The organism is Streptomyces sp. NPDC058663, from assembly GCF_042716745.1.
GTDB lineage: Bacteria > Actinomycetota > Actinomycetes > Streptomycetales > Streptomycetaceae > Streptomyces.
On the sequence record NZ_JBHXRV010000003.1, the window covers coordinates 171,936 to 229,606 of the forward strand.

Here is a 57,671-nt window from a genome sequence, read left to right on the forward strand (position 1 = left end):
CCCGTCGTCATCCCGGGCGCACATCCGTAGAGTGGAACCCGTGCCAAGGATTCGAGCGGCCTCCGTGGCCGAGCACCGGATGATGCAGCGCAGTGCCCTGCTGGACGCTGCACGCTCCCTCCTGTCCGAAGGCGGTACGGAGGCGCTGACCTTCCCCGCCCTCGCCGAGCGCACGGGCCTGGCCCGCTCCTCGGTCTACGAGTACTTCCGCTCCCGGGGCGCGGTCGTCGAGGAACTGTGCGCCGTCGACTTCCCCGTCTGGGCTGCCGAGGTCGAGAACGCGATGGCTGCGGCGGACACCGCCGAAGGCAAGATCGAGGCGTACGTACGCCAGCAACTGGTGCTGGTCGGGGACCGCCGCCACCGCGCTGTCGTCGCGATCTCCGCGAGCGAGCTGGACGCCGGGGCCCGGGAGAAGATCAGGGCCGCGCACGGCGGGCTGGTCATGATGATCGGTGACGCCCTGCGCGAGCTGGGCCACGCACAGCCCCGGCTCGCGGCCATGATGCTGCAGGGCGTCGTCGACGCCGCCGTACGCCGCCTGGAGCTCGGCGGGGCCGCCGAGGAACCCGGCCTCATCACCGAGGCCGCCGTCACGATGGCACTGCGGGGCGTCCGCGGCTGACCCTGCCGCCACCGGTTGCGCCTGCGCGGCCGACCCTGCCGCCACCGGGCTCCGCCTTTCCGGGCCGACCCTGCGGCCACCGTTGTGGCCGCCACCGGGTCCGCCTCCGCGGCTCCCGCCTGCGCAGGGCGTAGGCCAGCACCGTCGCCGCTGTCAGGGCCAGCCCGTGCAGCGCGTCCGGGACGAGTGCGGCGGCCTTCGCCCCGCGCAGCACCCCGCTCCTCTCCGACGCCCCGGCTGCCCCGCCCGCCCCCGGCGCCCCGCCCGGCCCCGAGGTCCCGCGCGGGTCCGGCGGCGGTACTCCGTACACCGGCAGCAGCCGGGGCGGCCCCTTGTGCAGCAGGCCGGGCGGCAGCAGTGACAGCGGGTCCAGGTAGGCGGTGCCCCGCCGCAGCCCCCAGTGCAGACAGCTCGTCGCCGGGCAGTGGTACGCCCCCGGCTCCAGCACCGCCACCACCTGCCCGGCCGTCACTCGCGCGCCCTCGGCCACCACGGCGCGCACCGGCTCGTACGTCGTGCGCAACGGGGGATCCCCGCTCCCGTCCAGCGTGACCGTCAGCACCCCGCGACCGGCAACCGGGCCCGCGAACGAGATGCGGCCCGGCGCCGCCGCCCGTACCTCCTGGCCGGCCCGGGCGGCCAGGTCCACGCCCCGGTGCCCGGCCGCGTACGCGGACGGCGGCGGCTCCCAGCCCCGTACGACAGCCGGCCCACGGCCTACCGGCCAGGCACGGCCGCCCGGCACTTCGGCCTCCCCCGCGGACCCCTTCGGTACCTCCGCCGCCCCCGCGGACACCGTCGGCAGCACGGCGGCCACCAGGAAGAACAACGCTGCGCTCATCAGTCGGTACATGACCGGAACAGTCCCGCACCCGGGGCGCCCGCGGGGATCATGGACCGTTCCTGTGGACGGCCGCGGGGTTGTGGACAACACCGTCACCCGGCACTGTGCCGGTCCCGTACACTTCTTGTGGCGATCCGGGTCACCGGGTCGACTTCGCACGTCCCGCCACCACCCACTCTGCGGTCAGTGGCAGCGCCGCTCGGTCCTCAGGGGTCTTGTGACCCCATGGGCACGGCGCGAGGGACGTCAGGCGCGACCGCCGTCCGGCGGAAGTGATAACCGAGTACCTCAAGGAGTACGGCCATGGCCGTCGTCACGATGCGGGAGCTGCTGGAAAGCGGCGTCCACTTCGGTCACCAGACCCGTCGTTGGAACCCGAAGATGAAGCGTTTCATCTTCACGGAGCGCAACGGCATCTACATCATCGACCTCCTGCAGTCGCTGTCGTACATCGACCGCGCCTACGAGTTCGTGAAGGAGACCGTCGCCCACGGCGGTTCCATCATGTTCGTCGGTACGAAGAAGCAGGCCCAGGAGGCCATCGCCGAGCAGGCGACGCGCGTGGGCATGCCCTACGTCAACCAGCGCTGGCTCGGTGGCATGCTCACCAACTTCTCCACCGTCTACAAGCGCCTCCAGCGCCTGAAGGAGCTGGAGCTCATCGACTTCGAGGACGTGGCCGCGTCGGGCCTCACCAAGAAGGAGCTCCTCGTTCTCTCGCGCGAGAAGGCCAAGCTGGAGAAGACCCTCGGCGGTATCCGCGAGATGTCGAAGGTTCCCAGCGCCGTCTGGATCGTCGACACCAAGAAGGAGCACATCGCCGTCGGTGAGGCGCGCAAGCTCCGCATCCCGGTCGTCGCGATCCTCGACACCAACTGCGACCCCGACGAGGTCGACTACAAGATTCCGGGCAACGACGACGCGATCCGCTCCGTCACCCTGCTCACCCGCGTGATCGCCGACGCCGTCGCCGAGGGCCTCATCGCCCGTTCCGGTGCCGCCACGGGCGACTCCAAGCCGGGCGACAAGGCCGCCGGTGAGCCGCTCGCCGAGTGGGAGCGCGACCTGCTCGAGGGCGACAAGAAGGCTGACGAGGCTCCGGCCGCCGACGCCGAGGCCCCGGCCGCCGAGGCTGCCCCGGCCGCCGACGAGGCTCCGGCCGCCGAGGCCGAGAAGCCGGCCGAGGCCGCTGCCGAGGCTCCGGCCGCGGACGCCGAGCAGGCCTGACCCAGCCCTTAACGGCTGACCGACGGCGGGGGAGGGTGCGCCACCAGGCGCCCCGCCCCCGCCGTTCACCCGTAGATCACGTAGATCACGACGCGTCGATCCTTGACTCCGGTCGATCCACACTCGTAGATCACGACTTCCGAGAAGAGATTCACAGACTCATGGCGAACTACACCGCCGCTGACGTCAAGAAGCTCCGCGAGCTCACCGGCGCCGGCATGATGGACTGCAAGAAGGCCCTCGACGAGGCCGAAGGCAGCGTCGACAAGGCCGTCGAAGCCCTCCGTATCAAGGGCCAGAAGGGCGTCGCCAAGCGCGAGGGCCGTTCGGCCGAGAACGGCGCCGTCGTCTCCCTGATCGCCGACGACAACACCTCCGGTGTCATCGTCGAGCTCAAGTGCGAGACCGACTTCGTCGCCAAGGGCGAGAAGTTCCAGGCCGTCGCCAACCAGCTCGCCGCGCACGTCGCCGCGACCTCGCCGGCCGACCTCTCCGCTCTGCTCGCCTCCGAGATCGAGGCCGGCAAGACCGTGCAGGCGTACGTCGACGAGGCCAACGCCAACCTGGGCGAGAAGATCGTCCTGGAGCGCTTCGCCCAGTACACCGGCGCCTACGTGACCGCGTACATGCACCGCACCATGCCCGACCTGCCCCCGCAGATCGGTGTTCTGGTCGAGCTGGACAAGGCCGACGCCGACCTGGCCCGTGGCATCGCCCAGCACATCGCCGCCTTCGCGCCGAAGTACCTCGACAAGGGCGACGTCCCCGCCGACGTCGTCGAGGCCGAGCGCCGCGTCGCCGAGGAGACCACCCGCGCCGAGGGCAAGCCCGAGGCCGCCCTCCCGAAGATCGTCGAGGGTCGCGTCAACGGCTTCTTCAAGGAGGCCACCCTCCTCGGCCAGCCGTACGCGCTGGACAACAAGAAGTCCGTCCAGAAGGTCCTGGACGAGGCCGGTGTCACCCTGAAGCGCTTCACGCGCATCAAGGTCGGCATCTGAGTCCGTACGCCGACCCGTCGACGTAACGCGAACATCGCCAGACCCGGCTAGGGTCTCATGCAGCCGCCCGGCGCACGCGCCGTAAGGCCGCAGATCTGACGAGGAGGCCATTGCCGCAGAGGGAACCGCAAAGTTCCACCGGCAATGGCCTTCTTCGTATGTGCACGAGGAGAAACCCCATGAATCAGGGCGCGGACGCCAACCAGTCCATCGACAACGGCAAGAAGACCGGACGCTTCATGCTGAAGCTGTCCGGCGAGGCGTTCGCCGGCGGCGGTGCCCTCGGCGTCGACCCCGACGTCGTGCACGCCATCGCCCGCGAGATCGCCGCGGTCGTCCGGGACGGAGCAGAGGTCGCGGTCGTCATCGGCGGCGGCAACTTCTTCCGCGGTGCCGAACTCCAGCAGCGCGGCATGGACCGGGCCCGCTCCGACTACATGGGCATGCTCGGCACCGTCATGAACTGCCTCGCACTCCAGGACTTCCTGGAGAAGGAGGGCATCGACTCCCGCGTCCAGACCGCCATCACCATGGGCCAGGTCGCGGAGCCTTACATCCCGCTGCGCGCCGTACGGCACCTGGAGAAGGGCCGCGTCGTGATCTTCGGCGCGGGCATGGGCATGCCGTACTTCTCCACCGACACCACGGCCGCCCAGCGCGCCCTGGAGATCGACGCGGAAGCCCTGCTCATGGGCAAGAACGGGGTCGACGGGGTTTACGACTCCGACCCCAAGAAGAACCCGGCGGCGGTCAAGTTCGACGCGCTGGAGTACAGCGAGGTGCTGTCCCGCGACCTCAAGGTCGCCGACGCCACCGCCATCACGCTGTGCCGCGACAACGACCTGCCGATCCTGGTCTTCGAGCTCCTGGCCGCGGGCAATATCGCCCGGGCGGTCAAGGGTGAGAAGATCGGCACGCTCGTCAACGCGCAGGGCACCCGCGCCTGACCGGTTTCGGGTTCGTGCCCCCGGCCTGGCCGGGGGATGGACAATGTCCTGCCGGTCGGACACCGTGCAGGAGAAGACGCACGCAAGCAGCAGGTCCGTGATTCCCGGTTCGAGCTGTTCGGTTCGAGCCGTTTCGGCGTGAAGCTGTTCCGGTTCAAGACATGCAGGAGTACGTGGTGATCGAAGAAATCCTCCTCGAGGCCGAGGAGAAAATGGAGAAGGCCGTCGTGGTCGCCAAGGAGGACTTCGCCGCGATCCGCACTGGCCGTGCGCACCCGGCGATGTTCAACAAGATCGTGGCCGACTACTACGGCGCGCTGACCCCCATCAACCAGCTGGCGTCCTTCTCGGTCCCCGAGCCGCGGATGGCCGTGGTGACCCCCTTCGACGCGAGCGCCCTGCGCAACATCGAGCAGGCGATCCGCGACTCCGACCTCGGCGTCAACCCGAGCAACGACGGCCGCATCATCCGGGTGACGTTCCCTCAGCTGACGGAGGAGCGCCGCAAGGAGTACATCAAGGTCGCGCGCAACAAGGCCGAGGACTCCCGGATCTCCATCCGCGCCGTGCGCCGCAAGACCAAGGACACCCTTGACAAGCTGGTCAAGGACAAGGAGGCCGGCGAGGACGAGGTCCGCCGTGCGGAGAAGGAGCTCGACGACACCACCGCGAAGTACGTGGCGCAGGTGGACGAGCTGCTGAAGCACAAGGAAGCCGAGCTGCTCGAGGTCTGATGAACGACTCTTCCTGGGGGGCCCAGCCGCGGGCGGGCTATGCCGGTGAAGGGACCGCCCCCGACCAGGGGCCCCTTCCGGCGGGTCCCGCGTACGATACGCATGACGCCCAGCACACTCGGCCCATGCCCATCGTGCCCGAGACAGGTCCCCCGTCAGGTCCCGAGTCGTACCCCGGGGCCCGCCCCGGGGCAGGCAGAGACGCCGACGACCGCGACGACCGGACGCGGGGGGCCGTTCCCGCTGCGGGCTCACAGAGCTTCGCAGCGCAGGGCGGCCCCCGCTTCCGCGACGAGATGCCGCAGGAGCCCATGTCCACGCCGCCGTCCCCGGCTCCCAAGCCACCCGAGAAGAAGCGGGCGGGCCGTGATCTGCGCGCCGCCATAGGGGTCGGTCTCGGTCTCGGCGTGCTCATCATGGCATCGCTGTACATCTGGAAGGCCGCGTTCATCGGCGTCATAGCGGTCGCCGTGGTCGTCGGGCTCTGGGAGCTGACCTCCCGCCTGGAGGAGCGCAAGGGCATCAAGGCCCCGCTGGTACCGCTCGCGGTCGGCGGAGCCGCGATGGTCGTCGCCGGATACGTGCGCGGCCCCGAGGGCGCCTGGGTGGCCATGGCCCTCACCGCGCTCGCGGTCCTGGTGTGGCGGATGACCGAACCGCCCGAGGGGTACCTCAAGGACGTCACCGCGGGGGTCTTCGCCGCCTTCTACGTCCCCTTCCTGGCGACCTTCGTCGCGATGATGCTCAAAGCCGGGGACGGACCGGAGCGGGTGCTGACGTTCCTGCTGCTCACCGTGGTCAGCGACACCGGTGCGTACGCGGTCGGCTGGCGTTTCGGCAGGCACAAGCTGGCCCCGCGCATCAGCCCCGGCAAGACCCGCGAGGGCCTGCTCGGGGCGATCGCCTTCGCGATGGCGGCGGGCGTGCTCTGCATGACGCTGCTGATCGACGGCGGCACCTGGTGGCAGGGCATGCTGCTCGGCCTCGCGGTCGCGGCCAGCGCGACGCTGGGCGACCTGGGCGAGTCCATGATCAAGCGGGACCTCGGGATCAAGGACATGGGCACGCTGCTCCCCGGACACGGCGGCATCATGGACCGGCTCGACTCGCTGCTGCCGACCGCCCCGGTGGTCTGGCTGCTGATGGTGATCTTCGTGGGATCCGCCTGACGGCCGCTTTGACCTGCTGCGTTGTCGCGTGAGGGGCCCGCCGTCCACAGGACGGCGGGCCCCTCACGTACATCTGCGACACTGGATGAACCATGCCTGTACCCGGAGAACTCACTTTCGTCGCGCCCCGCGGAGCCAAGAAGCCCCCGCGGCACCTCGCCGACCTCACGCCCGCCGAGCGCAAGGAGGCCGTGGCCGAGATCGGTGAGAAGCCGTTCCGCGCCAAGCAGCTTTCGCAGCACTACTTCGCGCGGTACGCCCACGACCCCGCGGAGTGGACCGACATCCCGGCCGGTTCGCGGGAGAAGCTGCGCGAGGCGCTGCTGCCCGAGCTGATGACGGTCGTGCGCCACCTGTCGACCGACCAGGACACCACCCGTAAGACGCTGTGGAGGATGCACGACGGGACGCTGGTGGAGTCCGTGCTCATGCGTTACCCGGACCGGGTGACCATGTGCATCTCCTCGCAGGCCGGGTGCGGAATGAACTGCCCGTTCTGCGCGACGGGACAGGCCGGGCTCGACCGGAACCTGTCGACCGCGGAGATCGTGCACCAGATCGTTGACGGCATGCGCGCCCTGCGCGACGGTGAGGTGCCCGGCGGCCCGGCACGGCTGTCCAACATCGTCTTCATGGGGATGGGCGAGCCGCTCGCCAACTACAAGCGCGTCGTCGGCGCGATCCGCCGGCTGACCGACCCGGAGCCGGACGGCCTGGGCCTGTCGCAGCGCGGCATCACCGTCTCCACCGTGGGCCTGGTGCCCGCGATGCTGCGCTTCGCCGACGAGGGCTTCAAGTGCCGGCTCGCGGTCTCGCTGCACGCGCCGGACGACGAGCTGCGCGACACCCTGGTGCCGGTCAACACCCGGTGGAAGGTCCGCGAGGTGCTGGACGCGGCGTGGGAGTACGCCGAGAAGTCCGGCCGCCGCATCTCCATCGAGTACGCGCTGATCAGGGACATCAACGACCAGGCGTGGCGCGGTGACCGGCTGGGCCGGCTGCTCAAGAACAAGCGGGTGCACGTCAACCTGATCCCGCTGAACCCGACGCCGGGCTCCAAGTGGACCGCCTCGCGGCCCGAGGACGAGAAGGCGTTCGTCGAGGCCATCGCCGCCCACGGGGTCCCGGTGACCGTGCGCGACACGCGTGGCCAGGAGATCGACGGGGCCTGCGGCCAGCTGGCGGCCTCCGAGCGGTAACCGGTCCGTGCCTGGCTGTACGCTGGGCCGCACATACGCATATTCCGACAGGGGAGCGCCACAGCGCTGAGAGTGCAGTCCTCACTGCAGACCCTCTGAACCTTGCCCAGGTCATTCTGGGTAGGAAGTTCGGTCGTTTACTCAAGCTGTTGCGCCCTGCCCGCATCCTCCCGGTGCGGGCAGGGCCGCGTCTCTTCCTGGTCATTTCCAGGAGGAATTCACCAGTGAGCACCATCAAGAGGTACGCGGCGATATCGGTGGCCGCCGCGCTCGGCGTCAGCACGCTCGCCGCCTGCGGGGCACAGCCCGACGCCGGCAAGCAGAGCGACGGGGCCAAGTCCAAGACCGTCACCCTGGTCAGCCACGACTCGTTCGCCGTCTCGGACTCCGTACTGAAGGAGTTCACCCGGCAGAGCGGTTACACCGTCAAGGTGCTGGAGAGCGGCGACGCCGGGGCCGCGCTCAACCAGGAGATCCTCACCAAGGGCTCGCCGCGCGGCGACGTCTTCTTCGGCGTCGACAACACCATGCTCTCCCGCGCCCTCGACCACGGCCTGTTCACCCCCTACGAGGCCAAGGGTCTCGACGGCGTGCCGGCGGACCTCCAGCTGGACAAGGGCGAGCACCGGGTGACGCCCGTCGACACCGGCGACATCTGTGTGAACTACGACAAGAAGTACTTCGCGGACAAGAAGCTGGCACCGCCGCGGACCCTCGACGACCTGACCAGGCCCGCGTACAAGGACCTGCTGGTCACCGAGAACGCGGCGACCTCCTCGCCCGGCCTCGGCTTCCTCCTGGCGACCGTCGGGAAGTACGGCGACGACGGCTGGCAGGGGTACTGGCAGAAGCTGAAGGACAACGGCGTCAAGGTCGTCGACGGCTGGGAGCAGGCCTACAACGAGGAGTTCTCCGGTTCGGCCGGCGGCAAGAAGGCCAAGGCGGAGCGGCCGCTGGTCGTCTCGTACGCCTCCAGCCCGCCCGTCGAGGTGCTGTACGCCGAGCCGCGTCCCGCCGAGGCGCCCACCGGCGTGCTGACCGGCACCTGCTTCCGCCAGGTCGAGTTCGCGGGGCTGCTTCAGGGGGCGAAGAACCAGGCGGGCGGCAAGGCGCTGCTCGACTTCCTCCTCGGCAAGCAGTTCCAGCAGGACCTGCCGCTGAAGATGTTCGTCAACCCGGCGGTCAAGGGCACCAAGCTGCCCGAGGTGTACGAGAAGTTCGGCGCGAAGGCCGGACAGCCGGTGACGGTGGACCCGAAGAAGATCGCCGACAACCGCGAGAAGTGGATCAAGTCGTGGTCCTCGCTGGTGACCAAGTAAAGGACGCCCCGCGGAGCGGCGAGAGCTCGCGGAGGCGGCAGTCCGGTGGCCACGACAAGGGCGCCGGGCTCCGCCCCTGGCGCGGGAGCGCGGTGCGGCTCGGCCTGATGGCCGTGCCCGTCGCGTTCTTCGCGCTGTTCTTCGCCTGGCCGGTCGTCGCGATCGTCGGGCGCGGACTGAAGGTGGGTGACAGCTGGCAGCTCGGGCGGATCGGCGAGGTGCTCGGCGATTCGGACATTCTCGGCGTGCTCTGGTTCACCACCTGGCAGGCGCTCGCCTCGACCGCGCTCACGCTGCTGCTGGCGCTGCCCGCCGCGTACGCCTTCGCCCGGCTCGACTTCCCCGGCAAGCAGTTGCTGCGGGCGGTGGTGACGGTGCCCTTCGTGCTGCCCACGGTCGTCGTGGGCACCGCCTTCCTGGCCGTGCTGGGGCGCGGCGGACTGCTCGACGAGCTGTGGGGTGTCCGCCTGGACACCACGGTGTGGGCCATCCTGCTCGCCCATGTCTTCTTCAACTACGCGGTGGTCGTACGCACCGTCGGCGGGCTGTGGTCCCAGCTCGACCCCCGGCAGGAGGAGGCCGCCCGGGTGCTCGGCGCGGGCCGCTTCACCGCGTGGCGGCGGGTGACGCTGCCGGCGCTGGGTCCTGCCGTGGCCGCCGCCGCGCTGATGGTGTTCCTGTTCACCTTCACCTCCTTCGGCGTCGTCCAGATCCTGGGCGGGCCCGCCTACTCCACCCTGGAGGTGGAGGTCTACCGGCAGACCGCGCAGCTGCTCGACCTGCCGACCGCCGCCGTGCTGACGCTGGTCCAGTTCGCGGCCGTCGGCGCGGTCCTCGCCGTGCACGCGTGGACCGTACGGCGGCGGGAGAGCGCGCTGAAGCTCATCGACCCGGCGCAGACCTCGCGGCGCCCGCGGGGTTTCGGGCAGTGGGCGCTGCTCGGCGGGGTGCTGCTGACGGTGCTGGTGCTGATCCTGCTGCCGCTCGGGGTGCTCGTCGAGCGGTCGCTGGACGGCCCCGGCGGATACGGCTTCCGGTACTACCAGTCGCTGCGTTCCGCGGACGGAAGCGGTGGGGCCTTCCTCGTACCGCCGCTGGAAGCGGTCGGCAACTCGCTCCAGTACGCCGTCGTCGCGACCGGCATCGCGCTGGTCGTCGGCGGCCTGGCCGCCGCCGCGCTCACCCGGCGGGCGGGACGGCTGGTGCGCGGGTTCGACGCGTTGCTGATGCTGCCGCTCGGGGTGTCCGCGGTGACGGTCGGCTTCGGCTTCCTGATCACGCTCAACCGGCCGCCGCTGGACCTGCGGACCTCCTGGATCCTCGTACCCCTGGCACAGGCGCTGGTGGGCGTGCCGTTCGTGGTGCGGACGATGCTGCCGGTGCTGCGCGCGGTGGACGGGCGGCTGCGGGAGGCGGCCGCGGTGCTCGGTGCGTCGCCCCTGCGGGCGTGGCGGGAGGTGGACCTGCCGCTGGTGCGGCGGGCCGTGCTGGTCGCGGCGGGATTCGCCTTCGCGGTGTCGCTCGGCGAGTTCGGGGCGACCGTCTTCATCGCCCGGCCCGACAGTCCGACGCTGCCGGTGGCCGTGGCCCGGCTGCTGGGGCGGGCCGGCGATCTCAACTACGGGCAGGCCATGGCCCTGAGCACGATTCTGATGGTGGTGTGCGCGCTGTCACTGCTGGTGCTGGAGCGCCTGAGGCCCGACCGATCCGTATCCGGGGAGTTCTGAGATGACCGACCAGCTGCTCTCGCTGGAGGGCGCGACCGTACGGTTCGGGGGGCGCCCGGCGCTCGACGCGGTGGACCTGGCGGTCGCCGCGCACGGGATCGTGTGCGTGCTCGGACCCAGTGGCAGCGGGAAGTCGACGCTGCTGCGGGTGGTGGCGGGGCTCCAGCGGCTCGACGCCGGGCGGGTGCTGCTCGACGGCGCCGACCAGGCGGGAGTGCCGGTGCACCGGCGGGGGGTGGGCCTGATGTTCCAGGACCACCAGCTCTTCCCGCAGCGGGACGTCGGCGGCAATGTCGCCTTCGGGCTGCGGATGCGCGGCGAGGGGCGCGCCGAACAGGCGCGGCGCACCGAGGAACTGCTGGAACTGGTCGGGCTGCCCGGTGCCCGGCGCCGTGCGGTGGCCACCCTGTCCGGCGGTGAGCAGCAGCGGGTCGCGCTCGCCCGCGCACTGGCCCCGAGCCCCCGGCTCCTGATGCTGGACGAACCGCTGGGCCAGCTCGACCGGGGCCTGCGGGAGCGGCTCGTGGTGGAACTGCGCCGCATCTTCGGACAACTGGGCACCACCGTGCTCGCCGTCACCCACGACCAGGGCGAGGCCTTCGCGCTCGCCGACCGGGTGGTCGTGATGCACGAGGGCCGGATCGCCCAGGCGGGCAGCCCCCTCGACGTCTGGCGGCGGCCCGCCTCGGAGTTCGTGGCCCGCTTCCTCGGCTTCGACAACGTGGTGACCGCGACCGTCACAGGCCAGGTCGCCGACACGGTCTGGGGCAAGATCCCGGTTCCGGCCGGAGCGGCCCAGGGGGAGAGCCGGCTGCTGGTGCGTCCGGCGGGCGTGCGGCTGGCGCCGGTCGCCGAAGGCCTGCCCTGCACCGTGCTCGCCCGGACCTTCCGCGGTCACCATGTCGCCGTACAGCTGCGGCCGCTGGACGGCGGGCCGCAGCTGGAGGCCGAGGTCGCGCTCCGGGACGCGCCCGAGGAGGGCGCAGCGACGGGAGTGGTCTTCGCGGCGGACGAAGTGGTGCTGCTGCCGGAGTAAGAGGGGTGGGGAGTGTCCTCGGGGCAGGCCCGGACCGCCCGTTCCCCGACGCGGGTTCCTGGTCCCTGTCGTGCCACGGGGTGACACCGGAATGGGTACCGCGGTGTGATGCCGCGCGGGCGGGTCGTCGCCCACCTTGACCCCATGTTCAGGGGAGCTGCGGTACGCGGTGGACAGGACGTCCGGTGGGCGCGGGGGTTGAGCGCGGGTGCACGGTACGGCTGGACCGGGTGGGCGGCCTGCGCCGTCGTCTCGCTCGGCTTCGGGCTGGTGTCGGGGCTCGGCCCGCACCGGATGTGGGGCCTGACGGCCGCGTTCGGCTACGGGGCGGCCGCCTTGGCCGCGGCCCGCCCGGCGACCAGCACGGGAGCTTGTCCGGCGGCCCGCTCGGCGACCAGCACGGGAACTCGTCCGGCGACCCGCCCGGCGGCCCTTCGGAGGCGGTGGGGGCCCCTGCCGGTCGCCGTGCTGGGCACCGTACTCCTGCCCCTGGTGCTTCTGGTGCTGCTGGGGCAGGGGCAGTTGGAGGTACGGGTGGTGGAGCGGTCGGCGCGGCTGCTGCTCGCCACCGGCAGTCCGTACGTGTCCGATCCCGGCGTGGTGGCGGACTTCAACCCGTATCTGCCGGGCATGGCCGTCTTCGGGCTGCCGCACGCACTGTTCGGGGACGGGCCGCTGGGGGACGCCCGGTGGTGGATGGCCGCCGGGTTCCTCGCGGCCCTGCTGGCGGCGCTGGGGCGGCGGGCCTCCGGGTGGCTCGCGGTGTGCCCGTTGGTGGCGCTGCCGCTGGTGGTGGGCGGGATCGATCTGCCGGTGGCCGCCCTGATGTGCCTCGGGCTGGTGCTCGCGGGGAGGGGCAGGGCGGGCCGGGCCGGGGTGGTGATCGGGGTGGCCGCCGCGCTCAAGTGGACCGCGTGGCCCGCGCTGCCGGTGGCCGTGGCGCTGCTCGCGGTGCGCGGCAGCGGCCCGGCGACCGGGAAGCACGGCGGGGGTCCGGCGACCGGGGAGCACGGCGTGGGCCCGGCGACCGGGGAGCACGGCGGGCGGCGGGCGGCCGTGCGGTGTGCCGGAGTCGCGCCCGGGGTGGCAGGGGTGCTGGTGGTGCCGGTGGCACTCACGGATCCGGCGGGTTTCTTCCGCAACGCGGTGGCCTTCCCCCTGGGGATGACCGATGTCGAGTCCCCGGCGGCGAGCCCGCTGCCCGGGCGGCTGCTCGCGGAGTACGTGCCCGGGGGCACGGAGATCGCCGCCGTGCTGCTGGCCGTGAGCGCTCTGCTCGTCGCGGGGTCGCTGGTGGTACGGCCGCCGCGCTCGGTGCGGGCGGCGGCCGTACGGCTGGCCGGCGGGCTGGCTCTCGCCATGGCCCTGATGCCGGCCAGCAGGTTCGGTTACCTCGTCTACCCGTTGGTCCTGCTCGGGGCCGGGTGGCGGGGGAGCTCCCTACCGGGGCGTCTCCGCCAGGGGGCGTGGCGCCGCCGCCTCCTCGGGCGCAGCTTCCTCCCCGTGCTTTCCGAACCAGGCGACCGCCACCGCACCTCCCACGGCCAGCAGGAAGCCGATGATCGCCACAAGGCCGAATCCGGGCCGCGAGGTGTCGCCCAGCCAGACCACGCCGATCATGCCCGGCAGTACCGTCTCGCCGACGACCAGCGCGGCGGTGGCTCCGTTGACCGAGCCGATCTGGAGGGCCACCGTGTGCAGGTACATGCCGCCGATGCCGGCGACCAGGATGGCGTACAGGGCGGGATCCGCGAGCAGTGTGCCCAGGTCGTAGGGGTCCACCCCGTTCAGGATGCGTACGCCCACGCCCAGCGCGCCGAAGCCCAGGCCCGAGAGCAGGCCGGCCAGGATCGCGGCGCCGGCGCCCATCAGGCGCACCACCACCGTGCCGCCGGCCATCAGCAGTACGGCGATCCCCAGCAGCCACCAGTGGGTGGACATCTCCGCCTGGCCGCCGCCCTCGTGGCCCGCCGCCGTCGCCAGCAGGACCAGTGACCCGCAGACGACCGCGATGGACGTCCACTCCTTGCGGGTGAGCTTGATGCCGAGCATCTTGACGCTGAGCACCGCCGTGATCACCAGGTTGGCGCTGATCACGGTCTGGGACAGGAAGAGGGGCAGCAGCCGCGCGGCCAGCGCGCCGAGTGCGAATCCCACGAAGTCCAGGATGGTGCCGACGATGAACTCCCAGGTCATCGCCGCCTTCGCGGTCGAGGAGAGGCTGGGTCCTCCGTGCTGGGTGACACCGGCACTGGAAGCCTTGCCCGCCTCCCGGCGGGCGGACTTCCGCGATCCGACGGCTTGCAGGACGGATCCTGTGCCATAGCAGATCGAGGCCGCGATGGCGGTGATGAGGCCGATGAGCACCAAAAGCTCCGTTCACGGATGTCTGTTGTCGTTCTCCGACTGCCAGACGCGGGATTCGCCGTGCGCGTTGCCTCGGGTACGGCCGGATTGTGCGGGGGATTGCTCAGTCGGTGCGCTCGGCCCCGCTCCGTTCGACGCAGAATTCGTTGCCCTCGGGGTCGGCGAGGGTGACCCAGCCCCTGCCGTCGGGCTTGCGGTGGTCCTCGACCAGGGTGGCGCCGAGCGCGAGGAGGCGTTCGGTCTCCTCGTCGCGGGTGCGGTCCTGCGGCTGGAGGTCCAGATGGACCCGGTTCTTGACCGTCTTGGCGTCGGGGACCTGGACGAAGAGGACCCCGAGGCCTCCGGCGGTGGACACCAGGGCCTCGGGGTCGCCCGGTGCGTCGTCGTCCGAGACGGCGGAGCCGAGTACCTCCGCCCAGAAGCTCGCGAGCTTGTAGGCGTCGGCGCAGTCGATGGTCACATGGCGTACGAGAGAGGACATGGGCGCCACTATGACGTGCGGCGCAGCCCCGGACTAATGTATTTCGGCGGCCGCCCCGGGGACGGGCGTCGCACCGGATTCCGCGGCTTTGGCGGCATCCCTCAGGCGGGCGAGTGCGGCAGGAGCCTCGGCGACCGTGTCGACGAGTGCGATACGGGACTCCATCGCGCGGCCCTCGGCCAGTGACTGCAGCAGCGGCCAGGCGGGGAGGCGTTCGGTCCAGTGGGCGCGGTCCACCAGCACCATGGGGGTGGGCTCGCCGCGCGACTCGTAGTAGTTCGGGGTCGCGTTGTCGAAGATCTCCTGGACCGTGCCGGCCGCGCCTGGCAGGAAGACCACACCCGCGGTGCAGCGCGCCAGCAGGCCGTCCTCGCGGGTGGCGTTGGCGAAGTACTTGGCGATGTGCGACGCGAAGGCGTTGGGCGGCTCGTGGCCGTAGAACCAGGTCGGGATGCCGACCGAGTCACCGCCGTCCGGCCAGCGCGAACGCACCTCGAAGGCGGCAGCTGCCCATGCGGTGACGGACGGGGTGAACGACGGGACCTTGCCGAGCAGGGCGAGGGCCTCGTCCAGTACGGGGTCCGCGAGCGGGGCGGCGTACGCGCCGAGGTTCGCCGCCTCCATCGCGCCGGGGCCGCCGCCGGTGGCGACGGTGAGGCCGGAGCGGGCGAGGCTGCGGCCGAGGCGGGCCGCGCCCGCGTAGGCGTCGGTGCCGCGGGCCATCGCGTGGCCGCCCATCACCCCCACCACGGGGGCGCCCGTCAGGTGTTCGTCGAGGGCGTCGGAGATCGCGTCGTCGTGAATCGAGCGCAGCATCGAGGCGAATATGTCGCCGTCGGCCTTGGTGCGCTCGAACCAGGCGTAGCCGCAGGCGTCGGGCGTCGTGTCGTAGCCGCCGTCGGCCAGGCCCTCGAAGAGGTGGCCGGGGCTGTAGAGGAGGCCCCGGTACGGGTCGAAGGGGAGGCCGGGCACCGGCGGGAAGACCAGGGCGCCGTCCGCTCTGACCTTGGCGGCTGCCTCCTCCTCCATCGGGCAGCCGAGGAACACCGCTTCGGCCGCCCCGGTGGACAGCAGCACCGGCGTACGGGCCGTCAGGTCGACGGACTGGATCCGGTAGCCGGCGAGGGGGCCCTGGGCGGTGACCCGGTCGAACTCGGCCAGGGTCTCGATCTCGTGGTCGTGGTCGCGGTGTTGAGGCACGGGGCCATGGTAGGAGGAGGCCGACGGCCCGTGGCGGGCGGGTGCGCGGCCGCCGCGGGCCGCGGGCCGCCTCGCCGAGGGGCGCGACTCACCGCCCGGCGCCCCGGTACGCGGACGGACGCCCGCCGCGAGGCCGTGGTCAGGGAGCCAGCGGCGCTGCTGCCAGGGTGGCGACGACCCAGGTCAGCGGTGCGAAGAGGGCAAGGAGGGCGAGAGCCCGGGTGGCGGCTGCCGCGCGCAGCGCCGGGGCGGGAGCACCGTGGCGCAGCAGTGCCTGGGTGAGCGGGGCACGGGACTGCCGCGTCTCCAGGGCCACCGAGAGGAGCGTCGCCGTCGTGCAGGTCAGGACCAGCGCGGCCCCCAGAGTGGTGAGCGGCCCGAAGGAGGGAGTCGTCGAGGCGGCCGGCGCGTACATGGCCGCCGCCGCGAACGCCCCCGAAACCGTCGCGCACACGACACCGAGCGGGCGGCCGATGCGGCGGGCCTCGCTCTGCAGCACCCGGCCGGCGAGCAGCCGTACCGCCCCGGGCCGCACCGTCTGCAGCAGGAGCCCGCACAGGTGCACCAGGCCGGGACCCGCGAGAGCCAGCCCCAGGGCGGTGAGCAGCCAGCCCGCCAGGACCCAGGCGGGGGCGATGTCCGGGTGACCGGGGAGCGGCAGTTTCGGGTGGGCCCCGCCGCTGCGGTCGGCGTACGCCTCCACCGCGAGCCCGACGGCGGTCAGCGCGACCCCCCAGGGGAGGCCCGCGGGCGGCGCGGTGACGGACGGCACCTGGCCGGCCGTCCGCGCGGCAGGACGGGGCCGCAGCGCCAGTGCGCCCGCCGTGGCCGCTGCGAGCGGGACCAGGGCGAGGAGCGTGAGGACCGCGGCGAGCGGCAGCGGGCGGTCGGCGGCCAGGAGTTCGGTGGCCGCACCGTCGAAGGGGAGCCCGGTGAGATCGCCGCGCAGATGCAGGAAGACCAGCAGGGCGCTCATGCTGCCGAGGGTGCAGGACAGGGCGGTGGAGGCCGCCGCGACGACGGCGGGGCCGGCCGGGCCCAGGCCCACCGCGGCCAGCCCCGGTCGCGGCCGGGTGCCGGGGTCCGTACGGGCCACGGCGACCGCGAGCTGCACGGTCGCCGCGAGCGGTGCCAGACACCACAGCAGGCGCAGGAGCGAGGCGCCCGACCTGGCCGGGTGGCCGAGGGCGTAACCGAGGGTGCACAGCAGCAGGAACCCGACCCCGGCCGAGGCCGCCGCGACCAGCAGGTGGCGCAGCAGTACCAGGGGGTGGGCGCCGCGGGCTAGGCGGAGAGCGAGCACGCGGCCCGGCCTTCCCCGCCCTGGACCTGCGCGGAGGCGACGCGGCGGCCGTCGAGGAGCGCCACCGTACGGTCGGCGAGCTCGGCGGTCCTGGGGTCGTGGGTGGCCAGGACGACGGTGATGCCGTGCGAGCGGGCGGCCGCGGTGAGCGTGCGCAGCACCTGGGTGCCGTCGGTGAGGTGCAGCGGTGCGGTGGGCTCGTCGGCGAACAGCACGGTGGGGGTGGTCGCCAGGGCGCGGGCGACCGCGATCCGCTGGCGCTGCGACTGGAGCAGCGCGGAGGGGCGCTTGCGGGCGACGGCCCCGATGTCGAGGCGCTCCAGCCACTCCATGGCGGTGCTCTTCGCCTCGCGGTGGCCGTGGCCGCGCAGCAGCAGCGGGAGCGCGGCGTTCTCCCAGCCGGTGAGCTCGGGGACGAGCTCCGGCTGGGGCGAGATCCAGGCGAACCGGTCCCTGCGCAGCCGCTCGCGCGCGAGGGAGCTCATGCCGTGCACGGGGATGCTGTTGAACCACACCTCGCCCTGCTCGGGGACGAGCTGGCCGCTGAGCGCGGACAGCAGTGTCGTCTTGCCGCTGCCGCGCGGACCGGTCACGGCCAGGATCTCGCCCTCGCGGATGCCGAGCGAGACGCCGGTGAGCGCGGGGGAGCCGCTGTGGGAGTGGTGCAGGGAACGGGCCCAGAGGACGTCGTTGTCCGGCGGGGCGTTGTCCGGCGGGACCACCATGGCGTGCACCTCGGTTCGCGGTTGTCCGGGAGAGTGGCGGATCAGATTTCCGGTCCCCCTTGCGGGGGAACGAACGACAGAGCCGATCGGTCACTGGGCACCGTAGGGATTCGGGTCGCGGAGGTGTCGGTGGCGCGTCGGGGACGCGGAAAACGGACGGCCCGGACGCCCCCGTTCTCACCGGAACGGGCGCATCCGGGCCGACCGGCCGGATCATCGGATCCACGGACCCGAATGGGCGATCAGCGCCGGCGGTGGCCGTCGGCGCTGATCGCTGCGTGCGTCAGAGCTTGGTCCAGGCCTCCGTCAGGACCGCCCGGAGGATGCTCTCGATCTCGTCGAAGGTCTCCTGGGTGGAGATCAGCGGCGGGGCCAGCTGGACGACCGGGTCGCCGCGGTCGTCGGCCCGGCAGTACAGGCCGTTCTCGTACAGCGCCTTGGAGAGGAAGCCGTACAGGACGCGCTCGGTCTCCTCGTCGGTGAAGGTCTCCTTGGTGGCCTTGTCCTTCACCAGCTCGATGCCGTAGAAGAAGCCGTTGCCGCGGACGTCGCCGACGATCGGCAGGTCGTGCAGCTTCTTCAGGGTGTCGAAGAAGGCGCCCTCGTTGTCCAGCACGTGCTGGTTGAGGCCCTCGCGCTCGAAGATGTCGAGGTTGGCGAGGCCGACCGCCGCGGAGACCGGGTGGCCGCCGAAGGTGTAGCCGTGCAGGAAGGTGTTGTCGCCCTGGTAGAACGGCTCGGCGAGCTTGTCCGAGATGATGCAGGCGCCGATCGGGGAGTAGCCCGAGGTCATGCCCTTGGCGCAGGTGATCATGTCCGGCACGTAGTCGAACTTGTCACAGGCGAACATCGTGCCCAGGCGGCCGAAGGCGCAGATGACCTCGTCCGAGACCAGCAGCACGTCGTACTTGTCGCAGATCTCGCGGACGCGCTGGAAGTAGCCGGGCGGCGGCGGGAAGCAGCCGCCGGCGTTCTGCACCGGCTCCAGGAAGACGGCGGCGACCGTCTCCGGGCCCTCGAACTGGATCTCCTGCTCGATCTGGTCGGCGGCCCAGCGGCCGAAGGCCTCCGGGTCGTCGCCGTGGATCGGGGCGCGGTAGATGTTGGTGTTCGGGACCTTGTGCGCGCCCGGTACGAGCGGCTCGAAGGGGGCCTTGAGGGCCGGGAGCCCGGTGATGGACAGGGCGCCCTGCGGGGTGCCGTGGTAGGCGACCGCACGCGAGATGACCTTGTACTTGGTGTGGTGGCCGCGCAGCTTCCAGTACTGCTTGGCCAGCTTCCACGCGGTCTCGACGGCCTCGCCGCCACCGGTGGTGAAGAACACCTTGTTCAGGTCGCCGGGAGCGTGGTGCGCGAGGCGCTCGGCGAGCTCGACGGCCTTGGGGTGGGCGTACGACCAGATCGGGAAGAAGGCCAGCTCCTGCGCCTGCTTGTACGCGGTCTCGGCGAGCTCGTGCCGGCCGTGTCCGGCGTTCACCACGAACAGGCCGGACAGGCCGTCGATGTAGCGCTTGCCCTTGTCGTCGAAGATGTGCGTCCCCTCGCCGCGCACGATGGTCGGCACGGGGGCGTTCTCGTAGGACGACATGCGGGTGAAGTGCATCCACAAGTGGTCGTACGCGGTCTTCGAGAGGTCCTTGCCCGCGGGGCTGCTGCTGGCGTTGGTTGTGGCACTCACGGCTATCGGGTTCCCCACATGTAGGTCTGCTTCTTGAGCTTGAGGTAGACGAAGCTCTCGGTGGAGCGCACTCCGGGAAGGGTCCGGATGCGTTTGTTGATCATCTCCAGGAGGTGGTCGTCGTCCTCGCACACGATCTCCGCGAGCAGGTCGAAGGAGCCCGCCGTCACGACGACGTACTCCACCTCGTCCATCGCGGTGAGCGCATCGGCCACCGGATCGAGGTCGCCCTCCACGTTGATGCCGATCATCGCCTGCCGCCGGAAGCCCACGGTGAGTGGATCCGTGACGGCGACGATCTGCATGACGCCCTGGTCGAGCAGCTTCTGTACGCGCTGGCGCACGGCGGCCTCGGAGAGGCCGACCGCCTTGCCGATGGCGGCGTACGGACGGCGGCCGTCCTCCTGGAGCTGTTCGATGATCGCCAGGGAGACGGCGTCGATCGCCGGGGAGCTTCCGCTGCCGGGCCTGGGTTCTGCGCTACGACTGACCACGAAGCCACTGTGCATGAGGTCTCGCCCGTCCCGCAAGTGCAAACCGATGAATTTCGTTGTTCCAGCGTGCAGATTTAACTGAATCCGAAGTTGTCGACAGGGAGGTATGTCGAATGCGTGACTCCTCTGGCTAGGGTGGTGTCTCACTTACCGGACATCTGAGAGGGAGAGCCGCCGTGACCACCGAGCTGCGCCGTCTGCGCAACTACATCGCCGGAGAGTTCCGGGACGCCGCCGACGGCCGGACCACCGAAGTCATCAACCCGGTGACGGGCGAGGCGTACGCGACCGCGCCGCTCTCCGGCGGGCAGGACGTGGACGACGCGATGGCCGCCGCCGCCGAGGCGTTCCCCGCCTGGCGCGACCAGACCCCGGCTGAGCGGCAGAAGGCCCTGCTCAGAATCGCGGACGCGTTCGAGGAGCGCGCCGAGGAGCTGATCGCCGCCGAATCGGAGAACTGCGGCAAGCCGCTGGGCCTGACCCGCACCGAGGAAGTCCCCCCGATGGTCGACCAGATCCGCTTCTTCGCGGGCGCGGCACGTCTCCTGGAGGGCCGCAGCGCGGGCGAGTACATGGAGGGTCTGACCTCGATCGTCCGCCGCGAGCCGGTGGGCGTGTGCGCGCAGGTCGCCCCGTGGAACTACCCGATGATGATGGCCGTCTGGAAGTTCGCCCCGGCGCTCGCCGCGGGCAACACCGTCGTCCTCAAGCCGTCGGACACGACCCCCGCGTCGACCGTCCTGATGGCCGAGATCATCGGCGAAATCGTTCCCAAGGGCGTCTTCAACGTCGTCTGCGGCGACCGGGACACCGGCCGGGCGATGGTCGAGCACAAGACGCCCGCCATGGCGTCCATCACCGGTTCCGTACGGGCCGGCATGCAGGTCGCCGAGTCCGCGTCCAAGGACCTCAAGCGGGTCCACCTGGAGCTGGGCGGCAAGGCCCCCGTCGTGGTCTTCGAGGACACCGACATCGCCAAGGCCGTCGAGGACATCTCGGTGGCGGGCTTCTTCAACGCCGGCCAGGACTGCACGGCGGCCACCCGCGTGCTCGTCCAGGAGTCGATCCACGACGAGTTCGTGACCGCCCTCGCCAAGGCCGCGGCCGACACCAAGACCGGCCTGCCGGACGACGAGGACGTGCTCTACGGCCCGCTGAACAACGCCAACCAGCTCAAGCAGGTGTCGGGCTTCGTCGAGCGGCTGCCCGCGCACGCCAAGGTGGAGGCCGGCGGACAGCGGGTCGGCGACAAGGGCTACTTCTATGCGCCGACCGTCGTCTCGGGCCTCAAGCAGGACGACGAGATCATCCAGAACGAGGTGTTCGGACCGGTCATCACCGTCCAGTCCTTCACCGACGAGGCCCAGGCCCTCCAGTGGGCGAACGACGTCCCGTACGCGCTCGCGTCCTCCGTGTGGACCAAGGACCACGGGCGTGCCATGCGCATGTCCAAGAACCTCGACTTCGGCTGCGTGTGGATCAACACGCACATCCCGCTGGTCGCGGAGATGCCGCACGGCGGGTTCAAGCAGTCCGGCTACGGCAAGGACCTCTCCGCCTACGGCTTCGAGGACTACACCCGCATCAAGCACGTCATGACCTCGCTCGACGGCTGAGCCGAGGATCCGGGGCGGGCGGTAGACGGACTGTCTATTGCCCGCCCCTCGTACGCTCCGGGAGGGTGGGCCCATGGGTGATCTTGGTCGCGTCCCGCGTCGTCTCTCGCGTCGTACGGTGCTCCGCGGAATCGGATACGGAATCGGTACGACGGGCGCGCTCGCGGCGCTCACCGGCTGCGGAGTCCCCCCGGCCTACGTCGCACCGGGCGAGCGCTCCGGCGCGGACACCTCCGACCGGGACAAGAACCTGCAGTTCGCCAACTGGCCGCTCTACATCGACACCGACGAGGACGACGAGTCCAAGCGGCCCACCCTGGAGGAGTTCCAGAAGCGCACCGGGATCTCCGTGCGGTACACCGAGGAGATCAACGACAACGACGAGTTCTTCGGCAAGATCAGCCCGGCGCTGATGAACCACCAGGAGACCGGCCGCGACCTGATCGTCATCAGCGACTGGATGGCCGCCCGTTTCGTACGGCTCGGCTGGGTGCAGGAGATGGACCGGGCGAAGCAGCCCAACGTCGCCAAGTACCTCGACCCCCAGCTGCGCACCCCGGCCTTCGACAACGGCCGGCTGCACACGGTGCCCTGGCAGTCCGGCATCACCGGCATCGCGTACAACCGCAAGAAGCTCGGCCGCGAGATCAAGCACACCTCGGACCTGTGGCGCCCCGAACTCAAGGGCAGGGTCACCCTCTTCTCGGGCCTCGACGAGAGCTTCGCGCTGCTCATGCAGGGACTCGGCGCGGACGTCACGCGGTGGACCGCGGACGACTTCCACACGATGTGCGACCACGTCGGGAAGCTGGTCAGGGCGAAGCACATCCGCCGCTTCACCGGCAACGACTACGTCAAGGACCTCGCCGCGGGCGACGTGCTGGCCTGTCAGGCGTACTCGGGCGACGTCATCCAGCTCCAGGCGGACAACCCGGACATCGAGTTCGTGGTCCCCGAGGAGGGCGCGGAACTCTGGGCCGAGTCCCTGATGATCCCCAACCTCGCCCGGCACAAGCGCAACGCCGAGCGGCTCGTCGACCACTACTACGACCCCGAGGTCGCCGCCGAGCTCGCCACCTGGGTGAACTACGTCTGCCCGGTGCCCGCCGCCCGCGAGATCATCGCCTCCTCCAAGGACGAGGAGACCGCCGCACTGGCCGAGGACCCGCTGATCTTCCCGGACGGCGCGCTCCGCAAGCGGCTCGCCATCGCGCGCGACATCACCGCGCAGGAGCGGCTGGAGTTCTCGAAGGCGTGGAACGGCATCGTGGGGCTGTAGGTGCGCGGGGCCGTCCGGGGGTGCGCGGCGCCGTCTGGGGGGTGCGCGGCGCCGTCCGTCCGCAGGGTGCTCAGGCCGTCCGTGGTGCCGTGCCCAAACCGTCATTCTCTCCTGCGCGCCCCCGGCGGCGGATGCGGGGGACCTGTAAAGCGCGCGTAAAGGCCCTCGTACGCTGCGGACATGAACGAGCCCGCCGCCCTTCTGAGGCGCATCCGCGTGTGGTTGATCTTCTTCATCGTGTGCCTGGTGGTGAGCGGGCTGACCGCGTTCCCGCTCGTCACCGAAATCGGCTGGCTGACGGACCTGTTGAAGTCCTCCCCGCTCGCCGACGCGATGCCGGGGCTGGTGGAGTGGACCGAGCGGGTCAGGGAGGGGCTCGTCGCCACCGACGCCACGTACCCCTTCATCCTGTACGGGACGGACTGGCTCGCCTTCGCCCACCTGGTGATCGCGGTCGCGTTCTACGGCCCGTACCGCGATCCGGTCCGCAACATCTGGGTCGTCGAGTTCGGGATGATCGCCTGTGCCGGGATCATTCCGCTCGCCCTGATCTGCGGGCCGGTCCGGGGGATCCCGTTCGGCTGGTCGCTGATCGACATGGCCTTCGGGGTGTTCGGAGTGATCCCGCTGGCGATCGTGCGGCGGAGGATCAAGCGGCTGGAGACGCTGACGGCGCCGCTCGCGGTGTCAGGACCGGCGCTCGCGTCGCTGACGCGGTGATCAGCGACTGATTGACGGGACAAGTGCCGTGCGGGGGAGGGGAGTTGCGGGTGCGGCCCCGCCGCCCGCGGCGGTGGTTCACGGCAGCCGGGGGACGGCGAGTTCGGCAGCCAGGGTTTCCGGCCGGTTCGTGGTGATCGCGTCCACTCCTGCCGCCAGCAGACGGCGCATGGTGCGACGGGTGTCGGCGGTCCAGGCCGCCAGGAGCAGCCCGTCCCGGTGGGCGCGGTCCACCAGCGGACGGTCCACCAGGCCGAACCGGTAGTTGAGCCACTTGGGCCGGAGCGCCTCCACCAGCGCCGGCCGCGGCGGCGCCACGGACGTCCAGCTCAGCGCGGTCTCGGCGTGCGGGTCGGCCGCGCGTACGTGCAGCATCGCGGTCGGGCCGCCGGAGTAGTACGTGCGCTCACCCGCACCCGCCTCACGGACAACCCCCACCACCTTGCGCACCATCGCGTCGTGCGCCCCGTCCGGCACGTCGACCAGCAGCCGGTGCGCGCCCGCGGCGAGGATCGCCTCGCGCAGGGTCGGCACGCCCCCGCCGGTCAGCGCGTCCAGCTCGGCCTTCGTGAGGTCGACCAGCCAGCGGTCGTGGCCCCACAGCCGCTCCAGCGTCTCGTCGTGCAGCAGCACCGGGACCTCGTCCCGGGTCAGCCGTACGTCGACCTCGACCGTGTCGGCGCCCTGCTCCAGCGCCGAGCGGATCGAGGGGAGCGTGTTCTCGCGGAACCGGTAGGGGTCCCCGCGATGGGCGACGACGAGGACGGCGGCGTCGCGACGGACAGGGCGGTCGGTGCGCTCAACGCTGACGGTGCTCATACACCCATTGTTCGCGAACGGACGGCAGGCCGCCGCCCGGCGCGGCCCGGTGCGCCGCGCTGCACGTCCGGCCCGCTGCTCACCGCCCTGGCCGCCGTACCGCGCATGCTCTGGCCGCCGTACGGCTCACCGTCGCGTCCACCGGGCCGCGACCTGCCCTCCCGCTCAGTGCGAGGCCAGCCACCGCTCCGTGTACGAGTCGATCTCGGCGGCCAGCTCGGCCTTGCCCGCCGGGTCGAGGAAGGACGCCTCGACGGCGTTCTTCGCGAGAGCAGCCAGGCCCCGCTCGTCCAGTTCCAGCAGCCGGGCGGCCACGGCGTACTCGTTGTTCAGGTCGGAGCCGAACATCGGCGGGTCGTCACTGTTGATGGTGACGAGGCAGCCGGCCGCGACCATCTCCTTGAGGGGGTGCTCGTCCAGGTGCGCCACCGCCCGGGTGGCGATGTTCGAGGTCGGGCAGACCTCCAGCGGAATGCGGTGTTCGGCGAGGTGCGCCAGGAGCGCCGGGTCCTGCGTCGCGCTGGTGCCGTGACCGATGCGCTCGGCGCGCAGATCGGTCAGCGCGGCCCAGATGGTCTCCGGACCGGTCGTCTCGCCCGCGTGCGGGACGGAGTGCAGACCGGCCTCGATGGCCCGGTCGAAGTACGGCTTGAACTGCGGGCGCGGCACCCCGATCTCCGGGCCGCCGAGACCGAACGACACCAGGCCCTGCGGCCGGTGCTCCAGGGCCAGCCGTACCGTCTCCTCGGCCGACTCCAGACCCGCCTCACCGGGAATGTCGAAGCACCAGCGCAGCACCACACCGAGCTCGGACTCCGCGGCCTTGCGGGCGTCCTCGATGGCGTCCATGAACGCCTGCGCGTCGATCCCGCGACGGGTGGAGCTGTACGGGGTGACGGTCAGCTCCGCGTACCGGATGTTCTGCCGGGCCATGTCGCGGGCCACCTCGAAGGTGAGCAGGCGGACGTCCTCAGGCGTGCGGATCACATCGACGACGGACAGATAGACGTCGACGAAGTGCGCGAAGTCGGTGAACGTGAAGAACTCCGCCAGCTTCTCCGGGTCCGAGGGCACCTTGGAGTCCGGGTGCCTGGCGGCCAGCTCGGCGACGATGCGCGGGGAGGCGGATCCGACGTGGTGCACGTGCAGCTCTGCCTTGGGCAGGCCCGCGATGAAGGGGCGCAGATCTGTCATCGGATCCTCCTGATGCGACGGTGCGCCGGTGGCGCACCGGGACTGTCCTGGTGTGGTGAGGCGGTTGGTGCGGGGTGGTTCGGGATCATCGTAGGCGGGGCACTGGGCCGTCCGGGTTACGCCGTAGCATGACGGGGAATCGCAACGGGGGAGGGCCCATGTCAGACAACACGCCGCAGTCCTCGGGGGCGCCGGATCCCTGGGCGCCGCCGGAGAACTCCGGGAACCGGGTCCCGCTCGAAAAGCCCGGAGCCGGTGGTCCGGCCGGGCCGCCCGCACATCCGGTGCACGACCAGCCCACTGTCACCTCGATGCCGGGGGCCGGAGCGGTGCCGCCCGCACCCGCCCCGGCGGACGCCGTGCCGGGGACGCCCGGGGAGTACGGGTACCCGGCGCCCGCGACACCCGAGTACGGCTATCCGCCGGCCGGAACGCCGGGGGAGTACGGCTACCCGCCGGCCTACCCGAGCGCACCGGGCCCCGGCGCTTCGCCGTACGGTGCGGGGTACCCCGGATACCCGGGCTACCTGGGGCCGGCCGGCTGGACCGGGCAGACGGCCCCGCAGAACGGCATGGGCACCGCCGCGATGGTGCTCGGAATCCTGTCCATCTGCCTGTTCTGCCTGTACGGCATCGTCGGCATCATCCTCGGCACGCTGGGGCTGATCTTCGGCATCCTGGGCCGCAAGAAGGCGCAGCGGGGCGAGGCCAACAACGGGGGCATGGCGCTGGCCGGCATCATCACCGGCTCGATCGGACTCGCGATCGGCCTGACGGTCATCGGCTTCGCCATCTGGGCCGTGACCAGCAGGTAGCAGCCCGGCACCGGTTCCCCGGCGTCGGCCGCGGCGGGCGGGGCGACCCGCCCGCCGCACCGCGCAGGGCCGCAGCGCGAGGCACCTGCCGCACCGCAACAGGGCCGCAGTGGCCCGTCGAGCCCTGCCCCGCGAGCCGTAGTCGCTCATCAGCCCCCCCCGCCCCTCAGCCCCCTGCCGCCAGCCTCTCCCTGGCCTCCATCAGCGCGAAGCCCAGCAGGTTGAGTCCCCGCCACTGGGCAGGATCCTGCGCGCGGGGGTCGTCCGCGGTCAGGCCGATGCCCCAGATCCGGTCCACCGGGCTCGCCTCCACCAGCACCCGCGACCCGGTGCCGAGCAGATAGGCCCCGAGCTCCGGGTGCTGCCCGAACTTGTGGACGCTGCCCTCCACCACCACGCCGAACCGCTCCCGCTCCCACACCGCGTTGTCGAAGCCGCGGACCAGCCGGCCCGCCTTCTTGGCGGCCGCGGGCGAGGACGCCGCCAGCACCGCGGCCAGGGCCTCCTCGTCGCCGAAGAGCTCGGCCTTGCGCGCCATCATCCAGTGCTCCGCCGTCGCGTACCGCACGCCGTCCACGGTGAAGGCGGACTCCCACCACTGGCTGAAAATGCTCGGCCCGAGGGAGCCGTCCGGTCGCGGGCGGTGGCCCCAGAAGAGCAGGAACCTCACCCGAGACCCCCCTTTGACCTGCGCTGCAAGCTCTTCGATCATCCCCATGCATGCGAGTCTGGCATCCGCCACTGACACTCCGTACGGTATTTCCTCCCCGACTCGACACACGGTCGACCGAATCCGTCGCGTAACCAAAAGGCAACAACGGAATCACTTGTTGGCGGCTTCCTGCTCTGTCAGGATCGGCAATCAAATCAAGCTGGAGCTACGCCGACCCCCGTATGACGGGGTGAGCGGCGGAGGAGAGCGTCATGGGCAACCGCTTCCAGGTGCGGGACCGTTTCGAAGGCGGCGCACAGTACATCGGCGGGCAGTTGCGTCCCGGTACCTCGGGTCGTACTCACACGGTCGTGAACCCCGCCACGGGCGAGGGGATCCACACCTACGAGCTGGCCGGAAGAGACGACGTGGACGCGGCCGTGGCAGCCGCCAAGGCCGCCTTCCCCGGCTGGTCGGGGGCCACCCCCGGCGAGCGCTCCGACGCGATGCACCGCTTCGCGGCCGTCCTCGCCGCGCAGGCCGAGGAATTCGCGCAGGCCGAGTCGCTCCAGTGCGGCAAGCCGATCAAGCTGTCGCGCGAGTTCGACGTACCGGGGACGGTCGACAACGTCGCCTTCTTCGCCGGTGCCGCCCGCCACCTGGAGGGCAAGTCGGCGGGGGAGTACGACGGCGACCACACCTCGTACGTCCGCCGCGAGGCGATCGGTGTGGTCGGGTCGATCGCCCCCTGGAACTACCCGCTCCAGATGGCTGCCTGGAAGGTGCTGCCTGCCATCGCCGCGGGCAACACCATCGTGCTGAAGCCCGCCGAGCTGACCCCGTTCACCTCGCTCATGTTCGCCCAGGCCGCCACGGAGGCCGGGCTGCCGGACGGCGTGATCAACGTCGTCACGGGCGCGGGCAAGGACGCCGGCGAGCACCTCGTCGGCCACCCCGACGTCGCCATGACCTCCTTCACCGGATCGACCCCGGTCGGCAAGCGGGTCGCCGAGATCGCCACCTCCACGGTCAAGCGGCTCCACCTGGAACTGGGCGGCAAGGCCCCGTTCCTGGTCTTCGACGACGCCGACCTCCAGGCCGCGGTCCACGGCGCGGTCGCCGGCTCGCTCATCAACACCGGCCAGGACTGCACCGCTGCCACGCGCGCGTACGTGCAGCGCCCGCTGTACGACGCCTTCGTGGCCGGTGTCGCCGAGCTGATGGAGTCCGTCCGCCTCGGCGACCCCTTCGACGAGTCGACCGACCTCGGCCCGCTCATCAGCTTCGCCCAGCGCGACCGTGTGGCCGCGATCGTCGAGCGGGCACGCGGCTACGCGCGCGTGGTCACCGGCGGCGAAGCCCCGCAGGGTCCGCTGGGGGACGGTGCGTACTACCGTCCGACGCTGATCGCCGACGCCCCGCAGGACAGCGAGATCGTCCAGGAGGAAATCTTCGGCCCGGTGCTGGTGGTGCTCCCCTTCGACTCCGACGAGGAAGGCATCGCGCTGGCCAACGACACCCCCTACGGTCTGGCCGCCTCGGCCTGGACCCGCGACGTGTTCCGCGCGAACCGTGCCACCCGCGAGATCAAGGCGGGCTGTGTGTGGGTGAACGACCACATTCCGATTCTCAGCGAAATGCCGCACGGGGGATACAAGGCCAGCGGCTTCGGCAAGGACATGTCGGCGTACTCCTTCGAGGAGTACACGCAGGTCAAGCACGTCATGTTCGACAACACCGCGGTAGCCCGCAAGGACTGGCACCGCACGATCTTCGGGGACCGATAAAGAGTCCGCTCGACCAGCGGCAACCCACCCGAAAGGGCATTGCGCATGGAGCAGTTCCAGTACGGGCGGCTCTCCGCCGACGGCAGCACGCACGTGGCGGCCGGGAACGCGGTGGAGAGCGCCATGCGGCGCAGCATCACGAGCGGCAGGGGTGCGCTCACCCGCCGGTCGCTGATGCGTGCCGCGGGCGGCGGCGCCCTCGCCCTCGGCGGGATCGGCGCGCTGAGCGCCTGCGGCATCCCGGCGGCCGGCGGCAAGGACAAGGCAGCGGTCTCGGACGACTTCTCGGCCAAGGAGAAACAGGTCGTCTTCTCCAACTGGACCGAGTACATGGACGTCGGGGAGAACGACAAGGGCTATCCGACCCTGGAGGCCTTCACCCAGCGCACCGGGATCTCCGTCAAGTACACGGCGGACATCAACGACAACAACGAGTTCTTCGGCAAGATCCAGCAGCAGCTGAACAACGGCCAGCCCATCGGCCGCGACCTGATCTGCGTCACCGACTGGATGGCCGCCCGGCTGATCCGGCTCGGCTGGGTGCAGAAGCTGGACCCGGCGCGGCTGCCGCACGCCTTCGCCAACCTCTCCGCCCAGTTCCGCAGCCCCGTCTGGGACCCCGGCCATGCCTACTCCTACCCCTGGACGGGCATCGCCACGGTCATCGCGTACAACGAGAAGGCCACCGGCGGCCGCAAGGTCGACTCCGTCTCCCAGCTGCTGGAGGACCCCGGGCTCAAGGGCAAGGTCGGCTTCCTCTCCGAGATGCGCGACACCATCGGGATGACGCTGCTCGACCAGGGCAAGGACCCGGAGAAGTTCAGCGACGACGACTACGCGGGGGCCGTCGCCCGGCTCCAGAAGGGCGTCGACTCCCGGCAGATCCGCCGCTTCACCGGCAACGACTACACCGCCGACCTGGAGAAGGGCGACCTGGCGGCCTGCCTCGCCTGGGCAGGTGACGTCGTACAGCTCCAGGCGGACAACCCGTCCGTGAAGTTCGCGATCCCCAAGGCGGGATACATCTCCTCCTCGGACAACCTGCTGGTCCCCGCCAAGGCGCGGCACAAGACCAACGCCGAGAAGCTGATCGACTACTACTACGAGCCGGGCCCGGCCGCCCAGCTCGCCGCGTACATCAACTACGTCTGCCCGGTCGACGGCGTCCGCGAGGAACTCGCCAAGCTGGACAAGGCACTGGCCTCGTCCCCGCTGATCCTGCCCGACAAGGCGATGGCCGCCCAGGCCCATGCCTTCCGGCCGCTCAGCGAGGCCGAGGAGAAGGCGTACGAGGAGAAGTTCGCCAAGCTCATCGGCGCCTGAGGCACCCGCGGCCCGAGGCGCCCGCGGCCCGAGGCACTCCCGCCCGAGGCGCCCGCGGCCGGGCCACGCACGTGCCGCTGCCCGCCCGGCCCCGCCCGAGCCACGCGCGCACGCACGCGCGTGGCCCAGGGCACACCCCCCACGCACCCCCTGCCGTACCCCGACTCCCCCTGGGAACGCAACCCATGACTCAGAAGACCGAAGGCGGCGACGTCCGCCTCGCCGGGATCAGCAAGACCTACGGCGCGTTCACGGCCGTGCACCCGCTCGACCTGACCGTCCCGCAGGGCTCCTTCTTCGCCCTGCTCGGCGCGTCGGGCTGCGGCAAGACGACGACGCTGCGCATGATCGCCGGCCTGGAGGAGCCCTCCACCGGCACCGTCTCGCTCGGCACCACCGACGTCACCCACCTCCCGCCGTACAAGCGCCCGGTCAACACCGTCTTCCAGAGCTACGCGCTCTTCCCTCATCTCGACATCAGCGAGAACGTCGCCTTCGGGCTGCGCCGCCGCGGCATCAAGTCGGTGAAGAAGCAGGTCGACGACATGCTGGAACTGGTCCAGCTGGGCCAGTTCGCGGGGCGCAAGCCGCACCAGCTCTCCGGCGGCCAGCAGCAGCGCGTCGCCGTCGCCCGCGCACTGATCAACCACCCGCAGGTGCTCCTCCTCGACGAACCGCTGGGTGCGCTCGACCTCAAGCTGCGCCGGCAGATGCAGCTGGAGCTCAAGCGCATCCAGACCGAGGTCGGCATCACCTTCGTGCACGTCACCCACGACCAGGAGGAGGCCATGACGATGGCGGACCAGGTCGCGGTGATGAACGGCGGCCGGGTCGAACAGCTCGGCGCGCCCGCCGACCTCTACGAGAACCCGCGCACCACCTTCGTCGCGAACTTCCTCGGCACCTCCAACCTCATCGAGGCCGAGGTCGCCTCCACCACCGCCGACGTCGTCACCGTCACCTGCGGCGGCGCGAAGCTCAAGCTGCCCGGCGCCCGATGTCAGGCCCCGACCGCGACCGGCGGCAAACTCCTGGTGGGCGTACGCCCCGAGAAGGTGTCGATCGCGCACGCCGACGACGCCGCCTCGGTCCCCGACGGCCGCAACCGGATCACCGGGCGCATCCTCGCCTCCAGCTTCATCGGCGTCTCCACCCAGTTCGTCGTACAGAGCCCGTCCTGCGCCGACTTCGAGGTGTACGTCCAGAACATCGAGCGGGACGCCCGGCTCACCACCGGCACCGAGGTCGTCCTGCACTGGAACCCGGAGCACACCTTCGGGCTCGACGCGGACCAGGCCATCGACGCGGGCGTGCAGTCGGTGGAGGACGCCTCGTGACCGTCACCGAAGCCCCGCCCGTGAAAGAGCCCCCGGTCCACAAGCCGTCGACCCGCAAGCGGCTGGTGCCGTACTGGCTGCTGCTGCCCGGCATCCTGTGGCTGCTCGTCTTCTTCGCCCTGCCGCTCGTCTACCAGGCATCGACCTCGGTCCAGCAGGGTTCGCTGGAAGCGGGATTCAAGGTCACCTGGCACTTCCGGACGTACCTGGACGCCTTCGGCGAGTACTGGCCGCAGTTCGTCAGGTCCCTGCTGTACGCAGGCACCGCGACGATCCTGTGCCTGCTGCTGGGCTACCCGCTGGCCTACCTCATCGCCTTCAAGGCGGGACGCTGGCGGAACCTGGTCCTGGTGCTGGTCATCGCACCCTTCTTCACCAGCTTCCTGATCCGCACGCTGGCCTGGAAGACGATCCTTGCCGACGGCGGCCCGGTGGTCGACGTCCTCAACACCCTGCACATCCTGGACCTCACCAACTTCCTCGGCTGGACCGAGGGCAGCAGGCTGCTCGCCACCCCGCTCGCGGTGGTCTGCGGACTGACGTACAACTTCCTGCCCTTCATGATCCTGCCGCTCTACACCTCCCTGGAGCGGATCGACGGCAGGCTGCACGAGGCGGCGGGCGACCTGTACGCGACCCCGGCGACGACGTTCCGGAAGGTGACCTTCCCGCTGTCCATGCCGGGTGTCGTCTCCGGCACCCTGCTGACGTTCATTCCGGCGGCCGGCGACTACGTCAACGCCGAACTGCTCGGCTCGACCGACACCAAGATGGTCGGCTCGGTCATCCAGTCGCAGTTCCTGCGGGTGCTCGACTATCCGACGGCCGCCGCGCTGTCCTTCATCCTCATGGCGATCGTGCTGGTCATGGTCACCGTCTACATGCGCAAGGCCGGGACGGAGGACCTCGTCTGATGGCGGCTCTCAAGTGGTTGCGACACAACATGGTCGTCATCGCGGGTCTGCTGACCCTCGCGTACATGATCCTGCCGAACATCGTCGTGATGGTGTTCTCGTTCAACAAGCCCAACGGGCGCTTCAACTACGCCTGGCAGCAGTTCTCGCTGGACGCCTGGAAGGACCCGTGCGGCGTCGCCGACCTGTGCGGCTCGCTCTCGCTGTCGCTCCAGCTCGGCTTCTGGGCGATGCTCGGGGCGACCGTGCTCGGCACGATGATCGCCTTCGCGCTGGTCCGCTACCGCTTCCGGGCGCGCGGCGCGATCAACTCGCTGATCTTCCTGCCGATGGCGATGCCCGAGGTCGTCATGGCCGCCTCGCTGCTGACGCTCTTCCTCAACATGGGCGCCCCGCTCGGCTTCTGGACCGTGCTCATCGCGCACATCATGTTCTGCCTCAGCTTCGTCGTCACGGCCGTGAAGGCGCGCGTGATGTCGATGGACCCGAGGCTGGAGGAGGCCGCCCGCGACCTCTACGCGGGCCCCCTCCAGACCTTCCTGCGGGTCACCCTGCCGATCGCCGCCCCCGGCATCGCGGCCGGTGCGCTGCTCGCCTTCTCGCTGTCGTTCGACGACTTCATCATCACGAACTTCAACGCGGGCTCGACCGTCACCTTCCCCATGTTCGTCTGGGGCTCGGCACAGCGGGGCACTCCCGTACAGATCAACGTCATCGGTACAGCGATGTTCGTCATCGCCGTGCTGATGGTCCTCGGCGGCCAGCTGTTCGCGAACCGCCGCAAGAGCGCAACGCCCAAGTAGTCCCCGAAGGAGTTGGAAACCATGGCCCCGGTTGCCATGCGTAGTGCCGCACAATCCCTTTCCGGCGCAAAGCCGCTGTCGTTCTGGCTGGACGACCCGGACCGCCCCGCCCCCGAGCCGTCCCTCACCGGGGACGAGCGCTGCGACCTGCTGGTGATCGGCGGCGGTTACAGCGGCCTGTGGACCGCTCTGATCGCCAAGGAACGCGACCCGCAGCGCGACGTGGTGCTCATCGAGGCGAGCGAGGTGGGCTGGGCCGCCTCCGGGCGCAACGGAGGCTTCTGCGCCGCCTCCCTCACCCACGGCCTGGGCAACGGCATCGCCCGCTGGCCCGGGGAGATCGGCAAGCTGGAGGAGCTCGGCGAGCGCAACCTCGACGCCATCGAGGAAACGGTCGCCAGGTACGGCATCGACTGCGCCTTCGAGCGCACCGGTGAGATCGACGTGGCCACCGAGCCGCACCAGCTCGAAGAGCTCCGTGAGATGTACGAGGAGGCCCGCAGGCTGGGTCTCACCGAGCACGTACGGCTGCTCGACGCCGAGGCCATGCGCGCCGAGGTCGACTCGCCGACCTTCCTGGGCGGCCTGTGGGACAAGCGCGGCGTGGCCATGCTCAACCCGGCCCGCCTCGCCTGGGGCCTCAAACAGGCCTGCCTCGACCTGGGCGTGCGGATCTACGAGAACACCAAGGGCACCCAGCTCGCCTCCGACGGCGACGGCACGGCCGTGCGCACCCCGTACGGCCGGATCTTCGCCCGCCGCGTGGCGCTGGGCACCAACGTCTTCCCCTCGCTGGTCAAGCGGCTGCGCCACTTCACCGTCCCGGTCTACGACTACGCCCTGATGACTGAGCCGCTCTCCGAGGAGCAGCTCGCCTCCGTCGGCTGGCAGAGCCGGGCGGGCCTCGGCGACAGCGCGAACCAGTTCCACTACTTCCGCATCTCCGCCGACAACCGCATCCTGTGGGGCGGCTACGACGCCGTCTACCACTACGGCGGCAAACTGAGCTCCGAACTCGACCACCGGCCCGAGACCTACCTCAAGCTGGCCGAGCACTTCTTCACCTGCTTCCCGCAGCTCGCGGGCCTGCGCTTCACCCACGCGTGGGGCGGCGCCATCGACACCTGCACCCGCTTCTCGGCCTTCTTCGGCACGGCGCACGCGGGCAAGGTCGCCTACGCGGCCGGCTACACCGGCCTCGGGGTGGGCGCCACCCGCTTCGGCGCAGAGGTGATGCTCGACCTCCTGGACGGGAAGAAGACCGAGCGCACCGAGCTGGAGATGGTGCGCAGCAAGCCGCTCCCGTTCCCGCCCGAGCCGGTCGCCTGGGCGGGCATCGAGATCACCAAGCGGTCGATGGCCCGCGCCGACGACAACGGCGGCAGGCGCAACGTCTGGCTGAAGGCCATGGACAAGCTGGGCCTGGGCTTCGACAGCTGAAGTACGGCGCTGTGGGGCTTCGGCTGCCAGAACGCCTCTGAGCCGGACCGGCTCGCAGTGTCCGCGTGCGCCCCCGGGAGAGCCGGGGGCGCACCACCGCGGACCCGCCGCGCGCCGCCTCACCACCGATGAGTGGCGAAACCCGCGTCATGACCGGGCCCGGCCGCGCTCTCCCCTGTATACGCACTGTCCGTGCACAGGAGACGAGAAGGAGGCCGAGCGCGATGGCTGGCTCGGATGCGAAGACCGCGGTGGAGTGGCTGGTCTCGGTGGCCCCCGACCCCGACGCGTGCCGTTGGGAGTGGGAGCGCAACCCCCTGGGCGTCGCCCTGCTCCCGGCCGGGCGCCGCTGGGACGTACTGATCCTGCCGGGCGGGCTGGGCCGCCCTGCCCTCGACGTGCTGAGCAGGCTGGTCGACCGGCCGGGACCGGTCCTCACCGACGCCGGCGACACCCGCACGGGATTCTTCGTACCCGCAGGCACGGCCGCACGCTGGCTGGGCACGGGCGTGCGCGGCGCCGGTCACGGCACCTGGATCGTCGTCCCGCACCCGGGCCGCGCCGCCACCTGCGGGGTCCGCTGGCTGGTAGCCCCCGACGGCCACGGCACCCTCACCGACCCGGCTCTCCTGGAGCTCGCGATGCACGACGCGGCGGGCCGGAGGGCGGACCGGGGCTGAGCGAGCGCCGCCGGGCCGCACCGCCACCGAGCCGCCGCGCGGACACGTTGCCACCGAGCCACCACACGGGCGCGAGCAGCAGCACGGCCAGGCACCAGCTGCCGACGACGTCCAGCGGCCAGTGGTACCCCCGCAGGACCAGACCGGTTCCATTGGCCGCGCACAGGACGAACGCGCAGGCCACCGGCCACCGGCCGCGCCCGCACGCAGCCAGCAGCAGCGCAGCCCCGCAGTACGCGACAGCAGCCGTCGCCGCGTGCCCGGAAGGGAAGTAACCGCTCTCCGCGGGATCCAGCGGTGAAGGACGGCCGATCAGCGCCTTCAGGGGTACGACGACGGCCGGGACCAGACCCATCGCGAGCACGGCCGCCAGTGCGAGCAGCCGGCGCCCCCGCCACAGCGCGTACCCGGCCGACACGGCGAGCAGGGGCAGCGCGACCTGGAGGTTCCCCAGGTCCGCCAGGAACTCGGCGACCCCCGAGGGGCCCCGGTCCACGACGGCCCCGCTCAGCCGCTCGTCGGCGCGCAGCAGCGGGCCCCGGACCACGATCTGCCAGGTGATCAGCGCGAACAGCAGCGCGGCGGCGGCGAGGTGGAGCGGGAATGCCGACTGCCCCGGAGCAGGGGGGGTGGCTCCGGGGCAGTCGGCCGGACCGGAGGGACGGACGCCCCGGGGGGTGTGGGGCGGCACGCCGTCCGATCGGTGAGGAGATCCGGGGCCCGAGGCCCCGGGGGTGTGCGCGAAGGCACGACCTGGTCGCAGCCGGGAAAGCGACGCCCTGGTCCCGTCCGCGGTCACCCGCGGACGGGGTGTTTCTCTCATCTGCCAGGAACGGTACGACAGGAAGAAGGGGGCCGACAGCGGGTCTGCGATCCCGCCATCGGCCCCCCACACGTTCTTCACAGGGGCAGTCTGCCGCACTCCGCGCGGCGCCGCGCTCAGACTCCGGCGAACGCCGCCTCGATGATGTCCAGGCCCTCGTTCAGCAGGTCCTCGCCGATCACCAGCGGCGGCAGGAAGCGCAGCACGTTGCCGTAGGTGCCGCAGGTCAGGACCAGCAGGCCCTCCTGGTGGCAGGCCTTGGCGAGCGCGCCGGCGGCCGCGGCGTTCGGCGTCTTCGCGCCGTTCCCCGTACCGGACTCGACCAGCTCGATGGCGATCATGGCGCCGCGTCCGCGGATGTCGCCGATGATGTCGAACTTCTCCTGCATCGCGGCGAGGCGGCCCTTCATGACCTCCTCGATGCGCTTGGCCTTCCCGTTGAGGTCGAGCTCCTTCATCGTCTCGATCGCGCCGAGGGCCGCGGCGCAGGCCACCGGGTTTCCGCCGTAGGTGCCGCCGAGGCCGCCCGCGTGCGGGGCGTCCATGATCTCGGCGCGGCCCGTGACGGCCGCGAGCGGCAGACCGCCCGCGATGCCCTTGGCGGTGGTGATCAGGTCGGGGACGACGTTCTCGTCCTCACAGGCGAACCACTGGCCGGTGCGGCAGAAGCCGGACTGGATCTCGTCGGCCACGAAGACGATGCCGTTGTCCTTGGCGAACTGGCTGATCGCCGGCAGGAAGCCCTTGGCCGGCTCGATGAAGCCACCCTCGCCGAGCACCGGCTCGATGATGATCGCGGCGACGTTCTCCGCCCCGACCTGCTTGTTGATCATGTCGATGGCCTGGGCGGACGCCTCGGCGCCGGCGTTCTCCGCACCCGTCGGCCAGCGGTAGCCGTACGCGACGGGGACGCGGTAGACCTCGGGGGCGAACGGACCGAAGCCGTGCTTGTACGGCATGTTCTTGGCGGTCAGCGCCATCGTCAGGTTGGTGCGGCCGTGGTAGCCGTGGTCGAAGACGACGACGGCCTGACGCTTGGTGTACGCGCGGGCGATCTTCACCGCGTTCTCGACGGCCTCGGCGCCCGAGTTGAACAGCGCGGACTTCTTGGCGTGGTCGCCCGGGGTCAGCTCGGCCAGCTGCTCGCAGACCTCGACGTAACCCTCGTACGGCGTGACCATGAAACAGGTGTGGGTGAAGTCCTGGAGCTGCGCGGACGCGCGGCGCACCACGGCCTCGGCGGACGCGCCGACCGAGGTCACGGCGATGCCCGAGCCGAAGTCGATCAGCCGGTTGCCGTCGACGTCCTCGACGATGCCGCCGCCCGCGCGCGTGGTGAACACGGGAAGGACGGAACCGACCCCACCGGCCACCGTGGCCGTGCGGCGGGCCTGCAGCTCCTGCGACTTCGGGCCGGGAATGGCGGTGACGACGCGGCGCTCCTGCGGAACTGCGCTCATGAGGGGCTCCTCGGGGTGGGGTGGGGGCCCTGCACTTCTCGAATACAGGGTGAACCGGACGCTCTGGCTACTTCGCAGGCTAGGGGCGCGGCGGGTGCCCGGGCATGTTCCGTCTCGGAGAAGTACGCGCGGCGCCTTGTCCGGTACGGACATAGCGGGCCGCGCCCGCGAGGAGCGCCGAACCCGTGCGCACGGCGACTAGGTTGGGCTCCACAGAGAGGTCGCAGAGCTGGTTCGTGGGGACGAGGGGCAGCACATGAACACCGGTGACAGGCACGACGGCGCGCACACCACCCGTGCGGGTGCGGTGCCCAGGCCCGCCGGGCCGCCGCCCCCGGACCTGCCGCCCGCCCCGCCCGCGCCCCCGGCCGCCGCGCCGCTGTCCCGGGTCGAGGACTGGCTGAAGACGGACCGGCCGGCCGCCGAGCCCGGGTACTGGCGCTACGCCCACCGGCCGCGCCCCGAGCTTCCCGCGGAAGAGCTGGTGACCAACAGGTCGCTGGTGGCCGGCGCCGTCATCTCGGTACTCGCCGGACTGCTGATGTGGTCGATGTGGTGGAACAACTACATCCCGTACTGGCTGGTCCCCCTCAAGCTGGTGACCCCCGGCGACTGGTGGCGGATCGGGGCGAACGGCGGCCCCGTCACCCAGCAGGCCGCCGACGCCGTCGTCATCTACACCGGCGTCTTCGGGGCCGCCCTGGTGTACGGGTTCGGCAGGCTCGCCAACTGGCGGGAGATCTGGCGGCGCTTCGTGGTCAGCCGCAGGCAGCCGTTCCGGGCGCTGACCGCGGCCTCGCTCGCCTTCCTGGTGCAGGTGCTGGTCTGGACGAAGAACCTGCCCCTGCTCGACCCCGTCTTCACGGCGCTGCCCCGGTCCTGGATCGCTGGTGGCGACCGCTTCCTCGCCACGTTCGTCAGCTACACGGTGTACGCGCTCGTCGTCGTCGGCCTGCTCTGGCCGTTCGCCAGGCTCGGTGCCTGGGGCGCCGCGCTGCGCGCCCTCTTCCGCCGCCCGCCGGCCCCCGCACCGGCCGCCCCCGCGCACCCCGCCACCGACCCCGCCCGCTGGCCCGAGCTGCGGGCCCACGGTACGACCGAGGCCGCCGACCGGCTCACCGCCGAAGTGCGCGGCGGTCGCATGAACGACGTCGACCTGGTGCGGATCAGGACGGCGTGGCGCGCGGCCGGCCAGGACCCGGCCCGCCGCACGACCTTCGACGCCACCGTCCTGCGCGACGGCGCCGCGGCCTTCACCCACCCCTCCGGCGCCCGCGACCTGCCCCGCCGCACCGCCGTCCACGACCTGCTCACCTCCCAGGTGCGCATCGGCCGGTACACCGACGGCGACCCCAACCCCTACCAGCGCGGCGGCGCGGGCACCGCCCTCGATCCCGCCGTGCTCGGCACCTCCCTGCTCGCCGTCGGCCCGCCCGGGTCGGGCAAGACCCGGCGGCTGATCACCCCGGTCGCCGAGTCCCTCGCCCTCCAGGCGCTCGCCGGGCAGTGCAGCGTGATCACCGTCTGCGCGGCCGGCACCCCGCTCGCCGACGACGCGGCGTACGACGTCGTCGTCAGGCTGGGCGACCGCGGCTCGGTGCACGACCTCGACCTGTACGGCGGCACCGGCGACACCGAAGCCGCCTCCACCGTCCTCGCCGAGGGGCTGGTCGGCGATCTCGACGCGGTCGACACGGGGCGCGCCGCGACCGCCCTGGCCCAGCTCATCGGCCCCTTCCACGCGGTGCACGGCCGCTTCCCCGCCGTGTCCGAACTGTACGAACTGCTGCGCGCCGACCCGGCCGCGCTCCGGGCCCTGGAAGAGCGGCTCGAAGCCTCGGGGCCGCTGCCGATGCTGCGCGACCTCAGCGCCCGGATGCGGCAGCTGGGCACCGCCTCCGACCCCTGCCCGGCGCTCGCCGACCGGCTCGCCCTGCTCGACCGGCCGCTGTTCGCCGACTTCTTCGACACCGGCACCGACGCCCGCCCGTTCTCCGTGCGCGCCCTCCAGCACCACCCCATGCGGGTCCGCGTCGACCTGCCCGAGCCGGGGCACGCGGAGGCCTCCCGGCTGCTGGCCCGGCTGATCCTGGCCCAGTTCCTGGGCGCGATGACCGCGCGGGCCGACCGCTCCCTGTTCGCAGCCCTGGTGCTCGACGACGCGACGGCGACGCTGACCGCCGAGACGGTACGGGGCATCAGCAGGCTCCGCTCGGCCAACGCGGGCGTCGTGCTGGCGCTGCGCACCGTCGACGACGTACCCGAGGCGCTGCACATCCCGCTGCTCGGCGCGGTCGGCTGCCACATGGCGTTCTCCGGGGTCACCACCTGGGACGGCCGGCGCTTCACCGAGGCGTGGGGGACCGAGTGGGTGGAGACCACCGAGGTCGCCCAGCACACGGTCTTCGCCAACGAGCCGCTCACCCGGGCCCTGCACGCGCTGCGCAAGCTGGTCACCGGCAAGGACAGGGTCACCAGGGCGGTCACCGTCAAGAAGGTCGAGCGCGCCCGCTGGTCCGCGTCCGAACTGGCCCGCGGGGTGCCCGCAGGGCACGCGGTCCTGGCCCTGACGACGGTGCGCGGGGAGCACACGCCGCCGCTGCTGGTGGACCTGCGGGACTGAGCGGGCGGGCGGACGCGGGGGCGCCCCGGCTCGGCGGCGCGGGTTTTAGGTACGTAATGGCAGAATCGGAGGAGCCGTTCGTACGGGACGGCGCACCAGTCCGTCCTCTGCCGAAGGTCGCACCCCCTGATGCCGCCCACGCTCGCCTCCCTCGTCCACCACTCCGCGCTCAAGCTCGTCGTGCGCGCGGGGGAGGACCGGCTGGAGACACCGGTGCGCTGGGCCCACGTCAGCGAGCTCGCCGACCCCGTCCCCTACATGGAGGGCGGCGAACTCCTGCTCATCACCGCGATGAAGCTCGACGCCGAGGACCCGGAGGCGATGCGGCGGTACGTGCGCAGGCTGGCCGGGGCGGGAGTGGTGGGGCTCGGCTTCGCGGTGGGCGTCAGCTACGAGGAGATCCCCGAGGCTCTGCTCGCTGCGGCCAGGGAGGAGCACCTCCCGCTGCTGGAGGTGCCGCGGCGCACCCCCTTCCTGGCGATCTCCAAGGCGGTCTCGGCCGCCATCGCCGCCGACCAGTACCGGGCGGTCACCGCGGGCTTCGAGGCCCAGCGCGAACTGACCAAGGCGGCGCTGGCGGGACCGGCGGAGCTGGTCGCCAAGCTGGCCGCGCACGTGGACGGGTGGGCGGCCGTGTACGACGCCTCCGGTGCGGTGGTGGCCGCCGCACCCGACTGGGCGGGCCGGCGGGCCACCCGCCTCGCCGACGACGTGGAACGGCTCCGGCTGCGGCCCGCCCCGGCCAGCGCCGTGGTCGGCGGCACCGAGGACCGGGTCGAGCTCCAGTCGCTGGGCGCCGGGCGGCGGGCGCGCGGCGCCCTCGCGGTCGGCACCGCGGCACCGCTGGGCACCGCCGAGCGGTACGCGGTGCACTCCGCGATCGCCCTCCTCACCCTCACCACCGAGCGGACCCGTGCCCTGCAGGCCGCGGAGACCAGGCTCGGCGCCGCCGTGCTGCGGATGCTGCTGGCCGGCGAACCCGACCACGCGCGCGCGGTCGCCGGCGACCTGTACGGCGGCCTGCTGGACGCTCCCTTCCGGCTGCTCATCGCCGAGGCGGCGGGCGAGGGCACGGACGGCGCGGAGCCCCTCCAGGCACTGGTCGACGCCCTCGAATCGGCGGCGGCGCGGGTCAACGAGGCGATCCTCGTCGTCCCCGACGGCGGCCGGGTGGTGATACTGGCGGCCGACGGCGGCGCGGCGGCCGCCGCGTGCGCGGTGCACACGACGGCAGCGGTACGGGGCGGAGACAAGGCCCGCCCACTGGAGCCCGCCGAGCAGGGCGACCTGGTGGTGGGCCTGTCCGCACCGGCCGGGCCGATCGCGGCCGCCACCGCCTTCAAGCAGGCGGAACAGGCACTGTCGGTGGCCAGGCGGCGGGGCCGCACCCTCGTCGAGCACGAGGAACTCGCGACCGGCTCCGTCCTGCCGCTCCTCGCCGACGACGCGGTGCGGGCCTTCGCGGACGGCATGCTGCGGGCGCTGCGGGACCACGACGCGACGGGGCGCGGAGACCTCGTCGCCTCGCTGCGGGCCTGGCTCTCACGGCACGGCCAGTGGGACGCCGCGGCCGCCCAGCTGGGAGTGCACCGGCACACCCTGCGCTACCGGATGCGCCGGGTGGAGGAGATCCTCGGCCGCTCACTGGACGACCCGGACGTCCGGATGGAACTGTGGCTGGCCCTGAAGGCGACGTCGTCGAGCACGGGCGAGTAACGCCCCCGGCCCGCCGCCCGGTCCGGCACCCCGTACCCCCCCCCGGCTCCGCCCTGGCCCCCGGGCCGGCGCTCTGTACCCCCGGGTCCGCATTGGCCCCGGAGCCGGCAACCCGTCCGTCCGACACCTCACCCCCGGGTCCGTATGGGCCGGCGGTCGGGCGCCCCGTGCCTCGGGTCTGCATGGGCCGGCGGTCGGGCGCCCCGTGCTTCGGGTCTGCATGGGCCGGCGGTCGGGCGCCCCGTGCCTCGGGTCCGCATGGGCCGGCGGTCGGGCGCCCCGTGCCTCGGGTCCGCACGGGCCGCCGGTCGGGCACCCCGTACCCCGGGTCCGCACGGGCCGCCGGTCCGGCACCCCGTACCCCGGGTCCGCACGGGCCGCCGGTCGGGCGCCCTGCACCTCGGGTCCGCACGGGCCGCCGGCCCGGCACCCCGCACCCCCGGGTCCGCACCTGTCCCCGCACTCCCGCCCCCGCCCGCCCACCAATCCGGCACGGCGCCGTCGCGCAACACTCCACCCTGGACAAGCGACGCACCTCCTCCCCGCCCCTACGGTGGGACCGAAGACCCACTTCCACGCCACCCCCAACTCGGAAGGGCCGGAACCCCAATGACTTCCACCCACGCCTTCTGGCTCGCCGGCCGCCAGGCCACCGGCGACGACACCTTCGACGTCACCTCCCCGTGGGACGGCCGTCTCGTCGGCAAGGTCGGCATCCCGACCGACGCCCAGGTCGAAGAGGCCGTCGCCGCCGCGTACGCCGTACGCGACGAGTTCGCCGCGACCCCGGCCCACGTCCGCGCCGCCGCCCTGAACCACGTCGCCGACCGCCTCGCCGAGCGCACCGAGGAGATCGCCCAGGTCATCTCCGCCGAGAACGGCAAGCCCATCAAGTGGGCCCGCGGCGAGGTCGGCCGGGCGGTCTCCGTGTTCCGGTTCGCGGCCGAGGAAGCGCGCCGCTTCAACGGCGGAGAGGCCCAGCGCCTGGACACCGACGCCGGTGGTGTCGGCCGCCTCGCGCTCACGCGCCGCTTCAACCGCGGTGTCGTCCTGGGCATCGCCCCGTTCAACTTCCCGCTCAACCTCTGCGCCCACAAGGTCGCTCCCGCGATCGCCGTCGGCGCGCCGATCATCCTCAAGCCGGCCCCGGCCACCCCCCTCTCCGGTCTGATCCTCGGCGAGCTGCTGGCCGAGACCGAGCTGCCGGCCGGTTCCTGGTCCGTGCTCCCCGTCGCGAACGACAAGATGCCCGCCCTGGTCCAGGACGAGCGGCTGCCTGTCATCTCCTTCACCGGTTCCGACAAGGTCGGCTACGCGATCATGGACTCGGTGCCGCGCAAGCACTGCACCCTGGAGCTCGGCGGCAACGGCGCGGCCGTGGTCCTCCCCGACTTCGCCTCCGAGAAGGACCTGGACTGGGCCGCGACCCGCATCGCGACCTTCTCCAACTACCAGGGCGGCCAGTCCTGCATCTCCGTGCAGCGCGTCATCGCCGACGCCTCGGTCTACGACCGGCTCGTGCCGAAGATCGTCGCGGCCGTCGAGGCCCAGGTCACCGGTGACCCGTCCGACGCGTCCACCGACGTCGGCCCGCTGGTCAGCGAGGACGCCGCCAAGCGCGTCGAGTCCTGGGTCGACGAGGCAGTCAAGGGCGGCGCCCAGCTGCTGACCGGCGGCAAGCGGGACGGGGCCAGCTACGCCCCCACCGTCCTCGCCGACCTGCCCGCCGACGCGACCCTGTCCTGCGAGGAGGTCTTCGGACCGGTCCTCTCCGTGCAGAAGGTGGACGGGGAGAAGGAGGCCTTCGAGGCCGTCAACTCCTCCAAGTACGGGCTCCAGGCGGGTCTGTTCACGCACGACATCCAGGCGGCCTTCCGCGGCCACCGCGCCCTGGAGGTCGGCGGCGTGATCGTCGGCGACGTCCCCTCCTACCGTGCGGACCAGATGCCGTACGGCGGTGTGAAGCAGTCCGGCGTCGGCCGCGAGGGCGTCCGCTACGCCATGGACGACTACACGTACGAGCGGGTCATGGTCCTCACGGGCATCGACCTGTAAGCACGGGCCCGCGCTGTTGCGGTCCGGTGCCGCGCCGCACGACCGCGCCGCACGACCGCGCCGGTCCGGTCCGCGCCGGTCCGGTGCCGCACCGGACCCGGCTCTCCCAGGGGGAGGCCAGTAGGCTCGACGTCACCATGACGATCAGCTCACCGGCCTCCCCTCCGGCGTCCCCGGCCCCGCTCCCGCGTTCCCTGGGGGCCAAGGCCGACAAGGACACCGTGCGCCGGCACAACCTCAGCCTGGTGCTGCGCGCCGTGCACGACGAGGGCGAGATCACCCGGGCCCAGGTCGCCGCCCGCGTCGGACTCACCAGGGCGGCCGTCTCCTCACTGGTGGAACAGCTGCTGGAGGGCGGCTTCCTCGCCGAGTCCGGCAAGACCTTCAGCGGCCAGGCGGGCCGGCCGGGCACCGTACTGAAGACGGCCCGCACCGGCGCCGCCGGGCTCGGCATCGAGATCAACATCGACTACGTCACCGTGTGCGCCGTCGACCTCGCCGGCACCGACCGGGTCCGCCTCACCGAGCACCTGGACAACCGCGGCACCCCGCCCGCCGACGTCTTCCACCGGGCCGCCCGGATCGCCGTACGGGCGCTGGAGTCGGCGGCCGAGCAGCAACTCCGGGTGGTGGGCGTGCAGTTGGGCCTGCCGGGACTGGTCTCCGGCGGGACGGTCCGCCAGGCCCCCAACCTCGGCTGGACCCGCGTCGCCGCCGAAGGGCTCTTCGCCCAGGCCCTCGCCGCCCTCCTGCCGGGCCGCCCCGCCCTGCCCGTCAGCGCCGACAACGAGGCCAACCTCGCCGCCCTCGCCGAACTCTGGTGCGGCGGGCCCGGTGCCGCCCGCTCCTTCCTCTACCTCACCGGCGAGGTCGGTGTCGGCGGGGCGCTCGTCCTCGACGGCCGGCTCCTGCGCGGCGCGCACGGGTTCGCCGGCGAGATCGGCCACGTCGTGGCCCGCGCCGAAGGCCCCCCGTGCCGCTGCGGCGCACGCGGCTGCCTGGAGCAGTACGCGGGCCAGCTCGCCCTGCTCCGCAACGCCGGCCTGGACGAGAACGCCGGAGTACCGGGTGTCGCCGAGCTGGAGCGCAAGGCTGCCGCCGGGGACGAGGCCGCGCTCGGTGCCCTGCGCACGGCGGGCGAGAATCTCGGGCTCGTCCTGTCGGGCGCGGTCAACCTGCTCGACCCCGAGGCCGTCGTCCTCGGCGGCATCTACCGCGCGCTCGCCCCCTGGCTGGTCCCGGCCGTCGACGCCGTACTGGCGGAGCGGGTGGTGTCCGGCCTGTGGCCCGCCGGTTCGGGCCGGCTGCGCCCCGCGTCCCTCTCGGGCGACGCCGCGCGGGGAGCCGCGGCCCTGGTCGTACGCGAGGTACTCGCCGACCCGGCCGCGCACGCGGACCGCGCCGCCCCGCAGCCCTAGCAAGGGCAAGGGCGCGCCCGTCAGGGGCGCGGGGAACTGCGCGACCAGCCACGACGCACCCGCGGGTGCACCACCAGCCACGACGCATCCGCGGGTGCACCACCAGCCACGACGCATCCGCGGGTGCACCACCAGCCACGACGCACCCGCGGGTGCACCACCAGCCACGACGCACCCGCGGGTGCACCACCAGCCACGACGCACCCGCGGGTGCACCACCAGCCCGGACGCCCCCCCGGCGCACGCGCCCCCACCCCGGCGGAGCGCTACCGCACAGCGAGCAGGTGCTCCATCGCCAGCTGGTCCAGCCGCTCGAACGCCATCGACCGCTCCGCCGCCGCCGTCACGTCGAAGTCCTCGAACGCGCCCTTGTCGGCGAGCAGCCCCGCGAGGCCGTCCTCGGCGGTCGGCCGCGCCAGCTCGTCCAGCCGGGAGTCGAGCAGCGCCTGCCGGACCGCCGGGTCCGCGCGGAAGGCCGCGGCCCGCTCCTTGAGGATCAGGTAGTTGCGCATGCAGCCTGCTGCCGACTCCCACACCCCGTCGAAGCCGTCCGTGCGCACCGGCTTGAAGTCGAAGTGCCGCGGCCCCTCGTACCCGGCCGTCTCCAGCAGGTCCACCAGCCAGAACGCCTGACGGAGGTCGCCCGCGCCGAAGCGGAAGTCCTGGTCGTACTTGATGCCGGTCTGCCCGTTGAGGTCGATGTGGAAGAGCTTGCCCGCCCACAGGGCCTGCGCGATGCCGTGCGGGAAGTTCAGCCCGGCCATCTGCTCGTGTCCGGTCTCCGGGTTGACGCCGACCAGCTCGGGGCGCTCCAGGCGCTCGATGAAGGCCAGCGCGTGACCGATCGTCGGCAGCAGGATGTCGCCGCGCGGCTCGTTGGGCTTGGGCTCGATGGCGAAGCGCAGGTCGTACCCCTGCTCCGTGACGTAGTCGCCGAGCAGGTCGAAGGCCTCCTTCATGCGGTCCAGGGCGACCATGACGTCCTTGGCGCCGCCGGACTCGGCGCCCTCGCGGCCGCCCCAGGCGACGTACGTGCTCGCGCCGAGCTCGACGGCCAGATCGATGTTGCGGATCGTCTTGCGCAGGGCGAAGCGGCGCACGTCGCGGTCGTTCGCGGTGAAGCCGCCGTCCTTGAAGACCGGGTGGGTGAAGAGGTTGGTGGTGGCCATCGGGACCTTCATGCCGGTCTCCTCCAGCGCCTTGCGGAACCGCTTCACGAGCGTGTCGCGCTCGGCGTCGGTGGATCCGAAGGGAATCAGGTCGTCGTCGTGGAAAGTCACGCCGTGCGCCCCGAGGCCGGCGAGCCGGTGCACCGACTCGACCGGGTCGAGGGCGGGCCTCGTGGCATCCCCGAAGGGGTCGCGGCCCTGCCAGCCGACGGTCCACAGGCCGAAGGTGAACTTGTGCGCGGGCTCGGGGGAGTAGCGGTCCGTCATGGTGGGGCACCTCGTCGTCTCGGTCCTGGCGCGGTTCGCACTGCTGGTCAGCGGTATTTGTTTGCTGACATGGCAAATACTGCACGAAGGCGTGCCGACTTGGCCAGATGTGCGACGAACCCCCGCTGAACCGCATTTGTTCTGTGTACGATCAAACTCGCCCGACCGGCACCGGGACGGCACCCCCACCGGCCACCGGCACCCAGCACCCCGCACCGGCCACCGCCCCCGGCCACCGACCCCCGCACCCCACCCCGGCCACCGGCCCCGCGCAGGGAGAGTCCGTCCGATGTCTTCTTCTCCGCACACCCCCGTTTCGCGGCACACCCCCGTCGTCGTCGGCGTGGACAGCTCCACCCAGTCCACCAAGGCCGCCGTGGTCGACCCCAGGAGCGGCAGGATCCTGGGGCTCGGCCGCGCCCCGCACACCGTCACCGGCGACGCGGGCGCACGGGAGAGCGATCCCGAGCAGTGGTGGCGGGCGCTCGCCACCGCCGTCCCCGCCGCTCTCGCCCAGGCGGGGGTACGGCCCGAGGACGTCACCGGCATCGCCGTCGCCGGCCAGCAGCACGGCCTGGTCGCCCTCGGCGCCGACGGCCGCCCGCTGCGTCCCGCCGTCCTGTGGAACGACACCCGCTCCGCCCCGCAGGCCGCCGAGCTCCACCAGGAATACGGCGCGCCCTGGTGGCTGGAGCGCACAGGATCGGTGCCTGTCGCCTCACTCACCGCCACGACCTGGCAGTGGCTGCGCACCCACGAACCGCGCACCGTGGAGGCCGCCGCCGCCCTGCGCCTCCCGCACGACTACCTCACCGAACGGCTCTCCGGCGTCGCCGCCACCGACCCCGGCGACGCCTCGGGGACCGGCTGGTACTCGACTGCCACCGGCGCCTACGACCCCGAGATCCTGCAACTCCTCGGCATCGAAGCGACGCTGCTGCCGGAGGTCGCCCCCACCGGAGCCACCCGCGTCGGCTCCCTCACCCCCTCGGCTGCCGCCGCCCTCGGGCTGCCCGCCGGCATCGCCGTCGCCGCCGGGACCGGCGACAACATGGCCGCGGCCGTCGGTCTGGGGCTCGGCGGCGCGGGCCTGCTCGACCACCCCGTCCTCTCGCTCGGCACCTCGGGCACCGTCTTCGCCGCCACCCGCACCCGCCCCACCAGCCCCGGAGTCAACGGCTTCGCCGCCACCGACGGCACCCACCTCCCGCTCGGCTGCACCCTCAACTGCACCCTCGCCGTCGACAAGGTCGCCGACCTGCTGCGGCTGGACCGCGAGGACGCGGCGCCGGGTGGCCGGGCCGTCCTCCTGCCGTACCTGGACGGGGAACGCACCCCCGACCTGCCCCACGCCTCCGGCCTGCTCATCGGGCTGCGGCACACCAGTACGCCGCAGCAGCTCCTCGGCGCGGCCTACGAGGGCGCAGCCTTCACCGTGTTGCGCGCCCTGGACGAACTCCTCGCGGCGTGCGGCGAGGACCCGCACGCAACGGACGTCGCCTCCCGCCCCCTGCGCCTCATCGGCGGCGGTGCGCGGGGCCGCACCTGGGTGGAGACGGTGCGACGGCTGTCCGGCCGCCCCGTGACCCTGCCCGCCGCGACCGAACTGGTCGCCCTGGGGGCCGCCGCGCTCGCCGCGGGCGCGGTCGCCGGCGCCGACCCGGTCGCCGTCGCCACCTCGTGGGGTGCGGCCGACGCCAGGGAACTGCCCGCCGTGGCAAGGGACGTGGAGACCTGGGCCCGTATCGAGGACGTGCTCCAGCAGGCGTCCGCGACCTGGCGCGCGTAAGGCACTTCGTTCCGGCGCCGCGCGTAGGACAGCGCGTTCCGGCGCCGCGCGTAAGGCACCCCGTTCCGGCGCCGCGCGTAGGACACCCCGTTCCGGCGCCGCGAGAGACGGACCGCCCCGGCCCTCACCAGGCACACGGCCAATGCGAGGCTAGGGCCATGATCGCTCTCGTGCTGGTTGGAGTCCTGGCATGCGCCGTCGGCGGATGCGTGTGCGTGGTGTGGGCGGAGCGCGGCGGCCCCCGCTGGGTACGCGTGGTGGCCGCCCTCACCCTCGGCGCGGGCGAGCTGGTGCGCAGCTCCCGCAAGAGCGGCCGCGGCCCGAACTCGGGCCAGAGCGGTGGCGCCGACGCCTCCGACGGCTGAGCCGCGTCCGGCAAACGCACCGCGCGCGAAGGCTGGTAGCGATGGGCACAATGAGGTAGATACGAGTGGGTAGAACCGGTCGGTAGCCGTACAGGTTCAATGCGGCGGTACGGCGCCCTCCGGGTCCTTGATCCCGACTCGCGGCGAGGTGAGCCTCATGTCCGCACCACACGCATCTGCAGCCGACCACCAGCCCCCCGGCCCCCAGCCCGGCAAGCAGCCCAAAGTCACCGAGCGCGAGGCCCGCCAGGTCGCCGAGGCCGCGCGCGAGCAGGACTGGCGCAAACCCAGCTTCGCCAAGGAACTCTTCCTCGGCCGCTTCCGGCTCGACCTCATCCACCCGCACCCGCTGCCCCCCACCGAGGACAGCGAGCGCGGCGAGGCCTTCCTCGCCAAGCTGCGGGCGTTCTGCGAGAGCGAGATCGACGGCGCCCGGATCGAGCGCGAGGCCCGCATCCCGGACGAGACGATCAACGGGCTCAGGGACCTCGGCGCGCTCGGCATGAAGATCGACCGGAAGTACGGCGGCCTGGGGCTGACCCAGGTGTACTACAACAAGGCCCTCGCCCTGGTCGGCTCCGCCAGCCCCGCGATCGGCGCGCTGCTCTCCGCCCATCAGTCCATCGGCGTACCGCAGCCCCTGAAACTCTTCGGCACCCAGGAGCAGCGGGACGCCTTCCTGCCGCGCCTGGCCCGTCACGACATCTCCGCCTTCCTGCTCACCGAGCCCGACGTCGGCTCCGACCCGGCACGGCTCGCCACCACCGCCGTGCCCGACGGCGACGACGCGTACGTCCTGGACGGCGTGAAGCTGTGGACGACGAACGGTGTGGTGGCCGACCTCCTGGTCGTCATGGCCCGTGTCCCGAGGACCGACAGCGGCAAGGGCGGCATCACCGCCTTCGTCGTCGAGGCCGACTCCCCGGGCATCACCGTCGAACACCGCAACGCCTTCATGGGCCTGCGCGGCCTGGAGAACGGCGTCACCCGCTTCCACCAGGTGCGCGTCCCCGCCGCGAACCGCATCGGCCCCGAAGGGGCGGGCCTCAAGATCGCGCTCACCACGCTCAACACCGGACGCCTCTCGCTTCCCGCCATGTGCGTCGGCGCCGGCAAATGGTGCCTGAAGATCGCCCGCGAGTGGTCGGCGGTGCGCGAGCAGTGGGGCAAGCCGGTCGCCCACCACGAGGCCGTCGGCGCCAAGATCTCCTTCATCGCCGCCACCACCTTCGCGTTGGAGGCCGTGCTCGACCTGTCGTCCCAGATGGCCGACGAGGACCGCAACGACATCCGCATCGAAGCCGCGCTCGCCAAGCTGTACGGCTCGGAGATGGCCTGGCTGATGGCCGACGAACTGGTCCAGATCCGCGGCGGACGCGGCTTCGAGACCGCCGACTCCCTGGCCGCGCGCGGCGAGCGCGCCGTCCCCGCCGAGCAGATCCTGCGGGACCTGCGCATCAACCGGATCTTCGAGGGCTCGACGGAGATCATGCACCTGCTGATCGCCCGCGAGGCGGTGGACGCGCACCTGAAGGTGGCGGGCGACCTCATCGACCCGGACAAGAGCCTGTCCGACAAGGCGAAGGCCGGCGCCCAGGCCACCGGCTTCTACGCCCGCTGGCTGCCCAAACTGGTCACGGGTGCGGGTCAGCTCCCGCGCTCCTACGCGGAGTTCCACCCGCAGGGCCACGCCGACCTCTCCGGCCACCTCCGCTACGTCGAACGCACCTCCCGCAAACTGGCCCGCTCGACCTTCTACGCGATGTCCCGCTGGCAGGGCCGCATGGAGACCAAACAGGGCTTCCTCGGGCGGATCGTCGACATCGGCGCGGAACTCTTCGCGATGAGCGCCGCGTGCGTACGGGCCGAACTCCTGCGCACCACCGAGGACTACGGCCGCGAGGCCTACCAGCTCGCCGACATCTTCTGCCGCCAGTCCCGCATTCGCACCGAGGAACTCCTCGGCCGGCTGTGGACCAACACCGACGACCTCGACCACAAGGTCGTCCAGGGCGTGCTCTCCGGCACCTACACCTGGCTGGAACAGGGCGTCGTCGACCCCAGCGGCGAAGGCACGTGGATCGCCGACGCGACCCCCGGCCCCGCCAAGAACGACAACGTGCACCGCCCGGTCCGCTGACCGGCAACAACCGGAACGGGTGACACCGCCTCTTCCCGTGCCCCACGATGAGCACATGGACAAGGGGTACGGGAAGAACGCGGGAGTACGGATGCGCAGACGAGCGGCAGTGGCCGTCGGAGCGGTGTGCTGCACGGCGCTGCTGGCGGCCTGCGAGAACTCCGCGATCCCCGCCGATGCCAAGCCCGCGGCCGCCCCCCGGCCGCTCGCCCAGACCGCGCTCAACACCCTCGCCTTCACCCCCGGCGAGCGGGTCGGCCCGTACCGCACAGCCGAATTCACCGTCTCGGGCGGCCCGTTGAGCGACGACTACACGGCCGCCCCCGCCCGCTGCCAGCCGCTCGTCGGGCTGAAGTCCGTGGCGGGCGGCCCCCGCTCCCAGGTGCACCGCAGACTCGGCGACCCCGCGAAACCGCAGGGGGCCGACGTCGCCGTCCAGCTACGCTCGTACGCGGGCCCGGGCGCGGCCGTGGTGATGCGGGCGCTGCGTGCGGCGGGGGAGAAGTGCGGGGCGGGCTTCACCGAGAACCGGGGCCGGCCCGGCAAGGACGCGGTTGCCGCCAGGTACACGGCCGTCGAGAAGCTGGCCGCACCGGCCGGGATCGGTGAGGAGGCACAGGCGTTCCGGCTCGCGGTGCGCGAGGCGAGGGGCCAGGGGACCGCCTACGAGTACCTGACCGTCGTACGGGCCGGGGCGAGCATCCTCTCCTTCCGGGCCGAGACGCTGGGCGGTACCGACCTCGGCGGCGTACCGAAGGACATCGTGGACGCCCAGTGGGAAAAATGGGGGAAGGCGGGCAAATAGCGGGAATGCGGGTGGGGGTGGGTGGCAGACTCACGCCGGTGACAGGCGACGCACAGCAACCCCCGCACACTCCCGACGGCCGGTACATCGTCGTGAAGGGCCGACGCTGGCGGGCGACCGACCCCGGCATTCCGGAGGAGGCGGGCGCCCGGCTGCGCGTGCACCTCATGGCCGCCCGCCGGGCCGTCGCAGCAGCCCACCGGGCCGACGACCCCGAGGCCGAGCGCGCCGCGCGGGCCCGCGTCCAGACGGCGAAGGTCGCCCTCGGAGAGCGGGGCACCCCCTGGTGGGAGCAGAGCGAAGCCGAGTGCCGGGCACGCTGGCAGGAGGGGCTGGCGGCGCTGGACGCGGAGAGCTGAGCAACGGGCCGGCTCGTCCGGCCCGGCTGCGCCGGACCCGGCCGGACCGCTGCACGCGCAGTCACACGAGTATCCCGTAATTCCGCGCCCCCCTTTCTTCCCACCGGTCACGGCGTTCCTTGCGGCAGAGAAAATTCGCGCCGACAATGAGCGATCCGGATGTGCGGCAGGTGGGGGATCACGATGCCAGGGTTCGGTCTGGGAAACATCACCGGCAGGATAATGCGGGCGGGCGAAGGGCGGACCCTGCGCAAACTCCAGGGAATCGCCGCACAGGTCGCACTGGTCGAGGAGCATTTCCGCGATCTTTCCGATCCGGAACTACGAGAACTGACCGACGAGTTCAAGGAGCGGTACGCCGGCGGGGAATCCCTGGACGAGCTGCTGCCCGAAGCCTTCGCCGCGATGCGCGAAGCGGCCCGCCGCAGCCTCGGAATGCGCCACTTCGACGTGCAGATCATGGGCGGGGCGGCACTCCACCTCCAGTGCATCGCCGAAATGCGCACGGGCGAGGGGAAAACCCTCGTGGCCACGCTGCCGCTCTACCTCAACGCCCTGGCCGGCAAGGGCGCCCACCTCGTCACGGTCAACGACTACCTGGCCGAGCGCGACGCCGCCTGGATGGGCCGGGCGTACCGCTTCATGGGACTCACGGTCGGGGTCGTCAAGGCCGACATGAGCCATGCGGAGCGCCGTGCCGCCTACGCCTGCGACATCACGTACGGCACCAACACCGAATTCGGCTTCGACTACCTGCGCGACAACATGGCCTGGTCCCACGACGAACTCGTCCAGCGCGGGCACCATTTCGCCGTCGTCGACGAGGCGGACTCCATCCTCATCGACGAGGCCCGCACCCCTCTCATCATCTCCGGCCCCGCCGACCGGCCCACCCAGTGGTACGGCGTCTTCGTCAAGCTGGTCGCGCGCATGGGAGGCGTACTGATCCAGGAGGAGCGGTACGTCACCCAGGCCGAAAAGGACGAACTCGCCAGAATCCGGGCCGCCCACCACTACGAATACGACCCCAAGAAACGCACCGTCGCCATTCTCGACCGGGGAGTGGAATTCCTGGAGGACCAGCTCGGCATCGAGAATTTCTACGACTCCGTGCACACCCCGCTCATCGGCCACCTGAACAACGCCCTCAAAGCGAAGGAACTCTTCCGCAGGGACAAGGACTACGTCGTCCTGGACGACGAGGTCCTCATCGTCGACGAGCACACCGGACGCCTGCTCCCGGGCCGCCGCTACAACGACGGACTCCACCAGGCCATCGAGGCCAAGGAGCACGTCGAGATCCGGCACGAGAACCAGACCCTCGCCACCGTCACCCTCCAGAACTTCTTCCGCCTCTACGGCAAGGGCCTCAGCGGAATGACCGGCACCGCCATGACGGAGGCCGCCGAGTTCCACCAGATCTACGGCCTCCAGGTCGTACCCGTCCCCACCCACAAACCGATGGTCCGCCGCGACGACGCCGACCTCATCTACCGCACCGAGGACGCCAAGTACGCGGCGGTCGTCGAGGACATCGCCGCACGGCACGCCACAGGACAGCCCGTGCTGGTGGGCACCGTGTCCGTCGAGAAGTCCGAGTACCTCTCCGCGCTCCTGCGCCGCAGGGGCGTCCCGCACGAGGTCCTCAACGCCCGCAACCACCAGCGGGAGGCCCAGATCGTCGCCGGGGCGGGCCGCCGGGGCGCGGTCACCGTCGCCACCAACATGGCCGGCCGCGGCACCGACATCATGCTCGGCGGCAGCCCGGAGCCGGCGCAGGAGACCCCGCCGGAGAAGCTCAGCCTCGACAAGGTTGGGGACCCGGCCCGCACCCCGCCCCCGGCCGGCGGCGCGTCCCCCGAAGAAGCCGAGGAGCCGGCCGGCGCCCCGCCTCCCGTCGGCCCCGCCGCCCACGAAGAGGTCAAGGCACTCGGCGGCCTCTACGTGCTCGGCACCGAGCGCCACGAGTCCCGCCGCATCGACAACCAGCTCCGCGGCCGCTCCGGCCGCCAGGGCGACCCCGGCGCCTCCCGCTTCTACCTCTCCCTCGAAGACAGCCTGATGCGGCTCTTCCGCGCCCAGGCCGTCGACCGCGTCATGGGCATGGCGAACCTCCCCGACGCCGTACCCATCGAGAACAAGCTGGTCACCCGGGCCGTCGCGGCCGCCCAGTCACAGATCGAGCGGCAGAACTTCGAGTCCCGCAAGGACCTCCTGAAGTACGACGAAGTCATGGACCGGCAGCGCAGACTCATCTACGGCGAACGCCGCCGCGTCCTGGCCGGCGAGGACCTCACCGGCCAGATCGGCCACTTCATGGACGACACCGTCGACGCCTACGTCCGGGCCGAGACCGCCGAGGGCTACGCCGAGGAGTGGGACCTCGACCGGCTCTGGAGGGCGCTGCACGACCTCTACCCGGTCACCCCCGGCGCCGCAGACCTGCTGGAGGACCCCGACCTGGGGCCCGACGAGCTCGCCGCAGCACTGCGCGAGGACATCCACGCGCAGTACGCGTCGCGCGAGGCCCGGCTCGGCACCGAGGTGCTCCGCGACCTCGAACGGCGCGTGCTGCTCGCCGTACTGGACCGCAAGTGGCGTGAGCACCTCTACGAGATGGACTACCTGCGGGAGGGCATCGGCCTGCGCCACATGCTCGGCCGCGAGCCGGTCTTCGAGTACCAGCGCGAGGGCTTCGAGCTGTTCACGGCCATGATGGACGCCATCAAGGAGGAGACCGTCGGCTTCCTCTTCCACCTCCGCGTCGAGACCGACGCACCGGTGGCCGTCCTGGCCCCCCGCCAGGACGGCGACCTCAGTTTCACCGCCCCCACTATGGACACCGAGGAGGGCGTGGTGACCCGCCAGAGCTCCGAGCGCACCCACAGCGGACCGGACCGCGACGGGAACGAGCGGCCCCGGCCGCGCCCGAAGTGACCCGCAGCGACCCCGAGGCCGCGCCGGAAACGACCCCGAGGCCGCACCGGAAGCGACCCCGAGCGGCCCCGGCCGCGCCGGAAGCGACCCGCAATCCCCCCGGTGTCCGTCAAGCCGCCGACGTGAAGCGGGGGCACCCTGTCCACAGCACCCCGCGCCCGGGACACAATGGGGGAATGACCGACAGTCCTGTCCCGCTCGCCGATCCGCACCTCCGCTACGGCGCCGTCACCGAGGGGCCGCGCGACATCGTCGTCCTCGGCTCCACCGGCTCCATCGGAACCCAGGCCATCGACCTGGTCCTGCGCAACCCCGACCGCTTCCGGATCACCGCGCTCTCCGCGGCCGGATCCCAGGTCGAGCTGCTCGCCGACCAGGCGCACCAGCTGCGGGTACGCCAGGTCGCGGTCGCCCGCGAGGAAGCGGTGGGCGCGCTGCGCGAGGCGCTGACGACGCGGTACGGCAGCGAGCCGCTCCCCGAGATCCTGGCCGGACCGGACGCCGCCGCGGAACTGGCCGCCTCCGACTGCCACACCGTTCTCAACGGCATCACCGGCTCCATCGGTCTCGCCCCCACCCTCGCCGCCCTCGAAGCGGGCCGCACCCTCGCCCTCGCCAACAAGGAGTCGCTGATCGTCGGCGGCCCCCTGGTGAAGGCACTCGCCAAGCCCGGCCAGATCATCCCGGTCGACTCCGAGCACGCCGCGCTCTTCCAGGCGCTGGCCGGCGGCAGACGCAGCGAGGTGCGCAAACTGGTCGTCACCGCCTCCGGCGGACCTTTCCGCGGCCGTACGAAGGCAGAGCTGGCGGGCGTCACCCGGGAGGACGCACTCGCCCACCCCACCTGGGCGATGGGCCCGGTCATCACCGTCAACTCCGCGACCCTGGTCAACAAGGGTCTGGAAGTCATCGAGGCGCACCTCCTCTACGACATCCCCTTCGACCGCATCGAGGTCGTCGTCCACCCGCAGTCCTACGTCCACTCGATGGTGGAATTCATCGACGGCTCGACGCTCGCCCAGGCCACCCCGCCCGACATGCGCGGCCCGATCGCCCTCGGCATCGGCTGGCCCGAACGGGTCCCGGACGCCGCCCCGGCCTTCGACTGGAGCAAGGCGTCCACGTGGGAGTTCTTCCCGCTGGACACCGAGGCGTTCCCGGCCGTGGGACTCGCCCGGCACGTCGGAGAGCTCGCGGGCACGGCCCCGGCGGTGTTCAATGCCGCGAACGAGGAATGTGTGGACGCGTTCCTCGCAGGGCGGCTGCCCTTCACAGGAATCGTGGATACGGTCGCCGAAGTCGTGGCCGAGCACGGTACCCCCGGCCGGGGAACCCTCCTCACGGTCGCGGACGTCCTCGAAGCAGAAACCTGGGCGCGCACCCGCGCCCGCGAACTGGCAGCCGGCAAGGCATCGAAGGCAACAGCGGAGGCCCGCGCATGACGTCCATCCTGTTGACGGTCCTCGGGATAGTCATCTTCTTCGTCGGGCTGCTCATCTCGATCGCCTGGCACGAACTCGGCCACCTCTCCACCGCCAAGCTCTTCGGCGTGCGGGTGCCCCAGTACATGGTCGGCTTCGGCCCCACCATCTGGTCCAAACGCAAGGGCGACACCGAGTACGGCATCAAGGCCATCCCGCTCGGCGGCTACATCCGCATGATCGGCATGTTCCCGCCCGGCAAGGACGGCCGCGTCGAGGCCCGCTCCACCTCACCGTGGCGCGGCATGATCGAGGACGCCCGCTCGGCGGCGTACGAAGAGCTCCAGCCCGGCGACGAGAGCCGGCTCTTCTACACGCGCAAGCCGTGGAAGCGCGTCATCGTGATGTTCGCAGGACCGTTCATGAACCTGATCCTGGCCGTCGCGCTCTTCCTCAGCGTCTTCATGTTCGTCGGCATCAACAAGTCCACGACCACCGTCGACTCCGTCGTGCCCTGTGTGGTCTCGCAGAGCGAGAACCGCGACTGCACGGCGAAGGACAAGCCCTCCCCGGCCAAGGCCGCCGGACTCCAGAAGGGCGACCGGATCGTCGCCTTCAACGGGCAGCCGGTCGCCGACTGGGCCACCCTCTCCGACCGCATCCGCTCCACCAAGGGCGCGGCCACCCTCACCGTCGAGCGCGGCGGCGAGCAGAAGGTCCTGAACGCCACCCTCACCACCAACAAGGTCCTCAAGAAGGACGCCAACGGCGATCCGGTCAAGGACCAGTACGTCGAGGCGGGCTACCTCGGCTTCGGCCCCGGCAGTGCCACCGTCCCGCTCACCTTCACCGAGTCCCTCGACCACATGGGC

General features: G+C 71.7%; 47 protein-coding genes, 1 pseudogene and 1 riboswitch (1 of these 49 only partly in view). Of the genes and pseudogenes, 34 read left to right on the forward strand and 14 right to left on the reverse strand.

Going from position 1 to position 57,671, the window contains the following annotated elements; genetic code table 11:
* Positions 1 to 64: 64 nt before the first annotated feature.
* Positions 65 to 625 (forward strand): TetR/AcrR family transcriptional regulator, encoded by a 561-nt coding sequence (locus ACFWVV_RS03630; RefSeq protein WP_384344664.1) that lies wholly within the window; start codon positions 65 to 67, stop codon positions 623 to 625.
* Here ACFWVV_RS03630 and ACFWVV_RS03635 read toward each other — a convergent pair.
* On the reverse strand, positions 594 to 1,466 hold the full coding sequence (locus ACFWVV_RS03635; protein ID WP_384344540.1) for a murein hydrolase activator EnvC family protein: 873 nt from the start codon (positions 1,464 to 1,466) through the stop codon (positions 594 to 596). The genes ACFWVV_RS03630 and ACFWVV_RS03635 overlap by 32 nt on opposite strands.
* A 306-nt stretch (positions 1,467 to 1,772) precedes the next feature.
* Here ACFWVV_RS03635 and rpsB point away from each other — a divergent pair, with 306 nt between their 5' ends.
* The 10 genes and pseudogenes from rpsB to ACFWVV_RS03685 all read left to right on the forward strand — a co-directional run.
* Complete coding sequence (gene rpsB / locus ACFWVV_RS03640) at positions 1,773 to 2,696, forward strand: 30S ribosomal protein S2 (RefSeq protein WP_384344543.1); 924 nt, start codon at positions 1,773 to 1,775, stop codon at positions 2,694 to 2,696.
* Positions 2,697 to 2,857: 161 nt separating this feature from the next.
* Entirely contained in the window at positions 2,858 to 3,694 is an 837-nt protein-coding gene (gene tsf / locus ACFWVV_RS03645; protein ID WP_384344547.1) for a translation elongation factor Ts, read from the forward strand.
* A gap of 179 nt (positions 3,695 to 3,873) precedes the next feature.
* Positions 3,874 to 4,641, forward strand: coding sequence for a UMP kinase (pyrH, locus tag ACFWVV_RS03650; protein WP_384344550.1), 768 nt, complete (start codon positions 3,874 to 3,876; stop codon positions 4,639 to 4,641).
* Between the two features lie 176 nt (positions 4,642 to 4,817).
* On the forward strand, positions 4,818 to 5,375 hold the full coding sequence (gene frr, locus ACFWVV_RS03655; RefSeq protein ID WP_384344553.1) for a ribosome recycling factor: 558 nt from the start codon (positions 4,818 to 4,820) through the stop codon (positions 5,373 to 5,375).
* Positions 5,375 to 6,544: a phosphatidate cytidylyltransferase gene (locus ACFWVV_RS03660; RefSeq protein ID WP_384344556.1), complete on the forward strand. Its 1,170-nt coding sequence runs from the start codon at positions 5,375 to 5,377 to the stop codon at positions 6,542 to 6,544. The genes frr and ACFWVV_RS03660 overlap by 1 nt, the downstream gene beginning before the upstream one ends.
* Positions 6,545 to 6,636: 92 nt before the next feature.
* A complete protein-coding gene (gene rlmN, locus ACFWVV_RS03665) occupies positions 6,637 to 7,743 on the forward strand; it encodes a 23S rRNA (adenine(2503)-C(2))-methyltransferase RlmN (RefSeq protein WP_384344559.1) in 1,107 nt (368 codons plus the stop codon).
* A 39-nt stretch (positions 7,744 to 7,782) separates the two neighbouring features.
* Positions 7,783 to 7,888, forward strand: a riboswitch (TPP riboswitch).
* A gap of 79 nt (positions 7,889 to 7,967) precedes the next feature.
* Positions 7,968 to 9,062, forward strand: coding sequence for a thiamine ABC transporter substrate binding subunit (locus tag ACFWVV_RS03670; RefSeq protein ID WP_384344562.1), 1,095 nt, complete (start codon positions 7,968 to 7,970; stop codon positions 9,060 to 9,062).
* A 107-nt stretch (positions 9,063 to 9,169) separates the two neighbouring features.
* Entirely contained in the window at positions 9,170 to 10,789 is a 1,620-nt protein-coding gene (locus ACFWVV_RS03675) for an ABC transporter permease (protein WP_384344666.1), read from the forward strand.
* 1 nt (position 10,790) lies between these two features.
* Entirely contained in the window at positions 10,791 to 11,825 is a 1,035-nt protein-coding gene (locus ACFWVV_RS03680) for an ABC transporter ATP-binding protein (protein WP_384344565.1), read from the forward strand.
* Positions 11,826 to 12,455: 630 nt separating this feature from the next.
* Positions 12,456 to 13,130, forward strand: a pseudogene (locus ACFWVV_RS03685) (hypothetical protein); the annotation flags it as partial.
* 135 nt (positions 13,131 to 13,265) lie between these two features.
* Here the strand turns inward: ACFWVV_RS03685 and ACFWVV_RS03690 are convergent.
* From ACFWVV_RS03690 to ACFWVV_RS03720, 7 genes are all read right to left on the reverse strand, one after another.
* Positions 13,266 to 14,192: a hypothetical protein gene (locus tag ACFWVV_RS03690; protein ID WP_384344568.1), complete on the reverse strand. Its 927-nt coding sequence runs from the start codon at positions 14,190 to 14,192 to the stop codon at positions 13,266 to 13,268.
* A gap of 103 nt (positions 14,193 to 14,295) precedes the next feature.
* Positions 14,296 to 14,673 carry a VOC family protein gene (locus ACFWVV_RS03695; protein WP_384344571.1) on the reverse strand — a complete coding sequence of 126 codons (378 nt, stop codon included), beginning with the start codon at positions 14,671 to 14,673 and terminating at the stop codon, positions 14,296 to 14,298.
* A 33-nt stretch (positions 14,674 to 14,706) separates the two neighbouring features.
* Complete coding sequence (locus tag ACFWVV_RS03700; RefSeq protein ID WP_384344574.1) at positions 14,707 to 15,873, reverse strand: LOG family protein; 1,167 nt, start codon at positions 15,871 to 15,873, stop codon at positions 14,707 to 14,709.
* 139 nt (positions 15,874 to 16,012) lie between these two features.
* Entirely contained in the window at positions 16,013 to 17,176 is a 1,164-nt protein-coding gene (locus ACFWVV_RS03705; RefSeq protein WP_384344577.1) for a hypothetical protein, read from the reverse strand.
* Positions 17,158 to 17,901: an ABC transporter ATP-binding protein gene (locus ACFWVV_RS03710; RefSeq protein ID WP_384344580.1), complete on the reverse strand. Its 744-nt coding sequence runs from the start codon at positions 17,899 to 17,901 to the stop codon at positions 17,158 to 17,160. The genes ACFWVV_RS03705 and ACFWVV_RS03710 overlap by 19 nt, the downstream gene beginning before the upstream one ends.
* Positions 17,902 to 18,184: 283 nt before the next feature.
* Positions 18,185 to 19,597 (reverse strand): aspartate aminotransferase family protein, encoded by a 1,413-nt coding sequence (locus tag ACFWVV_RS03715; RefSeq protein ID WP_384344583.1) that lies wholly within the window; start codon positions 19,595 to 19,597, stop codon positions 18,185 to 18,187.
* Entirely contained in the window at positions 19,582 to 20,073 is a 492-nt protein-coding gene (locus tag ACFWVV_RS03720; protein WP_384344586.1) for an Lrp/AsnC family transcriptional regulator, read from the reverse strand. Before ACFWVV_RS03720 ends, ACFWVV_RS03715 begins: the two co-directional genes overlap by 16 nt.
* Before the next feature lie 176 nt (positions 20,074 to 20,249).
* On the opposite strand from ACFWVV_RS03720, the gene ACFWVV_RS03725 reads away from it, so the two are divergent.
* The 3 genes from ACFWVV_RS03725 to ACFWVV_RS03735 all read left to right on the forward strand — a co-directional run bounded on the left by ACFWVV_RS03725 (position 20,250) and on the right by ACFWVV_RS03735 (position 23,688).
* The gene (locus ACFWVV_RS03725; protein ID WP_384344589.1) at positions 20,250 to 21,689 is read left to right on the forward strand and encodes a gamma-aminobutyraldehyde dehydrogenase; all 1,440 of its coding nucleotides are present in this window, start codon (positions 20,250 to 20,252) and stop codon (positions 21,687 to 21,689) included.
* Positions 21,690 to 21,762: 73 nt separating this feature from the next.
* Positions 21,763 to 22,968, forward strand: a complete 1,206-nt coding sequence (locus ACFWVV_RS03730) for a spermidine/putrescine ABC transporter substrate-binding protein (protein ID WP_384344592.1) — start codon at positions 21,763 to 21,765, stop codon at positions 22,966 to 22,968.
* 180 nt (positions 22,969 to 23,148) lie between these two features.
* The gene (locus ACFWVV_RS03735; RefSeq protein ID WP_384344595.1) at positions 23,149 to 23,688 is read left to right on the forward strand and encodes a hypothetical protein; all 540 of its coding nucleotides are present in this window, start codon (positions 23,149 to 23,151) and stop codon (positions 23,686 to 23,688) included.
* Positions 23,689 to 23,766: 78 nt separating this feature from the next.
* Here the strand turns inward: ACFWVV_RS03735 and ACFWVV_RS03740 are convergent, their stop codons facing one another.
* A complete protein-coding gene (locus tag ACFWVV_RS03740; protein ID WP_384344597.1) occupies positions 23,767 to 24,507 on the reverse strand; it encodes a glycerophosphodiester phosphodiesterase in 741 nt (246 codons plus the stop codon).
* Positions 24,508 to 24,672: 165 nt separating this feature from the next.
* Positions 24,673 to 25,701, reverse strand: coding sequence for an adenosine deaminase (locus ACFWVV_RS03745; protein WP_384344600.1), 1,029 nt, complete (start codon positions 25,699 to 25,701; stop codon positions 24,673 to 24,675).
* Between the two features lie 158 nt (positions 25,702 to 25,859).
* Between ACFWVV_RS03745 and ACFWVV_RS03750 the strand changes: the two genes are divergently transcribed.
* Positions 25,860 to 26,516 (forward strand): DUF4190 domain-containing protein, encoded by a 657-nt coding sequence (locus tag ACFWVV_RS03750; protein ID WP_384344602.1) that lies wholly within the window; start codon positions 25,860 to 25,862, stop codon positions 26,514 to 26,516.
* A gap of 166 nt (positions 26,517 to 26,682) precedes the next feature.
* On the opposite strand, the gene ACFWVV_RS03755 is transcribed toward ACFWVV_RS03750, so the two are convergent.
* Positions 26,683 to 27,234: an NADAR family protein gene (locus ACFWVV_RS03755; protein ID WP_384344605.1), complete on the reverse strand. Its 552-nt coding sequence runs from the start codon at positions 27,232 to 27,234 to the stop codon at positions 26,683 to 26,685.
* 206 nt (positions 27,235 to 27,440) lie between these two features.
* Here ACFWVV_RS03755 and ACFWVV_RS03760 point away from each other — a divergent pair, with 206 nt between their 5' ends.
* The 7 genes from ACFWVV_RS03760 (at position 27,441) to ACFWVV_RS03790 (ending at position 35,452) form a co-directional block, all read left to right on the forward strand.
* Positions 27,441 to 28,955, forward strand: coding sequence for a gamma-aminobutyraldehyde dehydrogenase (locus ACFWVV_RS03760; RefSeq protein WP_384344607.1), 1,515 nt, complete (start codon positions 27,441 to 27,443; stop codon positions 28,953 to 28,955).
* A gap of 45 nt (positions 28,956 to 29,000) precedes the next feature.
* Positions 29,001 to 30,278, forward strand: coding sequence for a PotD/PotF family extracellular solute-binding protein (locus tag ACFWVV_RS03765; RefSeq protein WP_384344610.1), 1,278 nt, complete (start codon positions 29,001 to 29,003; stop codon positions 30,276 to 30,278).
* A gap of 185 nt (positions 30,279 to 30,463) precedes the next feature.
* On the forward strand, positions 30,464 to 31,615 hold the full coding sequence (locus tag ACFWVV_RS03770) for an ABC transporter ATP-binding protein (RefSeq protein WP_384344613.1): 1,152 nt from the start codon (positions 30,464 to 30,466) through the stop codon (positions 31,613 to 31,615).
* Positions 31,612 to 32,529: an ABC transporter permease gene (locus tag ACFWVV_RS03775; protein ID WP_384344616.1), complete on the forward strand. Its 918-nt coding sequence runs from the start codon at positions 31,612 to 31,614 to the stop codon at positions 32,527 to 32,529. Before ACFWVV_RS03770 ends, ACFWVV_RS03775 begins: the two co-directional genes overlap by 4 nt.
* Positions 32,529 to 33,332, forward strand: coding sequence for an ABC transporter permease (locus ACFWVV_RS03780; RefSeq protein WP_384344619.1), 804 nt, complete (start codon positions 32,529 to 32,531; stop codon positions 33,330 to 33,332). Before ACFWVV_RS03775 ends, ACFWVV_RS03780 begins: the two co-directional genes overlap by 1 nt.
* A 21-nt stretch (positions 33,333 to 33,353) precedes the next feature.
* Positions 33,354 to 34,772: an NAD(P)/FAD-dependent oxidoreductase gene (locus tag ACFWVV_RS03785; protein ID WP_384344622.1), complete on the forward strand. Its 1,419-nt coding sequence runs from the start codon at positions 33,354 to 33,356 to the stop codon at positions 34,770 to 34,772.
* Between the two features lie 224 nt (positions 34,773 to 34,996).
* Positions 34,997 to 35,452 carry a hypothetical protein gene (locus tag ACFWVV_RS03790; RefSeq protein WP_384344625.1) on the forward strand — a complete coding sequence of 152 codons (456 nt, stop codon included), beginning with the start codon at positions 34,997 to 34,999 and terminating at the stop codon, positions 35,450 to 35,452.
* Here the strand turns inward: ACFWVV_RS03790 and ACFWVV_RS03795 are convergent.
* Both ACFWVV_RS03795 and gabT read right to left on the reverse strand, forming a co-directional pair.
* Positions 35,385 to 36,275: a phosphatase PAP2 family protein gene (locus tag ACFWVV_RS03795; RefSeq protein WP_384344669.1), complete on the reverse strand. Its 891-nt coding sequence runs from the start codon at positions 36,273 to 36,275 to the stop codon at positions 35,385 to 35,387. The genes ACFWVV_RS03790 and ACFWVV_RS03795 overlap by 68 nt on opposite strands.
* 116 nt (positions 36,276 to 36,391) lie before the next feature.
* On the reverse strand, positions 36,392 to 37,735 hold the full coding sequence (gene gabT, locus ACFWVV_RS03800) for a 4-aminobutyrate--2-oxoglutarate transaminase (protein WP_384344628.1): 1,344 nt from the start codon (positions 37,733 to 37,735) through the stop codon (positions 36,392 to 36,394).
* Positions 37,736 to 37,991: 256 nt separating this feature from the next.
* On the opposite strand from gabT, the gene ACFWVV_RS03805 reads away from it, so the two are divergent.
* From ACFWVV_RS03805 to ACFWVV_RS03820, 4 genes are all read left to right on the forward strand, one after another.
* A complete protein-coding gene (locus ACFWVV_RS03805) occupies positions 37,992 to 40,358 on the forward strand; it encodes an ATP/GTP-binding protein (protein ID WP_384344631.1) in 2,367 nt (788 codons plus the stop codon).
* A gap of 129 nt (positions 40,359 to 40,487) precedes the next feature.
* The gene (locus ACFWVV_RS03810; RefSeq protein WP_384344634.1) at positions 40,488 to 42,074 is read left to right on the forward strand and encodes a PucR family transcriptional regulator; all 1,587 of its coding nucleotides are present in this window, start codon (positions 40,488 to 40,490) and stop codon (positions 42,072 to 42,074) included.
* Positions 42,075 to 42,683: 609 nt separating this feature from the next.
* On the forward strand, positions 42,684 to 44,129 hold the full coding sequence (locus ACFWVV_RS03815; RefSeq protein WP_384344636.1) for an aldehyde dehydrogenase family protein: 1,446 nt from the start codon (positions 42,684 to 42,686) through the stop codon (positions 44,127 to 44,129).
* Positions 44,130 to 44,266: 137 nt separating this feature from the next.
* Complete coding sequence (locus tag ACFWVV_RS03820) at positions 44,267 to 45,547, forward strand: ROK family protein (protein ID WP_384344639.1); 1,281 nt, start codon at positions 44,267 to 44,269, stop codon at positions 45,545 to 45,547.
* Positions 45,548 to 45,813: 266 nt separating this feature from the next.
* On the opposite strand, the gene xylA is transcribed toward ACFWVV_RS03820, so the two are convergent.
* On the reverse strand, positions 45,814 to 46,983 hold the full coding sequence (gene xylA / locus ACFWVV_RS03825; RefSeq protein ID WP_384358794.1) for a xylose isomerase: 1,170 nt from the start codon (positions 46,981 to 46,983) through the stop codon (positions 45,814 to 45,816).
* A 289-nt stretch (positions 46,984 to 47,272) separates the two neighbouring features.
* Here xylA and xylB point away from each other — a divergent pair, with 289 nt between their 5' ends.
* From xylB to ACFWVV_RS03865, 8 genes are all read left to right on the forward strand, one after another.
* Complete coding sequence (xylB, locus tag ACFWVV_RS03830) at positions 47,273 to 48,772, forward strand: xylulokinase (RefSeq protein ID WP_384358792.1); 1,500 nt, start codon at positions 47,273 to 47,275, stop codon at positions 48,770 to 48,772.
* Between the two features lie 158 nt (positions 48,773 to 48,930).
* Positions 48,931 to 49,137, forward strand: a complete 207-nt coding sequence (locus tag ACFWVV_RS03835) for a hypothetical protein (protein ID WP_384358790.1) — start codon at positions 48,931 to 48,933, stop codon at positions 49,135 to 49,137.
* Between the two features lie 157 nt (positions 49,138 to 49,294).
* Entirely contained in the window at positions 49,295 to 51,277 is a 1,983-nt protein-coding gene (locus tag ACFWVV_RS03840; RefSeq protein WP_384358788.1) for an acyl-CoA dehydrogenase family protein, read from the forward strand.
* Between the two features lie 55 nt (positions 51,278 to 51,332).
* Positions 51,333 to 52,082 (forward strand): hypothetical protein, encoded by a 750-nt coding sequence (locus ACFWVV_RS03845; protein WP_384358786.1) that lies wholly within the window; start codon positions 51,333 to 51,335, stop codon positions 52,080 to 52,082.
* Positions 52,083 to 52,120: 38 nt separating this feature from the next.
* The gene (locus ACFWVV_RS03850; RefSeq protein ID WP_384358784.1) at positions 52,121 to 52,441 is read left to right on the forward strand and encodes a hypothetical protein; all 321 of its coding nucleotides are present in this window, start codon (positions 52,121 to 52,123) and stop codon (positions 52,439 to 52,441) included.
* A 183-nt stretch (positions 52,442 to 52,624) separates the two neighbouring features.
* On the forward strand, positions 52,625 to 55,378 hold the full coding sequence (secA, locus tag ACFWVV_RS03855; protein ID WP_384358782.1) for a preprotein translocase subunit SecA: 2,754 nt from the start codon (positions 52,625 to 52,627) through the stop codon (positions 55,376 to 55,378).
* A gap of 176 nt (positions 55,379 to 55,554) precedes the next feature.
* Positions 55,555 to 56,820, forward strand: a complete 1,266-nt coding sequence (gene dxr / locus ACFWVV_RS03860) for a 1-deoxy-D-xylulose-5-phosphate reductoisomerase (protein WP_384358780.1) — start codon at positions 55,555 to 55,557, stop codon at positions 56,818 to 56,820.
* On the forward strand, positions 56,817 to 57,671 hold the 5' portion of the coding sequence (locus ACFWVV_RS03865) for a M50 family metallopeptidase (protein WP_384358778.1). The gene runs 447 nt beyond the window's last position; 855 of the gene's 1,302 nt are visible here — the first part of the coding sequence; it begins with the start codon at positions 56,817 to 56,819; the stop codon falls past the right edge of the window. Before dxr ends, ACFWVV_RS03865 begins: the two co-directional genes overlap by 4 nt.

Coding starts and splice junctions, on each gene's coding strand:
- ACFWVV_RS03635 (WP_384344540.1), bottom strand. CDS start 1,466: ATGAGCGCAGCGTTGTTCTTCCTGGTGGCCGCCGTGCTGCCGACGGTG.
- rpsB (WP_384344543.1), top strand. CDS start 1,773: ATGGCCGTCGTCACGATGCGGGAGCTGCTGGAAAGCGGCGTCCACTTC.
- tsf (WP_384344547.1), top strand. CDS start 2,858: ATGGCGAACTACACCGCCGCTGACGTCAAGAAGCTCCGCGAGCTCACC.
- pyrH (WP_384344550.1), top strand. CDS start 3,874: ATGAATCAGGGCGCGGACGCCAACCAGTCCATCGACAACGGCAAGAAG.
- ACFWVV_RS03660 (WP_384344556.1), top strand. CDS start 5,375: ATGAACGACTCTTCCTGGGGGGCCCAGCCGCGGGCGGGCTATGCCGGT.
- rlmN (WP_384344559.1), top strand. CDS start 6,637: ATGCCTGTACCCGGAGAACTCACTTTCGTCGCGCCCCGCGGAGCCAAG.
- ACFWVV_RS03675 (WP_384344666.1), top strand. CDS start 9,170: ATGGCCGTGCCCGTCGCGTTCTTCGCGCTGTTCTTCGCCTGGCCGGTC.
- ACFWVV_RS03680 (WP_384344565.1), top strand. CDS start 10,791: ATGACCGACCAGCTGCTCTCGCTGGAGGGCGCGACCGTACGGTTCGGG.
- ACFWVV_RS03695 (WP_384344571.1), bottom strand. CDS start 14,673: ATGTCCTCTCTCGTACGCCATGTGACCATCGACTGCGCCGACGCCTAC.
- ACFWVV_RS03710 (WP_384344580.1), bottom strand. CDS start 17,901: ATGGTGGTCCCGCCGGACAACGCCCCGCCGGACAACGACGTCCTCTGG.
- ACFWVV_RS03730 (WP_384344592.1), top strand. CDS start 21,763: ATGGGTGATCTTGGTCGCGTCCCGCGTCGTCTCTCGCGTCGTACGGTG.
- ACFWVV_RS03735 (WP_384344595.1), top strand. CDS start 23,149: ATGAACGAGCCCGCCGCCCTTCTGAGGCGCATCCGCGTGTGGTTGATC.
- ACFWVV_RS03740 (WP_384344597.1), bottom strand. CDS start 24,507: ATGAGCACCGTCAGCGTTGAGCGCACCGACCGCCCTGTCCGTCGCGAC.
- ACFWVV_RS03745 (WP_384344600.1), bottom strand. CDS start 25,701: ATGACAGATCTGCGCCCCTTCATCGCGGGCCTGCCCAAGGCAGAGCTG.
- ACFWVV_RS03750 (WP_384344602.1), top strand. CDS start 25,860: ATGTCAGACAACACGCCGCAGTCCTCGGGGGCGCCGGATCCCTGGGCG.
- ACFWVV_RS03755 (WP_384344605.1), bottom strand. CDS start 27,234: ATGGGGATGATCGAAGAGCTTGCAGCGCAGGTCAAAGGGGGGTCTCGG.
- ACFWVV_RS03760 (WP_384344607.1), top strand. CDS start 27,441: ATGGGCAACCGCTTCCAGGTGCGGGACCGTTTCGAAGGCGGCGCACAG.
- ACFWVV_RS03765 (WP_384344610.1), top strand. CDS start 29,001: ATGGAGCAGTTCCAGTACGGGCGGCTCTCCGCCGACGGCAGCACGCAC.
- ACFWVV_RS03770 (WP_384344613.1), top strand. CDS start 30,464: ATGACTCAGAAGACCGAAGGCGGCGACGTCCGCCTCGCCGGGATCAGC.
- ACFWVV_RS03780 (WP_384344619.1), top strand. CDS start 32,529: ATGGCGGCTCTCAAGTGGTTGCGACACAACATGGTCGTCATCGCGGGT.
- ACFWVV_RS03785 (WP_384344622.1), top strand. CDS start 33,354: ATGGCCCCGGTTGCCATGCGTAGTGCCGCACAATCCCTTTCCGGCGCA.
- ACFWVV_RS03790 (WP_384344625.1), top strand. CDS start 34,997: ATGGCTGGCTCGGATGCGAAGACCGCGGTGGAGTGGCTGGTCTCGGTG.
- ACFWVV_RS03795 (WP_384344669.1), bottom strand. CDS start 36,275: ATGAGAGAAACACCCCGTCCGCGGGTGACCGCGGACGGGACCAGGGCG.
- gabT (WP_384344628.1), bottom strand. CDS start 37,735: ATGAGCGCAGTTCCGCAGGAGCGCCGCGTCGTCACCGCCATTCCCGGC.
- ACFWVV_RS03805 (WP_384344631.1), top strand. CDS start 37,992: ATGAACACCGGTGACAGGCACGACGGCGCGCACACCACCCGTGCGGGT.
- ACFWVV_RS03810 (WP_384344634.1), top strand. CDS start 40,488: ATGCCGCCCACGCTCGCCTCCCTCGTCCACCACTCCGCGCTCAAGCTC.
- ACFWVV_RS03815 (WP_384344636.1), top strand. CDS start 42,684: ATGACTTCCACCCACGCCTTCTGGCTCGCCGGCCGCCAGGCCACCGGC.
- ACFWVV_RS03820 (WP_384344639.1), top strand. CDS start 44,267: ATGACGATCAGCTCACCGGCCTCCCCTCCGGCGTCCCCGGCCCCGCTC.
- xylA (WP_384358794.1), bottom strand. CDS start 46,983: ATGACGGACCGCTACTCCCCCGAGCCCGCGCACAAGTTCACCTTCGGC.
- xylB (WP_384358792.1), top strand. CDS start 47,273: ATGTCTTCTTCTCCGCACACCCCCGTTTCGCGGCACACCCCCGTCGTC.
- ACFWVV_RS03835 (WP_384358790.1), top strand. CDS start 48,931: ATGATCGCTCTCGTGCTGGTTGGAGTCCTGGCATGCGCCGTCGGCGGA.
- ACFWVV_RS03840 (WP_384358788.1), top strand. CDS start 49,295: ATGTCCGCACCACACGCATCTGCAGCCGACCACCAGCCCCCCGGCCCC.
- ACFWVV_RS03845 (WP_384358786.1), top strand. CDS start 51,333: ATGGACAAGGGGTACGGGAAGAACGCGGGAGTACGGATGCGCAGACGA.
- secA (WP_384358782.1), top strand. CDS start 52,625: ATGCCAGGGTTCGGTCTGGGAAACATCACCGGCAGGATAATGCGGGCG.
- dxr (WP_384358780.1), top strand. CDS start 55,555: ATGACCGACAGTCCTGTCCCGCTCGCCGATCCGCACCTCCGCTACGGC.